Annotated in this window: 53 protein-coding genes and 8 pseudogenes (1 of these 61 running past the window's edge); 28 read left to right on the plus strand and 33 right to left on the minus strand. The window is 65.8% G+C overall.

Annotated elements, in window-relative coordinates:
• Positions 1-187: 187 nt before the first annotated feature.
• The 3 genes from EV651_RS24975 to EV651_RS24985 are packed head-to-tail and all read right to left on the minus strand — an operon-like array spanning position 188 to position 2,375.
• Positions 188-652 carry an SRPBCC family protein gene (locus EV651_RS24975; RefSeq protein ID WP_133787690.1) on the minus strand — a complete coding sequence of 155 codons (465 nt, stop codon included), beginning with the start codon at positions 650-652 and terminating at the stop codon, positions 188-190.
• Between the two features lie 28 nt (positions 653-680).
• Positions 681-1,055, minus strand: coding sequence for a nuclear transport factor 2 family protein (locus tag EV651_RS24980; RefSeq protein ID WP_133787691.1), 375 nt, complete (start codon positions 1,053-1,055; stop codon positions 681-683).
• Positions 1,056-1,085: 30 nt separating this feature from the next.
• Positions 1,086-2,375, minus strand: coding sequence for an NADH-quinone oxidoreductase subunit D (locus EV651_RS24985; RefSeq protein ID WP_238157201.1), 1,290 nt, complete (start codon positions 2,373-2,375; stop codon positions 1,086-1,088).
• Positions 2,376-2,431: 56 nt separating this feature from the next.
• Between EV651_RS24985 and EV651_RS43335 the strand changes: the two genes are divergently transcribed.
• Both EV651_RS43335 and EV651_RS24995 read left to right on the plus strand, forming a co-directional pair.
• On the plus strand, positions 2,432-2,944 hold the full coding sequence (locus EV651_RS43335; RefSeq protein ID WP_370353302.1) for a GNAT family N-acetyltransferase: 513 nt from the start codon (positions 2,432-2,434) through the stop codon (positions 2,942-2,944).
• A 1,119-nt stretch (positions 2,945-4,063) separates the two neighbouring features.
• Positions 4,064-6,829 carry a LuxR family transcriptional regulator gene (locus EV651_RS24995; RefSeq protein ID WP_133787694.1) on the plus strand — a complete coding sequence of 922 codons (2,766 nt, stop codon included), beginning with the start codon at positions 4,064-4,066 and terminating at the stop codon, positions 6,827-6,829.
• Positions 6,830-7,150: 321 nt separating this feature from the next.
• Here the strand turns inward: EV651_RS24995 and EV651_RS42540 are convergent.
• Positions 7,151-7,489, minus strand: a pseudogene (locus tag EV651_RS42540) (IS30 family transposase); the annotation flags it as partial.
• Here EV651_RS42540 and EV651_RS41525 point away from each other — a divergent pair.
• Positions 7,473-7,622, plus strand: a pseudogene (locus EV651_RS41525) (IS256 family transposase); the annotation flags it as partial. The pseudogenes EV651_RS42540 and EV651_RS41525 overlap by 17 nt on opposite strands.
• A gap of 174 nt (positions 7,623-7,796) precedes the next feature.
• Here the strand turns inward: EV651_RS41525 and EV651_RS43340 are convergent.
• Positions 7,797-7,919: a hypothetical protein gene (locus EV651_RS43340; RefSeq protein ID WP_370353304.1), complete on the minus strand. Its 123-nt coding sequence runs from the start codon at positions 7,917-7,919 to the stop codon at positions 7,797-7,799.
• 166 nt (positions 7,920-8,085) lie between these two features.
• Here EV651_RS43340 and EV651_RS25005 point away from each other — a divergent pair.
• The 6 genes and pseudogenes from EV651_RS25005 (at position 8,086) to EV651_RS25020 (ending at position 13,940) form a co-directional block, all read left to right on the plus strand.
• Positions 8,086-9,367, plus strand: a pseudogene (locus EV651_RS25005) (IS256 family transposase).
• 29 nt (positions 9,368-9,396) lie between these two features.
• Positions 9,397-10,657 (plus strand): annotated as a pseudogene (locus tag EV651_RS25010) (IS3 family transposase).
• 374 nt (positions 10,658-11,031) lie between these two features.
• Positions 11,032-11,163 carry a hypothetical protein gene (locus EV651_RS43015; RefSeq protein WP_255512239.1) on the plus strand — a complete coding sequence of 44 codons (132 nt, stop codon included), beginning with the start codon at positions 11,032-11,034 and terminating at the stop codon, positions 11,161-11,163.
• 353 nt (positions 11,164-11,516) lie between these two features.
• Positions 11,517-11,633 (plus strand): hypothetical protein, encoded by a 117-nt coding sequence (locus tag EV651_RS43345; protein ID WP_370353306.1) that lies wholly within the window; start codon positions 11,517-11,519, stop codon positions 11,631-11,633.
• A 226-nt stretch (positions 11,634-11,859) separates the two neighbouring features.
• Positions 11,860-12,657 carry a hypothetical protein gene (locus EV651_RS25015; RefSeq protein ID WP_133787695.1) on the plus strand — a complete coding sequence of 266 codons (798 nt, stop codon included), beginning with the start codon at positions 11,860-11,862 and terminating at the stop codon, positions 12,655-12,657.
• Complete coding sequence (locus EV651_RS25020; RefSeq protein ID WP_133787696.1) at positions 12,657-13,940, plus strand: hypothetical protein; 1,284 nt, start codon at positions 12,657-12,659, stop codon at positions 13,938-13,940. Before EV651_RS25015 ends, EV651_RS25020 begins: the two co-directional genes overlap by 1 nt.
• Positions 13,941-14,206: 266 nt before the next feature.
• Here EV651_RS25020 and EV651_RS25025 read toward each other — a convergent pair whose 3' ends face one another.
• The 6 genes and pseudogenes from EV651_RS25025 to EV651_RS25045 form a co-directional block, all read right to left on the minus strand.
• Positions 14,207-14,632, minus strand: coding sequence for an MBL fold metallo-hydrolase (locus EV651_RS25025; RefSeq protein WP_238157174.1), 426 nt, complete (start codon positions 14,630-14,632; stop codon positions 14,207-14,209).
• A gap of 138 nt (positions 14,633-14,770) precedes the next feature.
• A pseudogene (locus EV651_RS42550) lies at positions 14,771-15,312 on the minus strand (transposase); the annotation flags it as partial.
• 674 nt (positions 15,313-15,986) lie between these two features.
• The gene (locus tag EV651_RS25035) at positions 15,987-16,535 is read right to left on the minus strand and encodes an RICIN domain-containing protein (protein ID WP_133787698.1); all 549 of its coding nucleotides are present in this window, start codon (positions 16,533-16,535) and stop codon (positions 15,987-15,989) included.
• Positions 16,536-16,879: 344 nt separating this feature from the next.
• Positions 16,880-17,032, minus strand: a complete 153-nt coding sequence (locus EV651_RS41530; protein ID WP_166658768.1) for a hypothetical protein — start codon at positions 17,030-17,032, stop codon at positions 16,880-16,882.
• A gap of 523 nt (positions 17,033-17,555) precedes the next feature.
• A complete protein-coding gene (locus EV651_RS25040) occupies positions 17,556-18,143 on the minus strand; it encodes an RICIN domain-containing protein (RefSeq protein ID WP_133787699.1) in 588 nt (195 codons plus the stop codon).
• Positions 18,144-18,482: 339 nt separating this feature from the next.
• The gene (locus tag EV651_RS25045; RefSeq protein WP_133787700.1) at positions 18,483-19,118 is read right to left on the minus strand and encodes a TetR/AcrR family transcriptional regulator; all 636 of its coding nucleotides are present in this window, start codon (positions 19,116-19,118) and stop codon (positions 18,483-18,485) included.
• Positions 19,119-19,459: 341 nt separating this feature from the next.
• Between EV651_RS25045 and EV651_RS25050 the strand changes: the two genes are divergently transcribed.
• A complete protein-coding gene (locus tag EV651_RS25050; protein ID WP_133787701.1) occupies positions 19,460-19,855 on the plus strand; it encodes a hypothetical protein in 396 nt (131 codons plus the stop codon).
• Positions 19,856-19,880: 25 nt separating this feature from the next.
• Here the strand turns inward: EV651_RS25050 and EV651_RS41950 are convergent, their stop codons facing one another.
• From EV651_RS41950 to EV651_RS25085, 6 genes and pseudogenes are all read right to left on the minus strand, one after another.
• Positions 19,881-20,324, minus strand: a complete 444-nt coding sequence (locus tag EV651_RS41950) for a hypothetical protein (RefSeq protein WP_202870521.1) — start codon at positions 20,322-20,324, stop codon at positions 19,881-19,883.
• A 335-nt stretch (positions 20,325-20,659) separates the two neighbouring features.
• A complete protein-coding gene (locus EV651_RS25065; protein WP_133787703.1) occupies positions 20,660-20,887 on the minus strand; it encodes a hypothetical protein in 228 nt (75 codons plus the stop codon).
• A gap of 94 nt (positions 20,888-20,981) precedes the next feature.
• Positions 20,982-21,128 (minus strand): annotated as a pseudogene (locus EV651_RS43350) (EamA family transporter); the annotation flags it as partial.
• A gap of 14 nt (positions 21,129-21,142) precedes the next feature.
• Positions 21,143-22,222 carry an IS630 family transposase gene (locus EV651_RS25075; protein WP_133787704.1) on the minus strand — a complete coding sequence of 360 codons (1,080 nt, stop codon included), beginning with the start codon at positions 22,220-22,222 and terminating at the stop codon, positions 21,143-21,145.
• Between the two features lie 51 nt (positions 22,223-22,273).
• Positions 22,274-23,165: pseudogene (locus EV651_RS25080) on the minus strand (IS5 family transposase).
• Positions 23,166-24,155: 990 nt separating this feature from the next.
• Positions 24,156-25,070: a hypothetical protein gene (locus EV651_RS25085; RefSeq protein WP_166658769.1), complete on the minus strand. Its 915-nt coding sequence runs from the start codon at positions 25,068-25,070 to the stop codon at positions 24,156-24,158.
• 466 nt (positions 25,071-25,536) lie between these two features.
• On the opposite strand from EV651_RS25085, the gene EV651_RS25090 reads away from it, so the two are divergent.
• Entirely contained in the window at positions 25,537-26,004 is a 468-nt protein-coding gene (locus EV651_RS25090; protein ID WP_166658770.1) for an SRPBCC family protein, read from the plus strand.
• Between the two features lie 251 nt (positions 26,005-26,255).
• Here EV651_RS25090 and EV651_RS25095 read toward each other — a convergent pair whose 3' ends face one another.
• The gene (locus EV651_RS25095) at positions 26,256-26,762 is read right to left on the minus strand and encodes a carboxymuconolactone decarboxylase family protein (RefSeq protein WP_166658771.1); all 507 of its coding nucleotides are present in this window, start codon (positions 26,760-26,762) and stop codon (positions 26,256-26,258) included.
• A 696-nt stretch (positions 26,763-27,458) separates the two neighbouring features.
• On the opposite strand from EV651_RS25095, the gene EV651_RS25100 reads away from it, so the two are divergent.
• Complete coding sequence (locus tag EV651_RS25100) at positions 27,459-28,793, plus strand: MFS transporter (RefSeq protein ID WP_133787707.1); 1,335 nt, start codon at positions 27,459-27,461, stop codon at positions 28,791-28,793.
• A gap of 751 nt (positions 28,794-29,544) precedes the next feature.
• Here EV651_RS25100 and EV651_RS25105 read toward each other — a convergent pair.
• On the minus strand, positions 29,545-29,724 hold the full coding sequence (locus tag EV651_RS25105; protein ID WP_133787708.1) for a hypothetical protein: 180 nt from the start codon (positions 29,722-29,724) through the stop codon (positions 29,545-29,547).
• A 386-nt stretch (positions 29,725-30,110) separates the two neighbouring features.
• Positions 30,111-30,518, minus strand: coding sequence for a PaaI family thioesterase (locus tag EV651_RS25110; protein ID WP_133787709.1), 408 nt, complete (start codon positions 30,516-30,518; stop codon positions 30,111-30,113).
• 195 nt (positions 30,519-30,713) lie between these two features.
• Here EV651_RS25110 and EV651_RS25115 point away from each other — a divergent pair, with 195 nt between their 5' ends.
• From EV651_RS25115 to EV651_RS25130, 4 genes are all read left to right on the plus strand, one after another.
• Positions 30,714-31,220 (plus strand): hypothetical protein, encoded by a 507-nt coding sequence (locus EV651_RS25115; protein ID WP_133787710.1) that lies wholly within the window; start codon positions 30,714-30,716, stop codon positions 31,218-31,220.
• 114 nt (positions 31,221-31,334) lie between these two features.
• Positions 31,335-31,877, plus strand: a complete 543-nt coding sequence (locus EV651_RS25120; RefSeq protein ID WP_166658772.1) for a GNAT family N-acetyltransferase — start codon at positions 31,335-31,337, stop codon at positions 31,875-31,877.
• A gap of 224 nt (positions 31,878-32,101) precedes the next feature.
• Entirely contained in the window at positions 32,102-32,668 is a 567-nt protein-coding gene (locus EV651_RS41535; protein ID WP_238157202.1) for a transposase, read from the plus strand.
• A gap of 56 nt (positions 32,669-32,724) precedes the next feature.
• Positions 32,725-33,951 (plus strand): IS4 family transposase, encoded by a 1,227-nt coding sequence (locus EV651_RS25130; protein ID WP_133787712.1) that lies wholly within the window; start codon positions 32,725-32,727, stop codon positions 33,949-33,951.
• Between the two features lie 289 nt (positions 33,952-34,240).
• On the opposite strand, the gene EV651_RS25140 is transcribed toward EV651_RS25130, so the two are convergent.
• Positions 34,241-34,591, minus strand: coding sequence for a DoxX family protein (locus tag EV651_RS25140; protein WP_133787714.1), 351 nt, complete (start codon positions 34,589-34,591; stop codon positions 34,241-34,243).
• A gap of 784 nt (positions 34,592-35,375) precedes the next feature.
• Between EV651_RS25140 and EV651_RS25145 the strand changes: the two genes are divergently transcribed.
• Positions 35,376-35,858: a hypothetical protein gene (locus tag EV651_RS25145; RefSeq protein WP_133787715.1), complete on the plus strand. Its 483-nt coding sequence runs from the start codon at positions 35,376-35,378 to the stop codon at positions 35,856-35,858.
• Between the two features lie 179 nt (positions 35,859-36,037).
• Here the strand turns inward: EV651_RS25145 and EV651_RS25150 are convergent, their stop codons facing one another.
• The gene (locus EV651_RS25150; protein WP_166658773.1) at positions 36,038-37,084 is read right to left on the minus strand and encodes a branched-chain amino acid aminotransferase; all 1,047 of its coding nucleotides are present in this window, start codon (positions 37,082-37,084) and stop codon (positions 36,038-36,040) included.
• 123 nt (positions 37,085-37,207) lie between these two features.
• On the opposite strand from EV651_RS25150, the gene EV651_RS25155 reads away from it, so the two are divergent.
• Positions 37,208-37,855 (plus strand): TetR/AcrR family transcriptional regulator, encoded by a 648-nt coding sequence (locus EV651_RS25155; RefSeq protein WP_133787717.1) that lies wholly within the window; start codon positions 37,208-37,210, stop codon positions 37,853-37,855.
• A gap of 28 nt (positions 37,856-37,883) precedes the next feature.
• Here the strand turns inward: EV651_RS25155 and EV651_RS25160 are convergent, their stop codons facing one another.
• Both EV651_RS25160 and EV651_RS25165 read right to left on the minus strand, forming a co-directional pair.
• Positions 37,884-38,135, minus strand: coding sequence for a hypothetical protein (locus EV651_RS25160; protein WP_133787718.1), 252 nt, complete (start codon positions 38,133-38,135; stop codon positions 37,884-37,886).
• Between the two features lie 30 nt (positions 38,136-38,165).
• Positions 38,166-38,993: a nuclear transport factor 2 family protein gene (locus EV651_RS25165; protein WP_166658774.1), complete on the minus strand. Its 828-nt coding sequence runs from the start codon at positions 38,991-38,993 to the stop codon at positions 38,166-38,168.
• A 205-nt stretch (positions 38,994-39,198) separates the two neighbouring features.
• On the opposite strand from EV651_RS25165, the gene EV651_RS25170 reads away from it, so the two are divergent.
• Positions 39,199-40,155, plus strand: a complete 957-nt coding sequence (locus tag EV651_RS25170; protein ID WP_166658775.1) for a ketopantoate reductase family protein — start codon at positions 39,199-39,201, stop codon at positions 40,153-40,155.
• 166 nt (positions 40,156-40,321) lie between these two features.
• Here the strand turns inward: EV651_RS25170 and EV651_RS25175 are convergent, their stop codons facing one another.
• From EV651_RS25175 to EV651_RS25200, 5 genes are all read right to left on the minus strand, one after another.
• Positions 40,322-40,624, minus strand: a complete 303-nt coding sequence (locus tag EV651_RS25175; protein ID WP_166658776.1) for a hypothetical protein — start codon at positions 40,622-40,624, stop codon at positions 40,322-40,324.
• A 583-nt stretch (positions 40,625-41,207) separates the two neighbouring features.
• Positions 41,208-42,458 (minus strand): hypothetical protein, encoded by a 1,251-nt coding sequence (locus EV651_RS25185; RefSeq protein WP_133787722.1) that lies wholly within the window; start codon positions 42,456-42,458, stop codon positions 41,208-41,210.
• Complete coding sequence (locus tag EV651_RS25190) at positions 42,455-43,114, minus strand: LysE family transporter (protein WP_133787723.1); 660 nt, start codon at positions 43,112-43,114, stop codon at positions 42,455-42,457. Before EV651_RS25190 ends, EV651_RS25185 begins: the two co-directional genes overlap by 4 nt.
• 313 nt (positions 43,115-43,427) lie before the next feature.
• A complete protein-coding gene (locus tag EV651_RS43355) occupies positions 43,428-43,805 on the minus strand; it encodes a DUF664 domain-containing protein (RefSeq protein WP_133787724.1) in 378 nt (125 codons plus the stop codon).
• A 208-nt stretch (positions 43,806-44,013) separates the two neighbouring features.
• Positions 44,014-44,916: an HAD family hydrolase gene (locus EV651_RS25200; protein ID WP_133787725.1), complete on the minus strand. Its 903-nt coding sequence runs from the start codon at positions 44,914-44,916 to the stop codon at positions 44,014-44,016.
• A 1,254-nt stretch (positions 44,917-46,170) separates the two neighbouring features.
• Between EV651_RS25200 and EV651_RS25205 the strand changes: the two genes are divergently transcribed.
• From EV651_RS25205 to pip, 3 genes are all read left to right on the plus strand, one after another.
• A complete protein-coding gene (locus EV651_RS25205; protein ID WP_133787726.1) occupies positions 46,171-46,374 on the plus strand; it encodes a hypothetical protein in 204 nt (67 codons plus the stop codon).
• Between the two features lie 199 nt (positions 46,375-46,573).
• On the plus strand, positions 46,574-47,161 hold the full coding sequence (locus tag EV651_RS42555) for a TIGR03086 family metal-binding protein (RefSeq protein WP_133787727.1): 588 nt from the start codon (positions 46,574-46,576) through the stop codon (positions 47,159-47,161).
• Positions 47,158-48,177 (plus strand): prolyl aminopeptidase, encoded by a 1,020-nt coding sequence (pip, locus tag EV651_RS25215; RefSeq protein WP_238157176.1) that lies wholly within the window; start codon positions 47,158-47,160, stop codon positions 48,175-48,177. Before EV651_RS42555 ends, pip begins: the two co-directional genes overlap by 4 nt.
• Positions 48,178-48,249: 72 nt before the next feature.
• Here the strand turns inward: pip and EV651_RS25220 are convergent, their stop codons facing one another.
• Complete coding sequence (locus EV651_RS25220) at positions 48,250-49,110, minus strand: hypothetical protein (protein WP_133787729.1); 861 nt, start codon at positions 49,108-49,110, stop codon at positions 48,250-48,252.
• A gap of 162 nt (positions 49,111-49,272) precedes the next feature.
• Between EV651_RS25220 and EV651_RS25225 the strand changes: the two genes are divergently transcribed.
• Together EV651_RS25225 and EV651_RS43360 are read left to right on the plus strand one after the other, a co-directional pair.
• Positions 49,273-49,749 (plus strand): hypothetical protein, encoded by a 477-nt coding sequence (locus tag EV651_RS25225; protein WP_133787730.1) that lies wholly within the window; start codon positions 49,273-49,275, stop codon positions 49,747-49,749.
• 123 nt (positions 49,750-49,872) lie between these two features.
• On the plus strand, positions 49,873-50,583 hold the full coding sequence (locus EV651_RS43360) for a hypothetical protein (protein WP_133787731.1): 711 nt from the start codon (positions 49,873-49,875) through the stop codon (positions 50,581-50,583).
• Between the two features lie 356 nt (positions 50,584-50,939).
• On the opposite strand, the gene EV651_RS43365 is transcribed toward EV651_RS43360, so the two are convergent.
• A complete protein-coding gene (locus tag EV651_RS43365; protein ID WP_370353317.1) occupies positions 50,940-51,377 on the minus strand; it encodes a hypothetical protein in 438 nt (145 codons plus the stop codon).
• Here EV651_RS43365 and EV651_RS43120 point away from each other — a divergent pair.
• Positions 51,321-51,464: a hypothetical protein gene (locus EV651_RS43120; protein WP_305000127.1), complete on the plus strand. Its 144-nt coding sequence runs from the start codon at positions 51,321-51,323 to the stop codon at positions 51,462-51,464. The two genes, EV651_RS43365 and EV651_RS43120, sit on opposite strands and share 57 nt — an antisense overlap.
• 2 nt (positions 51,465-51,466) lie before the next feature.
• On the opposite strand, the gene EV651_RS43125 is transcribed toward EV651_RS43120, so the two are convergent.
• Both EV651_RS43125 and EV651_RS25245 read right to left on the minus strand, forming a co-directional pair.
• Positions 51,467-51,799 (minus strand): ATP-binding protein, encoded by a 333-nt coding sequence (locus EV651_RS43125; RefSeq protein ID WP_305000128.1) that lies wholly within the window; start codon positions 51,797-51,799, stop codon positions 51,467-51,469.
• Between the two features lie 575 nt (positions 51,800-52,374).
• Positions 52,375-53,490: an alpha/beta fold hydrolase gene (locus EV651_RS25245; RefSeq protein ID WP_133787733.1), complete on the minus strand. Its 1,116-nt coding sequence runs from the start codon at positions 53,488-53,490 to the stop codon at positions 52,375-52,377.
• A 1,738-nt stretch (positions 53,491-55,228) separates the two neighbouring features.
• Here EV651_RS25245 and EV651_RS25250 point away from each other — a divergent pair.
• The 3 genes and pseudogenes from EV651_RS25250 to istA all read left to right on the plus strand — a co-directional run.
• Positions 55,229-55,708 carry a hypothetical protein gene (locus EV651_RS25250; protein WP_238157178.1) on the plus strand — a complete coding sequence of 160 codons (480 nt, stop codon included), beginning with the start codon at positions 55,229-55,231 and terminating at the stop codon, positions 55,706-55,708.
• A gap of 1,213 nt (positions 55,709-56,921) precedes the next feature.
• Positions 56,922-57,131 (plus strand): hypothetical protein, encoded by a 210-nt coding sequence (locus EV651_RS25255; RefSeq protein WP_133787734.1) that lies wholly within the window; start codon positions 56,922-56,924, stop codon positions 57,129-57,131.
• 473 nt (positions 57,132-57,604) lie between these two features.
• A pseudogene (gene istA / locus EV651_RS25260) lies at positions 57,605-57,671 on the plus strand (IS21 family transposase) (it continues 1,173 nt past the right edge of the window).

Below are 57,671 nucleotides of genomic sequence, written 5' to 3' on the forward strand. Positions count from 1 at the left end.
CCAATCCCCGAACACCTACGAAACCCTCTACCCCGCTACGCTCCCGTCAGCGGCGTAAATCCACCACCGTGTCCACGAACCGGGGGTAAGGCCCGCCCTGTCGTGCCACGGGTCCCCGCCGAGCAGCGAGACATCACCGGCATCACCGCGCAGCAGACCGAGCAGGACGCGGATGGTGGTCTGACCGCTATCGAGCTCCCGTATCTTCGATGTTCTCGGTGTCCTTGGCCAGCTTCTGGAAATCGGCCTCGGCTACTCGTTTGATCGGCAAGAGCTGGTACCGCTTCATCTGACGTCGCACGAACCAGCCCAGGAGCGGGCTCAGCCAGCGGACCCAGCCCTTTAGCCGTATATGGCCATCCACGGTAAAGAGGGTGCCGGCGGGAATGCACTCGAACCGATTGCTGAACCATGCGTTGTAGCGGAGCTTCAGCTCCCACAGATCAATCCGGCCCGGGGGCCGGACGTCCATCGTGTTGACGACCATGCCTTCCCGATGCGTTACTTCGACATCCACCTGCGTGCCTTTGTGCCACAGCAGCCGAACGTGCGAGATCGTCGGGAAGATTTCAGGCCACCTCGAGTAGTCGGCGTACAGAGCACACACCATCTCCGGCGGCGCAGCGATCATGATCGAGACCGTTGCCCTCATGACGTGATCAGACTCGTGATGATCCGACTCACCCCTCGCGTTCGAGGATGCTGCGCATCGCGTCGGTCAGCGCCATCAGGCCTGACAAGGGACGAATCATGACCATGAGCTCCCGGACGGAGCCGGAGTCGTCGAGCATCACGAAGTCACACCCGTCGATGTCCTTGTCACCGACCCGAGCACGGAAGGTCAGCGCCTCACCCATCCCATCAGGTGTCGCAAACTCGTGCACGTAACGGAAGTCCTCGAACACCCCAGCAACGGCTCCGATGACGGCGCCGGCGGACTCACAGCCGCGATACGCTCGATGGACGACAGGACTCCGGAACACGACGTCGTCCGACAGCAACTTGATCACGCTGTCGATGTCGCGAGCCTCAATTGCACTGCGAAATTCTGACATCGATACTCCTCTTGCTCTGGACCTCATCGGTCAACGGTCGACGCCACCACAGACGGGATCGATGCTGGCGAGCGCAACGATGAAATCCGCGACCTGGCCGCCGATACACATGATCGGAACGGACTGCAGATTGCTGAACGACGGATCGCGCATGTGCGCGCGATACGGATGGGTGCCGCCATCCGAGACGAGATGACAGCCTATTTCGCCACGCGGCGATTCGATGCTCCTGTACACCTGGCCGGCTGGTACCCGAAAGCCTTCGCTGACGAGCTTGAAGTGATGTATCAGCGCCTCCATCGACTCGCCCATGATGTGCCGGACATGGTCTGCCGAGTTGCCCAGGCCGTCGACGCCGATCGCGAGCTGCGCCGGCCAGGCGATCTTCTTGTCCGCCACCATCACCGGTCCGGCTTGGTCCCCCAGACGCCGAACGCATTGTTCGAGTATCCGAAGCGACTGCCAGATCTCCTCCAATCGGATCCTGAACCGCCCGTAGCTGTCCGCAGTGTCCCAGGTCGCGACGTCGAAGTCGTAGGTGTCATAGCCCCAGTAAGGCTGGGTTCTGCGTAGATCCCAGGCGTAGCCAGTCGACCGGAGGACAGGGCCGGTAACTCCCAGCGCCATGCAGGCCTCGAGCGACAGGTAACCGACGTCGCAGAGGCGCGCTCGGAACGTCGGATTTCCATTACAAAGTGCGGCGATCTCCGGGATGTGCTTCCGCAGGGTGACCACCAACTCGTCGAGTTGATACAGCGCCCCAGGGGGCAGGTCCATCGCCACACCCCCGGGCCGCACGTACGCGTGGTTCATCCGCAGGCCGGTGACTGCTTCCAGCACATCCAGGCATCGCTCCCTCTCACGCATGGCGACTGTCATCACAGTTAGTGCCCCGATCTCCAGCCCTCCGGTGCCGATAGCAACCAAATGGGAGGTGATCCGGTTGAGCTCCATCACCAAGATCCGCAGATCAAGGGCGCGCTGAGGAACGTCATCCTCAATTCCGAGCAGAGCCTCGACCGCCCTCACATATACAGCCTCGTTGAACAGGGGCGCGACATAGTCCATGCGCGTGCAGAAGGTGACCGCCTGCGTCCATGTCCGGTACTCCATCGACTTCTCGATTCCGGTGTGCAGGAAGCCGATTGCCGGCCGGACGTCGACGATGGTCTCGCCTGACAGTTCGAGGGTGAATCGCATCGGCCCATGCGTCGAAGGATGCTGTGGCCCCATGTTCACTATGAGTGTGGCGTCATCGCCGAGGACGCCGGCAACGAACGACTCCCACTGACCGACGTCACCGAGGTCGACGGACTTCATAGAAGACATGAACCACATGGTACATAGTGATTCCGGGTTCCGCCACATGCCTAACAGTGCGCTCGCCAGCCAGTAAACCATCTGGTACATTGCGGCAAAGTTGGCCGCGACGAGTAGGAGTAGCGTTGTTCGAGTTCCACGATCTCGGCGCCGGAGACCACCGCTGGACGGAGGCTTTTCCGGTCCTCGCCGAGTTGCGACCGCATCTGACGCTTGACACATTCCGCGCAGTTGCCAAGGAGGCTGAGCCGGAAGGCCTCAGGTTCACGGTCTGCTTCGAGCCGGGTGGGCCTGTCGGCGTAGCCGGCTGGCGGGTGATGACCACGACCTATTCGGACCGGAAGCTGCACATCGACGACCTGGTGGTGGCCAGGAGCCATCGCGGGCATGGAGTGGGATCAGCCTTGCTCAGCCATCTCCGCGGCCGAGCGGTAGAGCTGAGGTGCACTGCGATAGACCTGGACAGTCGGGTTCACCGCCATGACGCCCATCGCTTCTATCTCCGCGAGCGATACGACATCAGCGCCCATCACTTCCTGCTCGAGCTCGGTCATCAGCCGAGCGAGTGAGTGCCCAGAAGGCCGGGACGCTCTTCCAGTAGACCGACAGCCTGCGACGCCTGCCGGGATCCGTAGGGATCACTCGCGTCTCGGTACAGACCAGCGTCTGCCCTCGCAAATCACAGAATCGAAAGTCGATGGCGACCTTCACCCACCCCCGGTCAACCGAACGCGAGGAGTGCTTCACAGTTCAGGTGCGGACCGGATGAATCGCTGACCCATCGTCTGCCGATCCGCCGGCCAGCGCATAACGAGGTGCGTCGAACCGAAGGATCGGAACTGGCACTGACCCCAGCAAGGTGCCAGTCATGCGGATACCCGCCGTCGGCGGAGTCGCGCCGGAGCCGTATGGATCGCCATCAGGGCCCGAAGGATCTTGAGCTCCACCATCGGCAGGAACACTAACGCCTGCCACACCGCGTCAGCCGGTGCATCTATCAGCCGGGCATGAAACTCGGCGAAGTCGGCGCATGGAACCAATTCGTCGATCTACATCACACCCCTACCTATGATGTACCATCTGGTTCAGTGTTGGTGTGGAGCAAGATCCTTCCTCGGAGGAAGTGATGACTGGCGAGTTCATGACGGTGCGGAGGCGTCCCTGCCTTCCGATGGCAGTCAGGAATCTGAGAACCTTGGACCGCGTCGACTACGAGGATGCCGTCGTCAGTCTCTGCTCACCTGTTGGTCGTGAAGATGCCGTCCAATGGGCGCGCTGCGTCCTCGCCGAGAGGCCCCTGACCACCCCTGGGCACCTGCTCACCGCCGGGCTCCTCCTGGGCTTGCGAGTGAACCCGCTCGCGCGGAACCGGATTGCCGGTTGGGCGATCACGCGCTGTACGGCCCACCGCGTCGTCTTGGCAGCACATTCGCCCATCGGTATCCACGGTGAACTGGTTTTCGCACAGCACCAAGGCCGGTGGTGGTTCGGGACCATGGGGCAGCTCGACAACCGTGCAGCCCGCACGACTTGGGCCACCGTAGCTCCGGCACACCGTGAGCGCGTAGAAGCTCTGCTTCAGGACGCGGGCCTAAGAGGCCGGCAAAGAGACGATTGTCAGAAGGGGTTGGGCCGTGAGGATTCGTGACGTGCCGCATCGTCATCGGCACGAGCAACGAGACGGGACCATGCAACAGCCCGCCGCAGCCAGCGAACGTGATGACCGCGCGCCTGAGGACCGCGCGTCGAAGGTGTACGGCCGGCGGCCTGAGCTGAACAGAATCGACCATCTTCTCAGACGAGTCCGCGGCGGACGCTTCGACGCGCTGCTGCTGAGTGGTGAAGCCGGCATCGGCAAGTCAACGTTGCTGAACTATGCGGCGGAACAAGCGGCTGACATGTTGGTCCTCCGAGTATCCGGTGTCGATGCTGAGAGCCAGCTCCCATTCGCAGGGCTGCACGGCCTGCTCCATCCGGTCTTCGACGAGATCGACAGGATCCCGGAGAGTCAGGCCACCGCGCTCCGTGGAGCACTTGGCCTGTCGCCGACCGCCCACGACAACCAGCTCTCGATCTCGGGGAGCACCGTGAGTCTTCTGTCGATGCTCGCGGAGCATCGGCCAGTTGTCTGCCTGGTCGACGACGTGCAGTGGCTGGACGCCGCGTCCATCAACGCGCTCGGATTCGCGCAGCGGCGACTCGGGGAAGATCGAGTGGCGATGCTTTTTGCTCTCCGTACGACGGATGGAGGCGCGGTCCCCTGTCCCTCAGCGTTGAGCACCCTCGAAGCTCTGCCGCTGAAGGCTCTCGACCAAGGAGCCGTTGACGCGATCCTGAACGACCGACCTGAGCTTCGTGCCGACGAGCAGCTGCAGCGGGCCATAGCTACCGTCGCCGCCGGCAATCCACTTGCGCTCGTGGAACTGACCGGAGACGACAGCTCAACCGGAGCCGGCGGCACACCAGGGATCTCGCTTGGTCTGCGTCTCGAACGCGTCTGCCTACGCAGAGCGGAGGCTCTCGCGCCATCGGTACGACGGCTCCTGCTGGTGACGGCCGCCGAGGACTCAGGAGAACTCGGAGTGATCCTGGAAGCCGCTCGGCAGCTCGGCGCCTCCCTGCACGAGCTGGCTCAACTCGAGCGTCTCGCTCTTGTTCAAGTAGTCAAAGATCGCGTGCGATTCGTGCACCCACTGATCGGCTCCGCGGTCTATCAGGCTGCGGCCTTCCATGAGAGGCAGGAGGCCCACGTCGCGCTCGCTTCGGCTCTGGCCGATCACGATCAGTCTCGCAGCACGTGGCATCGGGCGGCCGCTGCCGTGTATCCAGCTGAGGGCGTGAGCGAAGCGCTGGAGACCCTGGCCAGGTCCGCTCGGCGCCGAGCCGCGTTGACCACCGCCGCCGCCGCACTCGAGCGTGCAGCGACGCTGACCGCCGACTGGAGCCGTCGTGGTCGCCTTCTCGTCGAGGCCGCAGAGCTCAGGTGGGAACTGGGCTCCGCGCCGGATGCAGAGCATCTTGCCGAGAAGGCCGCGGTAGCCGACCACGAGTTGGAGGCGCGCGTGGCGCATCTGCGTGGCCGCATCCTGGTTGCTAGAGGTGCCGTCCTCGACGGCTACGAGCTGCTTACCAGCGCGGCAACACGCGCGACCGAGCACGATCCGAGCCGCGCAGCGTGGATGATCGCGGACGCCGCGCGCGCTGCCTCCTACGGTGGGGATATCGGCCGTCAGGTCGCGGCAGGACGTCTCACGGACGCCATCGATGCCGCATCTATCCTGCCCGCGGTGATGCTCACAAACGGCGTCGCTACGCTGCTGAGTTCAGGGATTGACGCGGCTGCGCCGCTGCTGCGCTCAACAATGGATGCTGTGGCTGAGGACGACGATCCTGCTCGCTGTCTCTGGGCAGGGACCGCGGCTGCCTACCTAGGAGACCTGCAACAGGCCCGCTCGTTCGGCGTGATCGCGGCCTCCGGTTTTCGCGCGACTGGAGCCCTAACGAGTCTGGCTCAGGCTCTCGAGTTGTTGTCAGTGGCCGAACTCGCGGATGCGCCCTTGAAGGCGGAAACCGCAGCCTTGGAGGGTCTGCAAGTTGCTACCGACTCCAAGCAGGTTCCGTCGATCGCGGTGCATCTCAGCACCCTCGCCACAGTCAGCGCATTGCGAGGTAATGAGGAACACACGGTGGATTGCGCCGCTCAGGTCTTCGAAATGTCCGCCCGGCACGGCCTGGCGTACCCCGAGGCCCGTGCGATGGCTGCACTTGGACTACTTGATCTAGCCCTGGGCCGCCCGCAACGAGCACTCGATCGTCTCGATCAACTCGATCGCAGTGCGCGGCACATCGGCGTGTCTCTGGCGTTTGCTGCCGACCTTGTCGAGGCCGCCGTACGGGCAGGCCAACCCGAGCGTGCGAGAGCCGCCCTCACGAGGCTCGAAGAGTGGTCCTGTTCATCAAGATCCCCATGGGCCCACGCACTGCTCGAGCGGTCGCGGGCACTTTTGGGTGTTGGTGCAGTGGCTGAGGACGGCTTCGTGCGAGCGCTCGAACTGGAGATGACACACGGGCCTGCTGTCAGCCGAGCGCGCACTCAACTCTTGTTTGGAGAGTTCCTCCGACGCGAACGCCGGCAGACAGAGGCACGCCAACATCTGAGAGCCGCGGCAGAAACTTTTCGCGTGTTCGACGCGGGCCCGTGGGCCCGGCGAGCGGAGGCCGAGCTCCGCGCTACGGGAGAGTCTGTTCGACGGCGGCACGTCGCAGAACTGAGTCACTTGACGCCGCAAGAACGCCAGATCGCCAGGCTTGTCGCCACCGGGATGTCATCGAAGGAAGCAGCTGCACAACTCTTCCTCAGCCCGCGGACGGTCGACTACCACCTCCGCAAGATCTTCGCGAAGACAGGCATCGCATCGCGGACCCAGCTCCGCGACCTGGACCTGGCTGGCTGACGCGCAGGCGATATTCAGGATGCCGTGCGCACCCTCATCGGCGCACGATAGGCAGGTGCCACCTGTTCGGGCGTCTCGCCCAGGCGTACTGATGAAGCGCGATCACGATTTCGTGGAACAGCAACAGTTGTCGGGCCTTCACCGTTGCCCGCGGTCGAGCTGCGACGACCTGCCTCACTTGGCCGTCGCCACGGCCCAATCCCCTGCACGGGCCGTCAGTTCCCGGGGCGCCAAACCCACCCGGCGCCCCGGGAACACCAGGAACCGACAGCTGATCAGCAAATCCAGGGACATGAAGCAACTGTCACGACGGTTGAAAACTCACCCCCTTGCGGCGGGGCGGGTTCTAGTCAACGTCGCACACGGATGCGTCGCCGACGCTAGCAGTGCGGTGAAGAGCTCGGCGGGTAGTCGCCGATGACACGGCGGGGCGCGATGGTTGATCTCGTTCTCGACGGCGCGCAGGTGTTGTGGGGTATGGATCCTGAGGTCGGTGCCTTTCGGGAAGTACTGGCGCACGAGGCCGTTGGAGTTCTCGTTCGAGCCGCGCTGCCAGGGTGAGTGGGAGTCGCAGAAGTAGATCGGTGCCCCGAGCGTCGCCGTGATCGTGGTGTGGCGAGTCATCTCGGCGCCCTCGTCCCAGGTGATCGAGCGCAGCAGCGCCCGTTTCGTGACGCGGACGTGGGTCGAGGAGTTGGCGGCGTCCGGCGCGTTGGAGGCGCCGTTCGCGAGGATCGATGCCGGCGAGATCGAGCTGACCGGTGACGGTGGGCTGATCCCGGGGCTGATCAAGGTAGGCCCGAGCGCGCTCGCCTACCCCGACCGCATCAACCCACACCTATAACCACCGAACAGGACCACCACTGACCCAGAAACCTTGACAAGCCCCGACTGCCACGCACCGAACCCAGACGTCAGATCACGCCACGGAGCACCGGTCCGAACCGCCACGCGATCGCCTCCAGCGTCAGCCGGTGATCGTTCCACGGACGACCCGGCGACCCACATCCGACGGCAGCACCGGCTCCACGACCGCCCACAGCTCGTCGGAAATCACACCCGGACGAAGCACCACTCGATCATCAGCCACCCACCCACGCCGATTGAACCACCCCGGGTTTGATGCACACCTCCTTCGTTGGGAAGGTGGCATCCATGCCGAGGAAGTACGACGAGCAGACCAGGGCCAAGGCGGGGGACTGTAAGAAGTTCGGTGTAACTCCCCGATCGTGGGAGTAGATCTGATGACCGAGATGATGTCTGACGTGGAGCACGCTGAGGAGCCGAGGCCCGTGCCGGGGCTGGATGGCCTGGACGAGCAGCTGGTCGAGCAGTTGGTGGGCCGGGCTCGGGCTGGTGGGCTCCAGCTGAGCGGCGAGGGCGGGTTGCTGCAGCAGTTGACCAAGCGGGTTCTGGAGTCCGCGCTCGAGGGTGAGATCACCGATCACCTGGGCTATGACAAGCACGACCCGGCCGGGCGCGGGACGGGGAACTCGCGTAACGGTGTGCGGTCCAAGACCGTGCTGACCGATGTCGGCGAGGTCGAGATCGATGTGCCGCGGGATCGGGAGGCGAGTTTCGAGCCGCGGATCGTGGCGAAGCGGCAGAAGCGGTTGTCGGGTGTGGACGAGATGGTGATCTTGTTGTCGGCCAAGGGGCTGACGACCGGTGAGATTTCCGCGCACCTGGCCGAGGTGTATGGCGCGCAGGTGTCGCGGCAGACGATCTCCACGATCACCGACAAGGTGGTCGAGGGGATGGTGGAGTGGCAGAACCGGCCGCTGGATGCGGTGTATCCGGTGCTGTTCATCGACGCCATCCACGTCAAGGTCCGCGACGGGCAGGTGTCGAACCGGCCGATCTACGTCGCGTTGGCGGTGACGTGCGAAGGGCACCGCGACATCTTGGGGTTGTGGGCCGGTGACGGCGGTGAGGGCGCGAAGTACTGGCTGCACGTGCTGACCGAACTCAAGGACCGTGGCGTCGCGGACGTGTTGATGGTCGTGTGTGACGGCCTAGCCGGGCCTGCCGGACGCGATCGGGACGGTATGGCCACGAGCGATCACCCAGACCTGCATCGTGCACCTACTCCGCAACAGCTTCCGCTATGCCGGCCGGCAGCACTGGGCCGCCATCGCAGCCGTCCTCAAGCCCGTCTACACCGCGCCGACCGAGGCCGCCGCCAAGGAACGCTTCGCCGAGTTCGCCGAGGCCTGGAGCGGGCATTACCCGGCGATCGTCAGGTTGTGGGACAACGCCTGGGCCGAGTTCGTGCCGTTCCTGGCCTTCGATCCCGAGATCCGCAAGGTGATCTGTTCCACCAACGCGATCGAGTCCGTGAACGCCCGGATCCGCCGCGCGGTCAAGGCCCGCGGCCACTTCCCCAACGAACAAGCAGCGCTCAAGTGCGTCTACCTCGCGGTCATGAGCCTGGACCCGACCGGCACCGGCCGCAAACGCTGGACCATGCGCTGGAAACCCGCACTCAACGCCTTCGAGATCGCCTTCGACGGCCGCCTCGCCGCCGGACGAAACTAACCCTCTTCAACCCGAGTTACACCGTTCGTTTGACAGTCCCCAAGGCGGTCCGGTTGGTGACCGAGCACCGGAGTGATTACGCCAGTGAGTGGGAGGCGATCACCACGGTCGCGGGCCGGCTCGGGATGACACCGGAAACGCTGCGCCGGTGGGTTCGCCAGGCAGCGGTCGACGCCGGTGAGGTTGATGGGGTGTCGACGGCGCAGGTGCGGGAGATCCGGGAGTTGAAGCGGAAGAACGCCGAGCTGGAGCAGACGATCGAGATCTTGAAGGCGGCGACGAGTTTCTTCGTGCGGGAGAGCGACCCGCGACAGCGGTGATCTGCCGGTTCATCGCCGAGCACAGGGCTCGGTTCGGGGTCGCTTCGATCTGCGCTGCGTTGAGCGCGCACGGCTGCCAGATCGCCCCGAGGACCTACTACGCCTGGGCCCGGCGGGCGCCGTCGAAACGTGCTCTGTGGGAGTTGGCGGTGACCGAGGTGCTGGCCGGGTACTACGAACCCGACGAGCACGACCAGCACCGTCGGCGGGCGCCGGAGTCGCTGTACGGCTCGTTGAAGATGTGGGCCCACCTCAACCGGCAAGGCTTCGAGGTGGCGCGCTGCACGGTCGAGCGGCTCATGAAGGCCAACGGCTGGCGGGGCGCGACCCGCGCGAAGAAGCCACGCACCACGGTCCCGGATCCGGCCGCGGACCGGGCACCAGACCTGGTCAACCGCCAGTTCCGGGTGCCGGCACCGAACCGGCTGATGGTCGCGGACTTCACCTACGTGCGGCTGGCCGGCGGCGCGTTCGCCTACACCGCGTTCGTGATCGACGCCTTCGCCGGCTTCATCGCGGGCTGGGAGAGCTCGATGTCCAAGCACACCACGTTCGTCGAACGCGCCATCAGACAGGCTGCCGAACTGCGCCTCAGAGAAGGGAAACCTCTGCAAAACAAGACGATTCACCACTCGGACGCAGGATCGCCCAATATACCTCGCTGCACTTCACCGAGACCCTGCAACTGCACGGTCTCAGCCCCTCGATCGGGACCGTGGGCGACGCCTACGACAACGCCCTGGCCGAGACCACCATCGGGCTCTACAAGACCGAATGCGTCCGCGACGACTCCCCCTTTCGCCGCGGACCACTGACCGGCCTCAGCAACCTCGAGGCCATCACCGCCGACTGGGTCCACTGGTACAACACCAGCCGGCTCATGCACCGCCTCGGCCGACGCCCACCCGCCGAAGCCGAGGCCGACTACTATGCACAAACCCGAGACGACCGACCGGTCGCACTCACATAACCGAGGGTGCATCAAACCCGGGACGGTTCAAAGGGTCCACTGCTGGTCCGGATCGTTGGCACAGTCCCACTGGATAGCAACACTACGTCTTTGGAACCGGTGGGGCTGCTCACGGGCTCGGCTCAGTGCCTGTGGGTGGAGATCCGCCACGTCGCTGCCTACCCGCTCGAGCTGCCCGAGTTCGTTCATGAGTGTCTCCTCGAAGTCGGTCCGAGCGCAGATCGGAGCGATTGACGAGCCCGGTACAGACGAGAACTTGCGGTCCCGGGGGCAGGTTGAGGGCTTCGGCGATCTCGGTCTGGCTGAGGTCTTCCCACCAATAGATCACAATGACGTTGCGCTCAGCCCGCCCGGTTCTGTCGGACCTTGTCCCGGTGCCTGCGACGGATGAGATTGATGGCGATGTCGTCGAGCCGGGGCAGCGCGTGGTCCGCCGATCCGACGTACCGATGGCGCCATTCGAAGGCGAGCAGGAAGGTTTGACCGAGAAGATTCTCGGCCTCTGATCTCCCGGACCGGCGAGCGAGGCACCGGTGAAACTCGACCGCGTACCGATCGAACGCCTCCGGGTCACGAGGCACGCAAGACCTTCGCAAAGAACTGGCGTCGCCCGTTGTGCACGACTGCAGAACCTGAAGCTGACGAACGGCAACCGGCTATTTTGCGGATGCCAACGCCACTCGAGCTGACTCACCATGACGCGGGTGCGATGTCGATGGCGCCGTTGCGGCGCGGTCGCGGAACACGCCCAGAGCGCTGTCGGAGAAGAGGACCTGTACGAAGAGAACGCGGTTCATCACAACGTCGAGCGTGGCGGGTTTGGTCTTGATCACCAGCGTTGGTACGTGGCTATGAAGTAGTGAACGTCAACTGCTACAAGGTTCTGGCGATTCCGGGCGGCAACACGACCCCGGGCGTCCAGGCAATCCAATGGAACCGCGCCGACGACCCGGATCAACAATCGTGGCTCTTCTGACCTCCCGTCAATGCGGGTACTGGGTTGAGCAGCAATCTCAGAACACTTCGGCGAGGAAGGATTTGGATGAGTATCAGTCGGATCATGAACGCCCGCAGGCCCTGTCCCACACCACCGACATTGTGGTTCCTGCTCGTGAATCGTCCGTGCACAACCTCCGAGAGGATCGGCAGATTGTTGCCGGCCTTGTGCGGACAGAGTTCCGTCCAGCAGATCGGGGATTGGGATGAGTGAGCAGGACACAGGCAAGTCAGCCTTCGGGCCAGCGTTCGTGGCGTCCTGCATCGTTGTGGGTGCGGTGCTCGCCTGCGGCGTACTGATCCTGGTGAGCGGCAGGACCTCGGACCGCTCCGACACCGCATCATCCAGCGGGACGGCGTCCTCCGCGGCGGCTCGCGGTTCGGCGGAGGTGACGGCGACCGTGCCCAGCAGCTCCGGGGGCGCCGAGCCTGTCTCCAGGTCGACCACCGGTTCCGGTCGGGTGACCGGGAAGGGATGTGGACTGCCGGATGGGGATCAGACGATGCCGACCAAGGCGCCGGCTGTCGACAGCTGGGAGGTCAGTCGGCGGGTCGTCGTACCGCGGTCGAGCGCCTACGGACCGGCCCGGATCGATGCCGACGGCTTCCGGCGGTGTTTCGCCCACTCGCCGACGGGCGCCGTGTTCGCGGCGTACAACGTGGTCGCCGCGCTTGCCGACCAGCGACAGGTGCTCGCGACCGTCCAGAAGCTCATGGTCCCGGGCGTGAACGCTGACGCATTGATCCGCGAGCTGCGCAAGGAAGAACCTGCGGATTCGTCCGTCACCCAGGTGGCCGGTTTCCGGCTCCTCGACGCCGGGCGCGACCGGGCGACCGTGATGGTCGCCGTGCCGGTTCAGACGGGTTACATGAGCCTCACCTTGACGCTCGTCTGGTACGCCGGCGACTGGCGGGTGCAACCGCCGCCGCCCGGCGAACCGGTCGGGGTGCCGTTCTCGCAACACCGTGATCTCGGCGACTTCGTGGCTTGGAGTGGTGTCTGATGTGTGGACCGGCCGATCTGAACTGCCACGTCGTCCACGGGTTCAGCGAGGTCATCGGCGACGCCTTCGACAAGGTGGCCCAGATGATCGGCGACGGTGCGATGGAGGCCATGAACGGCGTTGCCACCATCTGGATCGACCAGCCCACGCCGGAGGTGGTGAACAACGCAAGCGGTGCTCATCCGACGAACACCGCGATCGTGAACTTCCTGCAGGGCAACGTGCTCTGGATCTCGGCGTCGATCTTCACGATGGCGGTGCTGGTGGCGGCTATCCGCACTGCATGGGAACAGCGGGCTCAACCGCTCCAAGATCTGTTGAAGGCAGTATTGATCTTCGTCGCGGTCAGTGCGGCAGGCACGGCGACACTGCAGTTGCTGGTCGAGTCGTCGGATTTGCTGGCCGAGCACATCATCAAGTCCGTGCATCCGGATAACAGCACCTTGGGGCGCGAACTCGGTACGCTGATCATTCGGGCCGGCCTGTCTCCGGTGACGTTCGACCACGCGGCGAGCCTGGTTGTGATGCTGGCCGGCGTGTTCGCGATCCTTGCCGGGCTCGTCCAGGTCGTGCTGATGCTGATCCGGTCCGCGATGCTGATCCTGCTCGCGGGCACCTTCCCGCTTGCTGCCGCCGCGACCAACACCGAGATCGGCCAGAACTGGTTCCAGAAGTACTGCGGCTGGACGCTGGCGTTCGTCGCCTATAAACCGGCCGCGGCCCTGATCTACGCCGCTGCGATGAAGATGAACGAGGACGGCTTCGGCGGGTCCGGCAACGGCTTCGTCCAGACCGCGACCGGAATGATGATGCTGATGCTCGCGATCTTCGCACTGCCCGCGCTGCTCCGGTTCATGGTTCCGTTGACGTCTGCAGTTGCGGCCGGGAGCGCCGGGATGGGGATGGCGGCCGCTGGTGCTGGTGGATTGGCGACCGGAGCGGTCAATGTCGGGCGGGCGGCCTTCGGGGGCGGGTTCGGCGGCTCAGGCGGTGGCGCGCCGAGTGCTGGCAGCGCGTCAGGCGCGGTGGGGGTCGGCCCGATCGGCATCGGCCTGGCCGCCGCCGGCGCGGCGGTCAACGGCAGCCAGAAGGTGGCGGAAGGAGTGGCTGGAGCGGCCGCGCCCTCGACTGGAGAAACCGGCGGTGGGTCGGTGACACCGGCGACTTCCTTCGGCCCGATGCCAAGCGGCGGGTCCCGCTCGTCCGGCACGAGCTCGAGCGCGCAAACCAGCTCCGCTCGTGTGTCGCAGGAGCCCGAGGGGCCCAGCGGCAACTGGTGGTAGGCGGCCGGTCCACGACCATCTCCAAGATGCTGCGCCGCCGCCGGAGTGACGAGCTCTTGGCTACGGGTCTTCAACGGGCAAGACCGACGCACGAGGGCTGGTTGGCTGGAGTTCGGAGGTGGACCCGTCGCTGCTGGCGGAGCCTTTTCATCAGGCAGGCGCCCCAAGTCTTGCCAACAACTAAGCTGTGCCAGACCGACCGCGACGGACCCAGCGTTGTGGGAGTCGTCCAGCGGCCGGAGGTCAGGACTGGTGGGTGGAGTCAGTCAGGTAGCTGTCGATGACATGCTGCAGCCCTGGACCGTCGAACGACTCAGCGTGGCCGGCGTGGCAACGCCGCACAGGTAGCTCCCGAATACGCTGCATCGATCTGCGGTAGCTCCCGGGCTGCCTTCGTCGATCAGTTCGTCGTCGTAGACCGTGTCGCCGGAGAACAAGACTCGGGTCGCTTCTTCGTACGGAGCTATGCCACCAGGGCTATGGCCGGGAACATGCAGGACGGTGAAGCTACGATCGCCGAGATCGACGAGGACCTCGTCGTCCAGGTACCGAGTGACGGTCGCCGGTGTGAGCCGGTAGTCAGCCTGATCGAACGCCGGGTCCGGAAGAGCCGTGATGAGAGTGTCCGGCAGCTTCAGATTCTCGCGCTGCAGGCCACCATGCTCGCAAGGCAGGCCCGTTGAGGGATCCACGTCCTGGAGTCGAGACGGGTTTCGCTCGCCTGGGCCCAGTAGTCGGTGAACTGTTGGGCTGATCCCATGTGGTCGAGATGGGCCTGGGTGAGAACGAGCACGGGGTGGGGACGAACAGAGATGGCAGGGGCCTTACCCCGATCGGGCTCGCGGTTCCCGCAGCGCCCAGCCCGTGCGCAGACACGCGACCAAGCCTCGCGTGAGCGCGCCACGCCCCTCGATGAACAGCGACTGGTAGATGGCCTCATGACTGACGCGCATGAACTCATCATCGGGGAAGTCGACCCGGGGCCGGAGGGAGATCTGTTCCGGGCTCCACGCCGTCGCCCATCGCCTGTCCTGCCGGTGCGGCTTTGTTCAGCCCTTTCCAGACAGGGGTCTCCGGGCCCGCAACGCTCGTGCCGTCGGGTCGGCGGACGCTCCCATCCAGCCGCTCCTGCACATACTCACGAAACCTGTCGTCGTTCACGAGCTTCGCTGCCTTCGGGCGCTTCCCTGCCTGTTGCGCTTTCCACCGCGCCACCACGGCCCGGAAGACCTGCTTGCCGCCACTGGTCGCCGAGTTGCGACGGAGCTCGCAAGAGACCGTGCCGGGGTCGCGTCTGATCCGGCGGGGACTCCCACACGCCGACCTCCCTAGCGCGCAGCAGCGCGATCTCCTTCCGCTCCGCGAACCACAACTACCGATCCGTGGGCTCGTCCAAGCTGATTTGCGGCATGCCGCCAGCGTGACCAGCGGGCCTCGACCGGCCATGACACACCAAGGGACTCAGCGGCCTGGACCGTCGTCACACCCGACGGGACTAGCCTCCAGAACTCACGCTGCACCGCGCGGGGGCTCAGGCCGGCCCGGTGAACGCATCGGCGGTCGCATCGCTCGATCCGCCGCCCACTGCCGCCGCGCACCCGCCGACCCACCTGGCGACGCCTCCGGCAACGGCTTCTTCCTCCGCCCATCGCAAACCTCCGTGCTCGAGCTGGTGCGACAACCGATCGAATCCGCCCAGTCTCGGACACAGTGGACCGCAGGTTGGCCGACACTCGCTACGCGCTCCTCCTGGACCACGTTCTGCCGCAGAGCTGAGTCGTCCGATTGGAGACCAGTTCCGAAGCGGCAGATGCTCTTGGTCAGACGGCCACCAGTTTGCGAGCCGCGGTCGGGCACCGTGGCTTGCCAGATCGTCACCATCGGGTGCCGTTGCTGGGTGCAGCACCTCGAAGTGCTACACCCAGCAACGGCGTGGATTCGCGTTCACAACACCTGCTGGACAGGTTCCGTTCCTGTCCGACCTGTTGAGCCCAGACCGTCCCCGTGCGCTGGCTCACAGGTCGGCACGAACCAGCCAGGCAAGACTCAGCGCGCCGTCCATTGTTGATCAGGATCGTTGATGCAGTCCCATTGAATCGCCTGCGTCCCGTTCTGGGTGTTGCCACCGGGGATGGCTAGACACTTGCCACTCCACACATTCTTCAGTCGGTACACGGGTACACCGTTCTCGATCCAATCCAGCCGCACGAACCAGTAGTTCGCCCAAGCGTCCTCGTTGCAATCCCAGATGACTGCCGGAGCGCCGTTGGACTGGCCACCGCCGCTGATGCCGGCGCATCGATGACTGGCCGAGTTCACGATCCAGTAGCGGTCATCGTTCTCCCCTTGCACGTCGACCTTCTTCACAAACTTCCAGTACTGGTCCTCGGCGCCGTCATACCCCCACTGGACGACCTTGGAGCCATTATCGAAGCCCATTGTCGAGAGGTACTTGCCGGTCTCGGCATTCCCGATGTTGACGTAGTAGTCGGCCACATCCACACTGGCCGACCCCGCCTCAGCGGCCGGGGCAACAAACGTCGACGTGAGCGCGACCGCGCTGGCCATGAGCACCGCGAGCTTCCGATTCCTCATCAAAACGCCTGTTCGCAAGGGACCTCCTGAATAGATGTACCATCTGGCACATGACGTGGGACGGAGCTTACGCCCGACCGGCGGCGACGCCTATCCCCTGTCTCACGACCAGCGAGCACAACTCCTGCGACCGCGGTCAGGCCGCCTGATCGCGGCGTTCCGCCCATAACATCGGGCATCCCGGCGACCTCTCCCCCTGGCTCCTACGGATCGGTTGTCCGACGCCGCACATCAACGTGTGTACGCGCGCACCAGACCAGGACGTTCACCTCGGCGCGCGGAGGCCCGCGCCTCCGATGCGTAGCGGGCCGGTCGCACCGCGAGGATGCGCTCGAAGTGGCGGGTTAGATGGACTGATCATAGAAGCCCACCTCGGGAACGACGGCGCCAACCGGCGATCGCGCGAGCAGGATGCCGGCGGCCTGGTCGAGGGTCAGGCGAGCCGTCAGCCGAGCATCCAACAGGTCGCGAAGATGATCGGCCACGCCGTCGGGCACCGTCGTCCTCGGTTGAGTTTGAGCACACAGAGGTGGTCTTTGACGCGCTCGACGATCAGGGCCAGCCCGCTCTGCGCCTCGAACTCCTCACCCCGACAGGCAAGAACGCCATGAAGCTGGATGCGTGATGCCGCGGATCCAAGTCCGGCTCGCCCCGGCTGCGCGGCGAGTTCCCGCGGCACCAGCACGACGAGGTTGAATGTTCCTCTGCTGGGACGGCCGGTTCCGCATCGACCTCGAGGGACGAGACCCGGTCATGCTGGAGCAAGTCGACGCCTTCGTGATCCCCGCGGGCGTCGGCCATCGGCCAGTGGCAGACGAGATCGCGCACTGTCTTCTCGTCGAGCACCCCGGAAACCAGGCAGTACGGCGACCTCGACATCCCGGACCACCGAATCTGAACGTCGCAGATGAGACCAGCTCTCATCTTGCCTCGTCCCGCGCCGACCGCCGACGGGCCGATCCCCCACGCACGAGGCGATCGGCAACCACAGCGCTCACGCATGGGGGCAGATCTGAGGGACTACCCGAGGAGGAGGTGCCACTGCTGATCTGGATCGCTGATGCAGTCCCATTGAATCGCCTGTGCTCCTACGGTGGGGTTGCCGCCGGCAATCGCCAAGCACTTCCCACTCCAGACGTTCTTCAGCCGATAGACAGTCAGGCCTGCTGCATTGGTTTCCGACCGGACGAACCAGTAGTTGGCCCAGGCGTCATGATTGCAGTCCCACTGGATAGCGGGGGCACCGTTGTACATTGCGCCGCCGCTGATCCCGGCGCACTTGCCGCTCCAATCGTTGACGATGAGGTATCTGTCGTCCGCTTCGCCGGGGGCGTCGACCTGCTTCCAAATGTTCCAGTACTGGTCGCGGCCGCCATCCCAGCTCCATTGGATCACCGGCATGCCGTTGTCGGCCCCTGATCCGAGCGACAGGAACTGATTCGACTCGGAGTTGAGAATGTTGAGATCGTATGCGCGAGGGATCGCCTGCACCGCCTCCTTCGCTGCCTGGGCCTCACCAGCCGGAACCAGCAGCGAAACCATCGCGACAGCGACAGTGGCGGCAATCGCGGCCGCCTTGCGCGTCCTCACAGCAACCCGAGTCCGCATCGGATCTCCTTTACGTTCGTACCATTCGGTACATGCAGTTTCGCGGGTAGGTTACTGCACCCTCGGCCGCAACGCCAGAACCGGCGACCTGGCAGGCCTCGTCAGGAAACGCCGAGCCCGTCGCCCGGAGGAAGCACTGACACCGAAGCCCCAGACCTGGCCGCGTCGATGGGCTGCCGGCCTCCGGCCGGTTTCGACGCTCCACACTCAACCTCACTACACCAAACACGCCTCAGAGCGTCCTCCATCTGCGAGGCGATGCCGGTCGCCATATCCGTGGAAGCCCGCCAGCAGAGCCGGGGCGGCTGGTCGGTCGCGTCGAGTAGGCCTGTAGCCGAGCTACTCAGATGGACGAGGCGCAGTCCACGATGCACTCATGCGAGCAATCTGCCGCACGGGACTTGGCTCGCGGAAGCAGAGCCAGTCCCACATCGCCATCGCCTGGTCCACAGCCTTGCGGTCGCGGGTCAGAAGAAGATCATGGAGGAGACCGCGAGCAACACCGAGGTTGAGTCGGGCATGCACCTTCGCCTGCGCGGGCTTGAGATGCGCGCCGGACCACATGCGAGCGAGCGCTTCGACCCACATCTCCACGTTCGGGATCCGCAACGCTGCGGAAGGATCTTCTCCTCGCATCGCGCGACTGGCGAGTTCGAAATACAGCGGCGCATAAAAGTCCGCGATGTCAGCGATGTGACTCCAGAACTCCCAGGCCAGCTCGCGTCCAGGCCGGTCGTGCCGGTTCAGCATTTCCGTCAGAGTGTCGCGCTCAGCGCGCTCCAATTCACCGACGACAGCCTCCAGCAATCCGTCGCGGGAATCGAAGTAGTAGATCAGCATCCGGTGGCTGGACCCGATCTTGCTCGCGATCTGCCTCAGACTGGCATCGCCGATGCCATTGGCCGCGAAGTATTCGATCGCCAGGCGCAGGAGCCGCTCGCGGCCACTCTCAGTCGCCGAGGTGCTGATAGACATACCTTACGGTACGTCCTGCGCAGCGTCGGGGTCGATCAGGCTCGCGGCGACCAATTGTCACCACAACGCCCGTCTCGGCGATGACCGAAGCCCTGCTCAGGGTCGACTCGGGAGTTGTGGGTCGACGAGCCGCGGAGCGCCCCCGGTCGACCACGACTCGCGCATCCACCTGGTCGATCGTGCTGGCCTCCGTGTACCATCTGGTTCATGACGGGTAAGATGAACGCTACTCCCTCGCCGCGCGCTCGATGTCGACGCCCACCCGGCGCGGCCGGCCAGAGTGAACGGTGAGGCGTATGCCGAGCAGAAGGACTGTCGTCACTGCACTAGTAGTGGGCTTCATGGTGTCGATCGTCCACTACGTCGACAACACGGTGAACTACGACGACTACCCGCAAGGTCATGTCTTGGGACTACCTCCGCCGCCACTGGCTGGCGTGGTGGCTGCGTGGCTTGTGTTCACGGCCGTCGGAGCACTTGGCCTACGCCTGTTGCTCCGAGGCCAAGGCAAGCCGGCAGCATGGCTGCTCGGCTTCTATGCCGGCAGTGGCCTGCTCGGAGTCGGCCACTACCTGGTCGACGGCTCCATTCACATGGCGTGGTGGCGCCAACTGCACGTCTGCGCAGACATTGTTTGCGGCGCTCTCATACTCGCCCTCGCCGTTCAACTGGGTCGCACCAGTCCGTGCACGCGCAAGATCCCAACTGAACTACCACTGAAATCCAAAGTGCAGTAGGGGGATGAGTCAGTGGGATGAGTGGTCACTCTGGGCTCAGACCCGGTTCGACCAAAAAGGGCCAGCGCGGGCTGCCTGCTCGTGGCTGGCTGCGCGTTCGCCGGCGAGGTTTGAGGCGCTCGGCGATGGCCGCGATCGGGCTCGTCGGCGTTCCTGAATGGCCCACGATCCGGTTGGATATCCTTGACCGCGCACATGTAGAGCTTGCGCCCTCGTTCGTGCGATGCTCGGTGATGTCGGCCAGCCACAGCTGGTTCGGCGGCTGCGCGGTGAAGTCGCGGCCGACCAGGTCGTCGTGGACCGGCGGACCGGGCTTCTTGCCGTTCTTGCCACACGCGCTCCACAAGCCCATGGCCGAACAGATCCGCCATCCGGTGCGATCCGCCTTCAGCTCGCCGGCATGGCGAGCCTCGTCGACCAGGAACCAGCAGCCGAACGCCGGGTCATCGCGGTGAACATCGAACAACACGTTGGCCCGGCGGGCCTGCTCGAGCTCGGCATTCCGTGGGCGGCCTGGCCAGCCCCCGGTAGTACGGCTGGCGAGCAATCTTCATTACCCCGCACGTCACCGCGACAGGGAGCCCGTCGGCGGCCAGCTCGCTCACGCGGGTGGAGCCTTTCCTCGGAAGACTGGCCTGGGACAGCTACGCCGCGGCCCCGCGCAGCAGCTCGTTCTTGGCGACCTGCTCGACCGTGACTCCGGGTCCCCGACCGCGAGCCAGACGAACAACGTCATCACGAAACTCACGCGGATGAGGCTTGGGAACAGCAACATCCTTCCAGGCCACCTCTCGGCAAACCATCTCAGATGTCACCTGTCCGCGCAGCAGTCCCATCCGGCTGGTTCAGCATGTGCGTCAAGATATCGCGTTCGCTCTTCTCCAACTCATCGACGACGGCCTCGAGCAAGCCTGCGCAGGACCTGAAGAGATAGATCAGCAATCGGTGGCTGGAGCCCATCGAACCGGCGATCCGACGCAAGTACGCATCGCCGATACCGTTGACTGCAAAGCATTCGATGGCCGAGCCCAAGATCCGCTCCCGGCCAGTCTCGTGACCGTGTCGATCGCCGGCTTACGGAACGTCATGTCCTTCGATGGAAGCCGGCAGCTCAACCTCGCTTCGTTTACGACACCAGGATAATGCCTGTCGTCACAACGGCAGCGGCGGCTATCCTCCTCACCCCTAACCGCTCCTTGAAAAGCAGCGCGCCGATGATCGCCGCGAACACGACGCTCGTTTCTCGCAGCGCTGAGACGGTTCCGAGACCCGCCCTTGTCTGCGCACCTAGTGTCGCGTGTTTGAAGTTGGTTTACGGCTGATCTTGGTGAGGATGGTGTCGGCGGTCTTGGTCCAGGTGAAGGGTTTGGCGCGGTCGTTGTAGGCGTCGATGAAGTCGCGGATGGCGTCGTGGAGGTCGCCGATGGAGGTGAAGGTGCCGCGGCGGATGGCTTGGCGGGTGATGATGCCGAAGAAGATCTCGACCATGTTGAGCCAGGAGCAGCTGGTCGGGGTGAAGTGCAGCGTGATCCGGGGGTGCTTGGCCAGCCACGCCTTGACGTTGGGGTGGGTGTGGGTGGCGTAGTTGTCGCAGATGACGTGCAGCTTCACGCGCGGGTGGGCCTTCGCGACTTGTTTGAGGAAGGCGAGGAACTCGGCGTTGCTGTGCCGGGGGTAGCAGGCGTCGGCGCTGATCTTGCCGGTCGCGACCTCGAGCGCGGCGAACAGCGTGGTGGTGCCGTGACGGATGTAGTCGTGGGTCTGCCGCGCCGGCAGACCGGGTCGCAGCGGCAGCCCGAGCTGGGTGCGATCCAGGGCCTGGATCTGGGACTTCTCGTCGATCGAGACCACGACCGCGTTGGCCGGCGGGTCCAGATACAGCCCCACGACATCACGGATCTTGGGTTCGAGCTCGGGGTCGGTGGAGAACTTGAACGTCTCGATCCGGTGCGGCTGGATGTTCCACTTCCGCCAGATCCGCGCCACCGTGGCAAACGAGATCCCCAGCCGGGCCGCGAGCAGCCGCGACGACCAGTGCGGCACCCCGAGCTCGGGCGGCGGTTTCCCCTTGTCCGCCAGGGTTTCGGCCAGCACCTCGATCTCGTCGATCTGCGGTGCGCGTCCCGGTCGCGGCAGATCACCCAGACCATCGATCCCGGCCTCGGCGTAGCGGTTGCGCCACTTCACGACCGTCGGCCGCGATGACGAGGTCCGCTCCGCGATCTCGGTGTTGGGTACCCCGTCGGCGGCCAGCAACACGATCCTTGCCCGCTGAACCACCCCCGCCGGCGCCGTCGACGCCCGCGTCACCGCCTCCAACCGCGCACGATCACCATCACGAAGCCGCAGAGCCCGAGCCACATACATGCCCCCGATTCTCCCCGAACCCAAACGTAAACCAATCAACGACACGCGACACTAGGCACTGTCCTGCGGATCGTTGCGGAGCCAGAGGATGATGGCGGCGATGGTCAGTTCGGCGCGGTAGTAGGCGGCGCGTTTGGCGTAGCGGGTGGCGAGGTCGCGGAACTGTTTGAGCCGGTTGAAGCAGCGTTCGACGACGTTGCGGTGCCTGTAGCTGTCGGCATCGAAGGCCGGTGGCCGGCCGCCGTGTGAGCCCTTCGTGGCGCGGTAGGCGATCTGGTCGCTGCGTTCGGGGCAGGTGAACCGGATGGCTTTGATGCGTAGGGCTTTACGGGTCGAGGGGTGGGAGTAGGCCTTGTCGGCGCGCACTTCGTCCGGGCGGCTGCGCGGCCGTCCGGGTCCGGCCCGGCGGATGCTGATGCCGTTCAGCAGCGGCAGCAGTTGCGGGTTGTCGCCGGCCTGCCCGGCAGTGAGGATCGTGCGTATCGGCAGCCCCGCCCGTCGACGGCGAGGTGGATCTTGCTGCTCAACCCGCCACGGGACCGGCCGATCGCTTCGCCGTCGACCGCGAGGGCTTCGACCCTTCCGGTGGCGCATCCCCCTTTTTCCGGGCGCCAGCGGCATGCTGGTGCGCCCGGACGACACTGGAATCCACCGACACGATCCACTCGACCTGTCCGACCGAGTCGTCCTTGACGATCACCTCGTCGAGGATCCGGTCCCAGGTGCCGTCCGCGGTCCACTTCCGCAGCCGTTCATGGGCGGTCTTCCACGGACCGTACCGGTCCGGCAGATCGCGCCAGGGAGCCCCTGTCCACAGCTTCCACAAGATCGCATTGATCACCTGACGGTGATCCCGCCAACGACCACCACGCCCGCCCGTCGGCGGGAGCAACGGCGCGATCCGGTCCCAGGCACGATCTGTCAACTCTCCTCGACCAACCACACCAGCATCATCCGTAACACCGCCTCAGCCGATCCGCAGGACACGCCCTAGTCGATCATGGACCGACTTGGTCAGTGCGTTCCAGCTTGCGTGCAGGAGGGCTGCAGCCAGGACGATCAGCACGGTCATCGGACGCCTCGCCGAGCGCCACCACGGGACTGTGTGTGGATGATGGCGTGTGCAACATATTCAAGAAACTCGCTACAGCGCGGCGCACCGGGCAACAGCGCAACGGCCGAGGCGTCCAAGCATGCCAGCACTTTGCGGAACCCCGGCACACGTACGGTTCGTCGTTCCACTGGATGGCACTCCTTCGGGATGTACCATACGGTACGCTACCAGGCAAGGGCTGACAACCGCGATACAGCTGTCCAGCGTCAGCCGGACTGCGATCACGGCCAGGTCCGCGGCATCAGCGCCAGCCAGCAAAGGGTTCTGAGCCGCTTCGGCGTCAGTTCGGCGTTACGACAAGAATCAGCCGCCGAGTGCGGATACCGCGCACCGGCGCCACCCGCAGAGGTGCAATACGAGCGGTGCTGATCGTGGCCGGCGCAATCAGCCCTCAGGATGCTGGCGGCCGGCCCCCTCGGTGCCATCAGCACTGATCTCCGCGAGCCATCGCACACAGCAAGGCGGTCTCGGCGATGATCAAAGAGTCCGCGACACGCAAGGCAGGGTTACCGGTGACTTCCGCGGCCGCGCGAGAAGACCGACGAACGAACACGGTGTCTAGCCGCAGGCCCCGTAGGTGAGCTCGCCCTGGCAAGGGTCGGCGGCCAGGTCATCGGCCTGCACGCCGTGCCGACGGGATTGAGAACGCATCCGGCACCATCGAGCCGATGCGCTCGTACGCCGGCCAGCAGGCCTGGTGAACCCGGCGGCGCGACCCCGCTGGGCCACTCAGGCGGTCGTCGCCGACCGGCGGGCCGCCGTTCGCGAGTCCGTCTCGCATCACCTGATGCGAGACGGACCACGAGAGGCTGCTACCGGTCACTCACCGTTCAGGTAGTCCGACTCCGGAGCCCAGCGGAACTGGATCGGGTTCTCGAAGCCGGCGGGAACGTTGCCGATGGCATTGATCACGGTCGACAGACCGTTCGCGTGCCCGACGGCGTACAGCGCGCCCGTCTTCGTCGCGTCGTTCACGGCCAGCACAACCGTGCCGTACGCACCGCAGCGGTTCGCGATCAGTGTGCTCCCGGCCCAGCCGCCGGCCCGGACCTTCTTCACCACCGGCGTCATCGGCGAGGTGACCGGGATCCGGATCGTGTAGAGGGCACCGCCGCCGGTGTTGGCCAGGAAGGTGTCGTACGAGCCGGTCTGGCTGATCAGCGCCATCGACTTGACCGCCGAAAAGCCGACCGCCGAACCTGCTGCCTGGAAACCGTTGGCGACCTTCCACCGAACCAGAACGCCGTCGTTCCGCAGCCCGTAGAAGTGCGTCCGATCCGGAATGTCGGTGTCGAGCGGTCGGTAGAACGATCGCTCGATCAGCCGGTACGGCGTCCAGCCGCCACCGATACGGGTCGACCCGCCCGGGAACTCGGGGTCAATCTGATCCGAGCCGTCAGTGGTGTATCCCCGGGTGTAGAGGCTGTCGCCGATGACCACGAACCCATTCCGCGCCGAGCCCGGAACCATCGGGTTCGCGCTGTCGATGAACGTCGAGCTCAGCCGCACCGCGCCCGGCTGGAAGACGCCGGTCGTCGTGCGCTGCGGGCCCGCGGTGGGCGGGGTGGTCGACGTCACAGTCCGGTAGGTCTGACCGCCGTCGCCTGTCACCGAGCCGACATTCACCATGCAGGCAGCCGTCGCACCGCTTGGCGTCGCGGCCGCGGGCGAGGCAGCCAGGCTCGTCAGAGCCAACACCGCGGCACCCGCGAGTGTCGTCGCTTGTCGAAACATTTGAAGGAGTTCCTTTCGGTAGAAAGCCGCCTGCACATCTGAGATGCGACGCCGCACAACTTGGTTGTGCGGATGCGGATCTTTTTCGAGCACACGCGTTCGACCGGTCGCCGTCCCCATCCCACCGACCAAGCCGGCACCGTCGCCCGAACCGCCTATTCGTACGATCACCGGCAGGTCTCACACCTGAGGGGTGGCCTGATCGAGCGATCGCCTCAGGTACTGCATGCACAGGATGGACACGCCGACGATGTCATCTGGCTTGAGACGCGGCCTTCTGGTCGACGAGTGCTCGAGCAGACCGCGGGAGTGCGGAGGAATGCAGGAGCTCGGCGGCGAAGTCTTGAAGGGTTCCCACCACCTTCGCTGTCGGCAGGCCCGACGGACACCGCCCTCGCGTCGTGCAGGTTATCGGACCCCGCGATACACGTTGCGCAGACAACTGAGGAAACGTACCGTATGGTTCATGTTGGAAGTGGTCCAGAGTGGACCGGGCAGCGCTTCGGCTGCCTGGCGGGCACTCAGCGATGTCGAGTCCTGGCCGGAACTACTGCCCACGGTGAGCGAGGTCAGTCGTCGTGGTCGGCTGATGGGTACGGTCATCGGAGCCCGGTTCCTGGTCGCGCAGCCCCGGCTGCAGACAGTGGAGTACGTCGTCACGGACGTCGACCCTGGGCGCGCATTCACCTGGCGGGCGAGGGGTCCGGGGCTCACCACGACCGCCAGGCACCGGGTTGAGGCGACGGACGACGGCACCTGTCGTGTCTCGTTGTCGATTGAGTGGCGCGGAGCGGTGGCGTGGATCGCGCGCCTCGGCTACACCAAGCTCGCGGTCGACTACATGACCAAGGAGGCTGCCGCCGTCCTGCGCGTGGCGGCCGCCGCGGCAGAACGGCCCGTGCCGAAGGGCCGAGGCAGGCCCGTCGAGGACTGAGCGCCGTCCCGTCAGTCCTCTTCCGATACGGGGGAAGGCCGTGATCTCGATGGTCGGTGTGGGAACCGGGCTGGCCGAGAGGCCGGTATCGCTGGGATTGGATCCGTCCTCGAACACCTTGAGCCAGTTCCGCAGCTGGGCGACCAGGTGCGGCGCGATGCGGTGTCGCCTCTCGGCGACCCGCCAGCGCAGACAAGGGCCGGCCTGCCGCAGGTGCTCGGCCAACTCGAATCCGCGCCCGGCGAAGATGCTCAGTCGTCGCGCCCGTGAGCGCACAACACCTGACGGTCCCGGTCGAGGTGCCGTGCGAGAGCAGGTAGCCACCCAGAACGGCGGTCCTCGCGGGCGCGAAGGGTAGCGCGGGGACCAGCAGAACTGACACGGCAGTGACGGCGCCCTGCGAGAAGCCGGCGATGACGATCTCGTCGGGCGCGCAGCCACTGGTTCGGCGCCGTGACGGCATCGGCCAGCGCGAGCGCGGCGCGCTCCCCGGCCTCGTACCGTTGCGCCTCGAGCCACGCCGGCGGCAGGTCCAACTTCTCCTGCGGCAATCCTGTTTCTCCGCCTTCGGGCGTGTGCATCTCCAGGCAGTAAGCGCAGCCGTTCACCATCGAGACCCGCAGTTTCACCAGTTCGTGCAGGCGTTTGTCGATCCGGGAGCCGACCTCCCGGTTCAGTCGGACGTACGTCTGCTTGAGCGCGGACTGTTGTTCGCCGATGCTCAGGCGCCGCCGCTCGGTGGCCGGGGAGATTCTCACGACTCTGCCTCCTTGTCTCTGACCAGCCGGTACATCGAGGTCGGAGATGCCCGTACGCGGTAATCAGTGCTCCGCCTTGAAGCTGCGCCCGACCTCCTCGGCCGACGCGATGTAGTAGCGAAAGGTGTAGAAAACGGGGCGCCAGCGGCTCGTGTCCACGTACGACGTCCCTGGAATGACGAGGTCCGCTCACACGTGGACGCGCAGGGTCTCGGCGAAGACCGCGACGCAATCGTCCGCCCAGTGGGTCATGCCCGAGACGCCACTAGTTCGCTCTCGAGGCGACTGAATCCACCCAGCTTCCACTTGTCCCGCTCGTACAGGTAGAGCAGCTGGTTGTCGACGGGCACCGGATCCGACCCGGTCGTGGGTGCGATCCACTCAATCGCCTCGGTGAGATGCGGTTCGGCCAGGTTGATGACTAGTTCCGGGTTCGAGCGCAGGTTCTCAGACCCGCGACTGTCGGTACCCAGGCCAGGACGTAGGTCTGGTCGAAGGCCGCCCGACGAGATGGGCGTCAGGCTCGGGGGCTAGGGGGCTCGGGAGCGAAGCATGGCGCCGTCGCGGGGCGGAGATAAGACCCATGTTCCAGATGGTACATTTAGTCATTCGGCAGGGCCTTGCCACTTGAACGGCGACATCGGGGCCAGCCGGGCCTGATGAGGAGGGCGAGTGCAAGCACGTCGAGGAGAACCGGTGGCCGCCGGGCCGACGGGTTGCGGTGGGAGTAGCAGCGCGGCCGTCGCGGCGCAGCGTGCGACCGGGGCGGGCGACCGGGACACCGCGTGCGTTCCCGCGAACGAAGGCGTCCGCGCGTCGAGCGTCCGTGATCGTCGAGTGGTCCGCGTCCTGCTGGCCTCCAGCATGGTCAGGTCCGCGGGGCGCGGGATCTTCATGAGCGTCTTGACCGTGCACATGATCCGGTTCCTGGGTGCCACCGCGCCGCAGGCGGGGTTGGTGATCACTCTGGGCAGTCTCGCGGGTGTGATCGGCGCCTATGGCTTCGGACGACTGTCGGACCGGATCCCCGCCCGCGGCATCCTGGTCGCGCTGGCGCTGGTGGAATGCGTCTCGTTCCTGGGCTTCGCCTGGTCGCCGACGTACCTGACGGTAGTCCCGTTCGCGATGCTCTTCGGCCCGGCGAACCTAGGCAGCGGCGCCGTCCGCAGTGTCGTGATCGTCAGGGACTTCCAGGGTGAGGAGCGGGTCGCGCTGCGTGCTCGGACCTACCTCACCATGAACTTGGGCATTGGAGCCGGTGCCTCACTCGGCGCGATCGCCCTCATCAGCGACGACCCGATGGTTCCGCGGATCGTGTTGATGTCGGCAGCGATGCTCTACCTGGTCGCCGCGGGGATCAGTTGGCACCTGCCTGGCAACGCCGGGCATCGGGACGCCCCGGAGTCGTCGTCGGCTACGAACGACCCGCGATCGAAGCCGTCGAGGGACAGGCGATTCTTGGCCCTCGTGGCCCTGACCACGGTCTTCGGAACGCACATCGCCCTGCTGGAGGTGGCGATGCCGCTGTGGATCACCCTGCACACCCAGGTGCCCCGCTACCTTGTCACCGTCCTCCTCGTCTTCAACACTGCGTTAGTGCTGGTGCTTCAGATGCCCATCGCGCGGCGCTGCGTCAGTGCGTGGCAGGCCGGGAAGTGGGCGGCTTTCGGAGGCCTGGCGCTGACCGTCGGCAACGTCTCGATGTGGGCCGCCCACGGTCGCGGCAGCGCCCTGGCCGTGACCGCTCTGGTCTTCGCCGTCATCGCGCTGACCCTCGGAGAGGTGGCGGTCCTGACCAGCACCTGGACGCTGAGCTTCGACCTCACGCCCGCGGATGGCGCCGGGGCCTACCAAGGCCTGTTCACCTTCGGTTGGCAATCGGGGGTGATGCTCGGTCCCGTGGTGGTCACCACGGTCGCCGTCACGCACGGCCTCGACGGGTGGCTGGGAGTCTCGGCCCCGCTGCTCCTGGCGGGAATCCTGTTCCGCGTCCTCGCCAGCCGCCTATCGCGGGTGGCGCCCGAGCGATGACCACTCTCGCATCCGGACGCGGAGGGAGAGCCGGCTCCGCCACGGCGTCCAGGCCGGACAACGCGCACGTCGCGTGAGCGCTGGCGGACCCTGCCGCGCGCGGCGATGATCCACTGCCTGCTGGACGGCCGGGCCTGGACGGCGTCCGAGCTCGCCGTTGCCGCGGGCGTGAGTCGCTCCACCGCCACCGACCACCTGCAGTGCTCGTCGCGAGGGATCTGCTGGAGGAGGCCAGGACGGCAGGCATCGCGACCTGCAGATCGCGCACCCTGAGGCCGCCGAGTTGATCGAGCGGCTGGGGTCCTTCTCCACCGAGCGGGGTGAGCAGGGTGAGCGGGATGAGGTGATCCCGGCAAGCCACAGCTACCGCGGCCAGCGCGCCGACGCCCAGTTGCGCACGGCCCGCACTTGTTACCGCCACTTGGCCACGAACTCGGGCGTGGCGCTGGCCGACTGTATGCGCCGCGCGGGACACATCTCCGAGTCGTGGGAGCTCACGGCTGCCGGTCGGGACTTCCTCTCCGGACTCGACGCATTGCCGCACCGCACGGGCCAGCGCCCCGTCCCGGCCGTGCCTGGACTGGCCCGAGCGTCGATTCCACCTCGCCGGTGAAGCAGCCGACGTGCTGCTGGCGCGGCTGATCGAAGGGAGTACCTGGTCCCCGGCCCGGTCAGGCGACCGGTGGTGCTGACCACCGCTGGTGCCGAGGCCCTCGCTGGCGTCCTCGCGGCCGACGCCTGATGGCCGGACTCAGTCCGGAGCCTGGCGCACCAGACCGGCCACGACCGGGAGGAGCCGGTCGACATCCTCGTGACGGGTGCGCCAGTTGCTGAATGCGGCACGTACGGCGGGCCTACCCTCGTGCACGGTGGCGGTCAGGAACGCATCGCCGGAACGCGCGATCGCGTCGACGAGGCCGTCGGGTGCCATTGGGGTCCGGAAACGGACCACGTTCAACCGGACGGGCCCACCAGGGAGGTGGCGGCGAGCGACTCCAGCCGCAAGCGAACCGTGCGGTGTTGTCGTTGCACCGCCGGACGACCTCCCCGTGACCTTCGCGCCCGTACGCGGCGAACGCGTGCCACACCTGCAGGTCCCCGGAACCGCCTCGAGTTCTCCGGTGCCAGGCGCAGGAGCTGCGGGTGCGCGCCGGGACTTTAGAGGTAGTTTCTCCAGTACGCGCACGGTCGCCTCTCAGAGCGGATGCGCGGGCGTGACGTCTGAGAACGCGGGGTCGTGCTTCTCGGTTGGTGTGGGCATGATCCTCGGCCTCTCGATCGCAGGGGCGCCAACGCTCGATTCGATCGCAGGGCGTGTCAACGCTCGATCAGCCGTGCGCTGCCGTGCGCGACCGCACACGTGCTGCCCCTGCTGACGAGGATCGCGGTGCACACGGCCGTCCTTCCGGTCCGGCCGACGACCGATGCGGTCGCCACCACGTCGCCGGTCGCCGGACGCAGGTAGTCGATGCTGACCCCTGCGGTGAGGACCCGCGCCCCGAGGACCGAGCCGGCCGCGAAGGTGATGGCGTTGTCCGCCAGATAAGCCAGCGCTCCGCCGTGCACGAACCCGTCCTGCTGCCTCAGGTCGTCGTGGTTCGGAAGTTCCAAGGTGGCGGCGCCCTGGCGGAACTCGGTGATGCGGCAGCCCAGGAGGCGGCTGAACGGTTGGGCGTCGAGAACGCGTGCGGCGTCCTCCATGGTCAAATTCAGTGCGGAATCCATCCCGTTAAGGTACCGGATGGTACACAGACTATCTCTGCGCTGCGCCAGTGTGTACCATCTGGATAATGCGTACGGATGATGAGCCCGCCAGAACCAGACGGACGGGCGGCAGAGATCACTTCAGAAGGCGGTGGCGGCGATCAGCGGCCCGCGCCTACTTGGCGGCGGGCTACGCGGCCGCAGTACCCCGCACGAGTGGACCGGATGATCCTGGTCTCGCCGGGTCCGCGGGACTGGCGGGACGACTCGCCGAACGCATTGTTCGGATACCTGGCGGGTGCCCAGAAGCGGCATCTCTTCGGCCTCGCGCTGCAGCCGCGACCGTTGACGACCTACGTGTTCGCGCACCTGGACCCGGCGCGGGCCAGGACTGTGGTGTCCGACCCCGAGGCCGACGCCATCAGCGACGAACTGCAGCGCGGGGCCAGCCCGGCGCTGTACTGCATCCCGCCGTGGGACCCGCCGGTGGGCTCCACGGGCTTCTACCGGATGCAGTCGGGGCCGCTCCCTCCGGGGCAGGACGAGTCCCGCGAGCTCCAGCGCAGTCTGAAACAGCTCGACGTGCCCACGATGATCCTGAAGGGCTCGTGTGGCTACATGTTTTGGCGATCGGTGATGAAATACTGGGAATTGATCGGGCGGCCGTCTGTTACGTGGAGAGAGCCGGGCACGACCTGCTCGCGGAAGGCCAGGACCTGGTAGAGCCACTCGTCCGTGGGTTCCTGCGTTCCGGCTCGACGGGCCCGAAGAACGGGCCGCCTTTCCGGCCGCCGTCCTATCAAGGGGCTGAGGATGTCTGGTGACCGAGGGACTCGGGTGGATGAACGCAGCGACCGATTCACGATCCGGGCGATGGGACCCGCCGATGTCGACCTCCGCATCGACTACTTCCACGATGCGAGCGACGGGCACCTCGCCCTTCTGGGGGTCGGTCGGGCACTCCTGCCCCCACGCGTCGAGTGGCGCCGGGCCTACGAGAAGGACTTCGCCCGCCCGTTGCCCGAACGGGAGCATTACGGCGTGCTCTGGCTCGTCGACCAGGACGTGGTGGGCCTCAGCACCGTGGACCGCATCTCCTTCGGGGACGAGGCGTTCATGCACCTGCATCTCCTGCACCGCGAGGACCGCCATCGCGGCTTGGGAACGCAATTCGTCGCCCTGTCCGTGCGGCACTACGCGGAGGTACTGCAGCTACGTCGGGTGTATTGCCAGCCGAACGCGTACAACACCGCGCCGAACCGCACCTTGCAGAAGGCGGGATTCCGCTATCGGTGTACCGTCCACTGCGCGCCGTCAGCCATCAACACGCCGCAACCGGTCACGCGCTGGCTCTGGGAGCCTGAGCCCGGGCAGCGGTAAATGAGGTTAGCGCCCGCGTCTGAAGAGCTCAGCGCGTGCTGCGGCCACCTCCAGGCGCTGGCTCAAGGTGGCCCCGGGGGCCACCGGTAGCGAACTGCGGACCTGGTCGCGACGTTGCGGGCCATGACGCAGACGCACTCCTTGACGACGGCGCCGGCGTAACCGCCGAGCGCCCAGACGGCCCGGTCGTCGCCGCGCTGCTCGAGGTCGGTGTCACGGTGGTCGTGATCTCCCGGAACCAGGTCAAGAACCTGCGCGGCCGCTACGAATCGGCCGGGAACAAGGACGACCGGCTCGACGCCTTCGTGCTCGCCGACACCCTGCGCACCGACAGGGCCCGGCTGACGCCGCTGTCTCCCGATAGCCCCGCCACCGTCATACTGCGCCGGGCCTGCCGCGCCCGCAAGGACCTTGTCGCTCACCGGGATCGCGACCGCCAACCAACTCCGCGCGCACCTGCGCGACACACCTTTCCGGGCGCGGTCGGCCTGTCGCCGAGATCGGCGACTGCCGAGCCAAGGTCCGTACCCCCGGAGCACTGGCACGCCTGGCCGGCGTCGACCCGCCAGTCCGGCAAGCTCAGATCCGTCGCCTTCCGATGGGCCTGCGACAAACAACTCCGCGACGCCGTCACCGACTTCGCCGCCGACAACCCGCCACGGCAAGCCCTGGGCAGCCGACCTCAACCAACGCGCCCGCGACCGCGGACACGACCACCCCCACGCCGTCCGCATCCTCGCCCGCGCCTGGCCGTTCGTCATCTGGCACTGCCGGCAAACAACACCACCTAGACCACACCTAGACCCAATACCGTTCAGTTAAGGTTGCAGTGCTGTAGTTTGGTCGCATGCCGCGTGGTGGATGGAAGAAGCCGGTGTCGGAGCGGCGCCTGTCGGACCTGGTGTCGGTGGGTGTGCTGACGCGGGTGTTCCCGCCGGCGCTGGTGGATGAGGTGATTGCTGGGGTCGGTCGGACCGAGCAGCGCCACCGTTCGCTGCCGGCGCGGGTGATGGCCTACTTCGCGATCGGGATGGCGCTGTACTCCGAAGGTTCCTACGAGGACGTGCTCGCGCAGTTGACCGACGGGCTGTCGTGGGCCTTGGGCTGGACGGAGACCTTTCGCCCGCCGAGCAAGTCCGCGATCTTCCAGGCGCGGGCGCGGTTGGGTGCCGAGCCGTTGGCGGCGCTTTTCGAGCGGGTCGCCAGACCGGTCGGGACGGCCACGACGCCGGGGGTGTGGCTGGCCGGGCGGCGTCTGGTCGCGATCGACGGGATGTGTCTGGACGTGGCCGACACGAGCGCCAACCACGAGTACTTCGGCCGCCCGGGGGTCGACAAGGGCGAGCAGGCGGCGTTCCCCCAGGCCCGGGTGGTCGCGCTGGCCGAGTGCGGCACCCACGCGGTCTTCGCGGCCGAGATCGGCACCTACCCCGAGTCCGAGGCCGCCTTGGCCGAACGGCTCCTGGACAGGATGGTGCCTGGGATGGTGCCGGGGATGGTGCTGACCGCCGACCGCGGCTTCTTCTCCTACGCCCTGTGGCGCAAGGCAATCGCGACCGGCGCCGACCTGTTGTGGCGGATCCGCACCGACAAGTCCGGGCCCAAGCCGATCCACCTTGAGGATCTTCCCGACGGCTCCTGGCTGGCCCACCTACGTCAGACGCACACAGCCGCGGCGCGGCGCGAGGAGCCGATGCTGGTCCGGGTCATCGACTACACCATCGATGACGGCCGGGACAACCCCACCGCCTACAGACTCTTCACCACCTTGACCGACCCCGACGAGGTGAATGCGACCGATCTCGCCGCGGCGTATGCCCAGCGGTGGGAGATCGAACTGACCTTCGATGAGTTGAAGACCCACCAGCGCGGACCACGCACCGTGCTGCGCAGCAAGTCCCCGGACCTGGTACTCCAAGAGATCTGGGGCCATCTGTGCTGCCACTACGCGATCCGCTCCCTGATGGCCGAGACCGCAACCCATTCCGGGCACGATCCGGACCGGGTCAGTTTCGTTGCCGCGCTGCGGATCACCCGCCAAACCCTCGCCCACCCGGGCGCGTTTTCCCCCTGACCAGCACGGCCGCGACAGCCCCGGCTGGCCGGACTTCCTCCGCCGACTACTCCGCCGGCTCAACCCCACCCGAAGACAGCGCTCCGCGCCCCGCGTCATCAAACGCAAGTACGTCAAATGGCACGTCAAACGCGCCCACCACACCAACTGGCCGCAACCACAACAACCAGCCAGCTACGCGGTGATGCCACACTAACTGAACGGTATTGCACCTAGACCGCACCAAACACAACGCCCTCCAACGCATCCTCAACCCCACCAACCAGCAGGCGGGTTGACACAGGACCTCTCATCCGCCGGCACCCAGTCCGATGAGCACCAGAGCGATGGCCGGTGGGGTCAGGTAGGCGAGTGGGAAGACCGCGTGACTCGGCTTGTGTGCGCGGAGGACGGTCACGATCGCTCCTGCGAAGTAGAGGAACAGACCTGTCGCCGCGGCGACCCCGATGGGGCGCACCCACAAACCCACGAGCAGACCGACTGCGCCGGTCACCTTCAACAGACCCAGGCCCGGCCACCACGAGCGGGGCACCCCGTAGAGGTCCAGGTTGTCGGTGACGAAGGCCTTGCGCGCCAGCAGGGCGAGCCCAGACACGCCGGCCATCAATGCACCCAACGCCATCACAATGTTCGTTGCCATTCCTACTCCTTCAAGTCCTAGATGAACCAAATGGTACATCTAGGATCCAAGGAATGACGATTCGTGGAACGGGTGGCACGAGGCTTGCCCACGCGCGCCCTTATCGGGACCGGTTCGTCGGCGCCCGTGCCAGTTGCACGAAGGGTCCATACATCGCTGCACCTTCTGGCGAGCACGCGTGAGCAGCAGGTCGTGCAACAGGCCAGGTGCGACCGCCAGGTGGAGGCGGCTCAGTGCCCGCCCGCCTTCGTCGGGCTCCCCGTAGAGCGGGGCGATCTCGTTCAGCCAGACCTGGACGTTCTCGGCCCTCAGCGCCGTCTCGTGCGGGTCGGCGTGCGGGCGGCGTGCATGGCAACGCTGCTCAATTCGAAGCACAGGGGTCCGTAGTCGCGCGCATTCTCGGCGACGCGACACCAGAACGTATCCATAACCTCGACCGACGGACGCCGCTGGCCCAGCGTCTGCAGGACCCCGTTGTTGCTGGGCCAGCAACCGCTGCACCACCGACTCGAGCAGGACCTCGCGGCTGTGAAAATGGTCCAGCAGCGTCCGATGGCTGCACCCGACGCCGTTGGGATCGCGCGAAGGCTGGTCCGCCATACGCCCACGCGGGTGAGGTAGTGCATGGCGCGCTCGAGCAGTTGTTCTCGGCGCCGCGCCGCTCGTCGCTGCTCCCTTATGACAGCGCTACGCGCCTTCTGCCCGCGTCAACAGCAACCCGTGCGTGGTGGCTCAGATCCTGGCCCCTGCAACGAGGAAGACCACCCCAACCGGCTGCCCCACCATGGAAGGCGAGCCGGGTCGCGGCGGCCTGCCCGAGCCCGCCGCCAGCGGCGATGCTGGTCGTGAAGAGACCCTGGTACTCGCCCGCGCGCGCCTCGGGGGTGAGCGCGAAGCTCAAGCATCGCGATGCGGCGAGAACCTCCACTTCCCCGACGACAAGAAGGCGATCGACGTGACGAGTACGCCGACGGTCAATGTTTGGCTCGTCAGGTTGGACGTGCACCCCGGCGATGCCGACGCGATCGAGCCGGGTGCGGCGTGCCGCCGGCAGTTGGAGCGCCACGACCAGTGCCGTCGGGACGCCACCAGTGCGGAGTGCAGTGCGCTGCCCGCCCTACCGGCCGAGAGGACCAGGACGACCGCGGCGGTCATGACCGGTGGGCTCGTCCTACCGCCCAGCAGCCACAGAGCAGCGCCTTCGAGCATTAGCACGGACAGCAGCACCGGTGGGTTCCCGTGGTCGGACACTCGTCCAACGACGTAGCCCGACACCGCCCCATCGCGTTCGGCAGGGACCAGACGGAGCCGACCGCGCCTGCCGAGAGGTGGGCCGCGTGCGCGAGGTGGAGCGCGCTGAACACCCCAGTCATATGGCGCGGCTCAACGTGCACGCGAGTCCGCGCAACGGGTTCAGTCGTGCTCCCTTCTGCTCACCCGCGGGGCCTATTTGGTCGGAACCGGCAGCAGCCATCCGTGAGCGTCGGGTAGGGTCCCGAACTGGATTCCGAGGAGTTCCTCGCGCAGGGCCACGGTGACCGGGCCGGCATCCGCGCCGGAGATAGCCACCTCCTGGCTACCGTCCACGAGGTGCGTCACCGGAGCCAGGGTTGCGGCCGTCCCGGTGGCGAAGACCTCGGTGATGCGACCCTCGGCGCAATCGACGAGAAAAGACTCCAGCTCGATGTGGGTCTCCAGTGGAGACATTCCCCGACCGGCTGCGAGCTCGAGGACCGCGCGCCGCGTGACACCGTCCAGCACCGTACCGAGTTCGGGTGTCAGCAGCCGACCGTCGTCGCGCACCGCGAAGATGTTCATTGTCCCGCACTCGTCGACGAACCGCCGACCATCGCGCTCGACGCTGTAGAGCACCTGGTGGCAGCCTCGACTCTGCGCCTCCCGCTGCGGTAGCAGGCTGGCGGCGTAGTTGCCGCCGCACTTGGCGGCGCCGGTTCCCCCGACCCCTGCCCGGGAGAACTCGCGGGAGACGAACAGCCGCAGCCCCGCCTGGGCATTGGCGAAGTAGTCCCCGGACGGGGAGGCGATGACATGGAACGTCGCCCGGCGCGCCGGCCCAACGCCCAGCCGGCCCTCGTTGCCCAGCAGGAACGGGCGGACATACAGGGTGTGCCCGTCCTGCGAGGGCACCCATCGGTGGTCGACCGATACCAGGGCGGTGACGGCGCGCAAGAAGAGGGCCGTGGGCAACTCCGGCATCGCCAGCCGCCGCGCCGATGCGGCCAGGCGAGCAGCGTTGTGTTCCGGGCGGAAAAGCGCGATCGAGTCGTCCGGCTGTCGGTAGGCCTTCAAGCCCTCGAACACCGCCTGGCCGTAGTGCAGGACCGTGGCACTCGGAGAGAGGTGTAGGTCGCCGAAGGGGAGCACCTGAATGTCGGTCCAGCCGCGGTCCTCTTGCCATTCGGCGAGGATCATGTGGTCGGTGAACACTTCGCCGAAGGCTGTTTTGGACTCGAGTTGGGTTGTTCGGTTCAATTCATCGCTCCGGGTGATCGACTGTGGTTGTGGTAACGCGAGTGTTCCAAATGGTACAACACAATCTCCGATCCGCCGCGAGCCGAGTACGTCACCCGTGTTCCAGATGGATATGCTGAACCCATGTCAGAGGAGGCCAACGAGGTCCGACGCGGTGACGGGCGGGAGCGGCTTCTCGCTGCCGCGGTCGCACATTTCGCGGAGAACGGGATCGGCGACGCGAGCCTTCGTCAGGTCGCTGCCGCGATCGGGACCAGCCATCGGATGCTCATCTACCACTTCGGCAACCGCGAGGGCCTCCTGACCGCTGTAGTGGGGGAGCTGGAGCACGCGGAGCGGGACCTCCTGGAGTCGATCCTCGCTCGGCCGGAGGTCGAGGGCCGGCGACTGGCTTGGGAGTTCTGGACCCATGTCGCCGACGTGGTCGATATCTACGGGCCGCTCTACTTCGAACTGACGAGCAAGGCAATGCACGGCGACGACCTGGATGCGCCGTTGCGCGCCCCCAACGTCGCCGTGTGGGTCGCCGCCTTGACCAAAATGTACGTCGCCGCCGGTTTCCCGAAGAGCCAAGCGCTGGTGCTGGCCCGGTTCAACCTCGCCGCGGCGCGTGGCCTCCTGCACGACTACCTGCTGACCAGGGACCGGAAGGCCGTCGACCAGGCCATGGCCATGTTCGACTGGCTGGTGTACCGGACACCGAATCCCGTGGCCTCGGTCGCGCGGACGTCCCGCCGCTGGGTGTCGCCCACAGAGCCGCAGCAGTCTTAGGGGCCCCGGTGAGTGCCCGCCCGGCAAGTCAGGCTCCGGTCAGGGCAGAGAGCAGTTGACGAAACGAGTCCTCGGTGTCGCGAACATGCGCCCGACGAGAACGAGAGACGATCGAGCCGCTCAATGACGACGAATACGCGCCGATCAGCCACGCGAGTTGGCGCGCGCTGCGGACCTTCCCGCCCAGTCTTCTCACACGGCGGTCATTCCGGGCTTCGTGCTCGCGAACCTCGCGGCCAACCACATCGCTGCCCAGCCGATCATGTACCGACTTCGCCACCGTGCGGGAGGCTGAGTGCGAAAGCGAGGTCTATTGCGCCGACGCCTTTCGATAGGCGTCCTTCGACTTGATCCTCACCCCGTCGAATTCCCAGAGGTCCACGCCGGGGACGTGGACGCGCTGGCCCCCATGCCCGACCGAAGCATACTGCCAGCGGGTCAGGGCTCGTGACCCATCGATCCAGATATCGTCCTCCCGGAGTTCCGGCGCCACCGTTCCCCCTGCGGACTCTGCCTCGACCATGATCACCCGCTCGAACGCGCGCCGCACGGCCGCAGCTCCTTCGAACACCTCACCCGGGCCCGGCCCGAGCGATGCCGCGTAGCGCGGTTCGGGATGCATGAGGTCCATGAGTCCGTCGACATCACCGGCTCGCCACGCCCGGTCGAAGGCCATCAAGGCCCTCTTGCGGGCACCTTCCAAGGATCCATGGATGTCACCGAGGTAGGCGTCATTGTCGGGAGCAGACGTGTCCAGGACGTGCCGGACGTAAGCATCACGTTCGTGATCGACAACCACGAGTTCGTGCACGCAAACCGTCGGGCCTCCCGGTTCGACAGGGACGAACGCCCCTGGATCGGACAGGTCCGCGCGCCACAGTTGATGATGCAGGATGTCCGCATGCCACGTGTCGCACAGGAGCCACACGGCTTCCTCGCCATGGTGGAGCATGGCGAACCCAAGCCCGGTTCCCTGCCCGTTCATGAGCGCGCGGCGCACCCGTTCTTGAGCAGCGGCACGCACCTCCAAGGGGATCGACTCCTGGGTGAGTGACAGTCCGTAGAACTTCACGGTCCACCCGGACTGCTCCAACAAGCCGTAGTACTCGGTTGTACGAACCCTGAAGCTCTCAGTCACAGCTGTCCTTCCCCGAAATCGTCCATCAACTAGCGAAGCCGGCAGTGTTCCATGCGGAACATGCGTTGTACAAGTGGCGCGTTCGTTCGCAGCTGCAAGGCGCTTCCCTCTGTGTCCCATTTGGTACACTCGCCTTTCGCCACCTCCACCCGGACTTGGGATAGGGCAGCCACGACTGCACTGTCCACATCAGATGGGAGACGCCGTGACCCGTTTCATCGTCGTCGGTCTGGGCGCGATCGGCGGCACGATCGCCGCCCGATTGCACCAGAGCGGGCATGAGGTGCTCGGTGTCGCGACAGGTGCCCATGCCGCCGCCATCGCCACTGACGGCCTACTGGTCAAGGACCCGGAGGAGCACCTGCGCTGCCGGTTGCGGGTGACGCACTCGCTCGCTGCCGCGGCAGCGAAGGCAGACGACATCGTGATCGTCGCCACGAAGAGCCAAGACACTGCGAGCGTGCTGCGGTCCCTGCCAAGTCCCGACATCCCGGTCACCATGGCCCAGAACGGCATCGCCAATGAGTCAGAGGCACTGCGTTGGTCGGCACGTGTCGAGGGCATGGTCGTGATGAGCCCGTGCGTCTACCTCCAGCCAGGCATGGTCATCCAGCATGCATGTCGCCCGTTCGGCGTGCTCGACGTGGGCGCGTTCCCCGGCGGGGTGAGCGAGGTGAGTCGAACGGTGGCGGACGCGCTCACCGCGGCGGGGTACCTGTCGCGGCCGGTGCCCAACGTCACCGCGTGGAAGACCGCAAAACTCCTGACCAATCTCGGCAACGCCGTCGAGGTGGTCTGTGGCCCTCAGACCCGCGGCGGACCGCTCACCCGTCGCCTCGAGGACGAGGCGGAGGCCGTGCTCGACGCCTCTGGCATCGAGCGAGTGGGCAGCCAGGAGGCCGCCGAACGCGCGGCCCTCCTTCGCGCCGTCGAGGTCGACGGCCAACGCCGACCCGGCGGCTCGGTCTGGCAGAGCGCATGGCGGAACGCCGACACGGAGGTCGACTACCTCAACGGCGAGATCGTCCGGCTCGCGCGCCAGGCCGGCCGGGAAGCTCCTGCCAACGCGATAGTGCAGGCGTTGACGCATCAGGTCACCTCGGGTCGGATTGCCATCGGCAGCGTCCCCGAGCAGGAGGTCCTGAGCATGGTGGTTCGATGAGGATGCTGGTCCTGCGCCCGATCGCGGCCGGCGGGTGGTGGAGGCACATCAACGTGGGTGCCTCGGACGCCTCCAGCTGTCACCGGAGCCACGCGAGCTGGGCATCGCCCGGCCGGGCTTCGTCGACCTGTGTTCTGTCGGCACCCTCGAAGAGCGAGTCCAGCAATCAGGAACCTGTGGCCGCGGTGTTCGATCTCGGTTGGCGCCCGTCGGTCGAGAGCGGCGACGAAGGCCGCACGTACGTCGTGGTTGCCGGAGCACACCGCCAGCCCTCGGGCCACCGGTCCAGCCACGCCACCGCCTGCTCGTATCCCGGCTCCCCTCCGTGGTCGGCGATGTCACCCGTGGCAACGAGTAAGTCCGGGCGTGGATCCATCGCGACGAGGTACTCCAGCACTGCCTGAGCGCCCTCGGCCGCCTGGCCTTCCGCATTCCGAAGCGCGTCACTGGCATGGGCGATCACGCGCATGCAGCCACCCGGCCACTTCGCTGCGCCGCGGTCGTGCGGCGTGCCGCGCAAGCCCGTCACGGGACGAGGCCCGAGCTCGCCGCGGCGTATTTCGTGAGGTTGAGCAGTTGCCGTCGCGCCATGACCAGGCCATCATGGTCGCCAGGTCGGCGAGCGGCCGGCACATCGCATCAACCACGTTCAACACCAGCCGCGTCCGGTGCGGCCTACGGGAGTCACCCGATAGGTCATCACCACGCCCATGATGCTCGCGGCCGGAGTCCACGGCGAGGACCCGGCCTCCCGCCGAAGCCGAGAGGTCCCCCCCCCCCCCCCCCGCGGGGCTCGTCCACGTGCATGGATGTGCGGGTGCGGGGTGATCGACGGCCACGGTTGTCCAGCCATTCATAGGAGTACGGCGCCAGCCGCACCTGCGCCATCCAGGCCCAGACCACGTGGGCGGGGTTTCAACCGTGACGCCCCGCCAAGCGGACAAGGTCAGCCGGCCCCGGAGATGGTCGTCGCACGGGTATCGGTCGGTGACGTCCGCGACGTCGACACCCCACCGGTCCCCGCTCATGCGAAACACCCCATCCGCTGTTCCTCACTCGTCGCTGTCCGCCGGGGCCTGGATCCCGAGGACCGACGCACTGGCGAGGATGAGCCCCGCCATCGCGAGCACGGATCCACCTGTCGCCCCAGCACCGTCCAGCACCACGCCCACGAGCGGCGTGATGGCTGCGTTGATCCCCATGCCCATTGCGTTCACCCAGCCGAACGCTTCGGCACGGCGGCCGGGTGCGGCCGCGGTCAGCACCGCGGCGCCATGCAGGGCGAGGCTGGGGGCGATCCACAGGCCTGCCGCAGCGAGGGCGCAGGCCACCAGCACCAATGAGTCCGACAGCGCGGTCACCGCCGCCAGCAGGCCCAGGGCGACAGCCATGGCCGCCATCCGTCCGCTGAGCGGCCAACGCCCGATGGCTACTCTGGAGGCCAGCAGCCCGCCCGACATCGATCCGCAGGCGATGGCTGCCTCGAGCCAACCCGCGGCCGCTGACCGGCCGGCATCGACCGACACGGTCACTCCGACCAGGGTCATGGCCGTCAAAGCGGCCAGGAGGAGACCGTAGGCGAGCGCCAGGCGGAGCAGTGCGCCACGAGCGCCCAAACCGTTCTTGGCTGCGGCGCTCGGGGCGGCTGCGCTGGTGGCCTCTGGCAGTTCTGCCCGCTGCGGCCAGGCTCGAGCGCGCCGCAGCACCAGTGCGAACGTCAGGGACCCCACGCCCGCCAGTCCCCCGACCACCATCAGCGCCCCCGACTCGCTGGCGAGCGCAAGCACGAGCATTGTGGCGGGTGGTCCCAGGATGAAGATGAGTTCCTGGTACGTCGCCTCCCAGGTCAGCACCCGGGTGACCTGCGCGCCGTTCGGGGTCAGGATCGGCAGCGCGGCTCGGAACGCCGGGGCGACGGGCGGCAGCAAGGTCCCCGCGGCCAGCGCGAGCGCAACCGCAAGGGGCCACCAGTCCCGGCCGACCGTAGCGGTCATCGCACCCAGGACCATCAGCGCAACCGCGTAGGCGGTACCGCACTTGAGGACCGTGGCCACCGCAGAGCGGTCCACGGCCCTGCCGCGAAGGGGTGCCGCGAGTCCATTGCCCAGTGCGAGGCCGCCTATGACGAGGCCGGACAGCGCATAGGAGCCGGTCCATGCCTGCACCGCCAACCCAATGGCCAGATTGGTCGCCGTGGAGTGCAGCCGCCCGACGAGCGCGGCGGCCACTAACCCCTTCAACCTGTTGGGGAAGCCGCGCCCGGTCTCATCCGTCGAGGCGACCCGTCGGCTGGCGGTGGTCACGCGATCACGCTCCGCAGGACGAGGGTAAGCACGAACCCGGCTGCGGTCAGATAGCTCAGCATGCGCCCGCGCAGGCTAGCGGTCAGCCACCGGAGCCGCAGCCCCGCGGCAACCAGGCAGAGCCGCCATGCCGCAGATGCCAGAAGCGCGCTGATGGCGAAGACGGCCCCGATCGAGAATCGCCCACCCGCTGGGTCTAGGGCGACCGCCACCTCCGTTCGCTGTTCCCGCTGAACAACGACGGAGCAGAAGTAGACCCGGGTGAGCGGGTTCACGAGCGTCAGGCCCAGGAAGGCGAAGTATCTGGGCTGCAGATCCCGCCGGTCTCTGTTGGGCGCGCCTTCTGCATGAGCCGTGAAAGCACATGTGAGCATCTGGGCGCCAACGCCCATAAGAACCATCGCACTCAGCAGCTTGAGCGCCGGGATCAGGCTGACGGGCCCCTCCCGGAGACTCATCCCGCTCAGCGCGGCTGCGAGGGCGTAACCGCCGTCCGCGGAGGCAACCCCGAAGACTGCGGCCGCGCTGGCTCGGAATCCGCTACGAGTCGCGAGCGTCACCAACATGGTCCCGACGGCACCCACGGGCATGGCAATCGCGAGCCCGGTCGTGGCCTCGGATGGCATTGCGGGCCGTACCGTGGCCAACCAAGTCACGATTGCACCTCCGAGTGTCCCATTCGGTACAGTTTACTCAGATCGGCTGAATGGGCGACAACTCATCTCCAGGTCATCGATCACCGGCGCCGCCTGTCCGCATGGTCGTACGGGTCGGGGGTGCGCACTCCCCCGCCGACCCCCAGCCGACCTAGGGAATACCTGCTGGTGCACCGGATCGAACGGGAACGACCCATCGACTGGGCAGCCTGCCGTGCCGGCGGGCAGGCCACCCCCGCTGCCCGTCATCGTCCACGTTCATGAGTGGCATCGAACCAAGCTCCGTGACGACTCACCAACACCGAAGCTGAGCTCATCCGGGACCAGTGCCCAACTCCCGAACGGTTTCGAGGTGGCCGGCATGACGTGCGCATTCGGCCAGGACGTGGAAGCAGATACGCTTCGCAGTGGGCGGGTTCTCGGAGAACCTGCCCACCCGGGCGCGCTCGCCCAGGTCGTGCGGTGTGAGTATCGTGCGCGCGCCCCGTCCCACGTCGCGGAGTGAGGTGGCGATGGCTTCCGCCGTTCGTTCCTCGGGCACCTGCCAACGCGGAACGACGCCTTTGAGGGCCGGTGGGATCCTCGACGTCCCTGTCCCCCACGCCTCGGCCACCTGTTTCTCGAGGAAGCCACACACGAACCATCGTTGCTCCATGTGGTGCAGGTGGTCGAGAAGTTCGATGGGGTCCACCCGGTGGGCAGCCGAGAGCGGCGCTGATCTCCGTCAGCGAGTCCACAGGCGCCCACGCTGGCGTCCTCACGCAGCCAGTCCAGGTAGGCCCCCACCGATGACCACCACCCGCACCATGCTTGGCCGGCTCGCGCGGATTACGGCTCTTGCGACGGTCCACGGTGATGGAGCGGAGATGTACCCACGCCGCCGACCGGCCCCAGCGCGATCAGAAGGGGTAGCGATCCCGACGGCGTCCGCCGAACATCTGCGCGGCTGGTTCTCCGCCGAGCAGGAGCCTGTCCAGATGCGATAGCGCGACAGCTAGGCCGTTCTCGTCCGCGCCAGGCACCACGATGTCAGCCATGCTCTTGACACTTCCGGGCGCGGACCCCATCGCGACCGCGATGCCCGCGACCTTCATCGCGTCGAGATCGTTCTCGCCATCACCGACCATGGCGATCCGATCCAAGGGAACGTTCACGTGGTCGGCGAGGACCGACAGCGCCGAGCCTTTGGACACACCGTCAGCGGTGAAGTTGGCGAAGACGAGATCAGGGGCCCACGGCGTCGAGGCTGGCGACAACTGCAATTCCGGCAATGCGCGAAGCATCGGACCCACCCGATCCCAGTGCTCACCTCGCACCAGACAGACCGCGCTGGTGATCTCATCCGGAACTTCAGCCGTGCTGATTCCTGCCGCGGCGACGCCCAGGTGATCAGCATGCAGACGCACATCCGGAGTCAGCTCGAAAGCTCCGAACCCGTCACGCCAGTAGAGCTCAAGTTCCAACGGCAACTCGGATGCGGCACGGCTCAGCGCCTCGACGGCGACAGCGCTCAAGCTCGAGCACCAGATCTCCTGACCGTCCGAACCCGACACCACCGCCCCACTTTGCGAGACGTGCAGACCGGCAGGGTCGACGCTCCGTGCCAGCTCAGCAGTGGCGCCGGCCATGAGACGCCCCGTGCACAACCCGATGCGAGCGCCCAGGGCGCGCGAACGCCGAAGGGCACGCCAGGCGCTTTGCGGCACTCCGTCACGACTGAGGAGAGTCCCGTCCACGTCGATGGCGTAGATGGCCCGTGGACCGGGATCCAGACCGAGCGACGCGACATCAGACCTGTGCATGTCCCGGATGGTACACGCATGTGTAGAAGTCCGCCGACAAGCGGCCCCAGCAGCACCAACAGCCGTCGCATCACCCAGGGATCACCGTCCGCGCGCCCGACCCAGGCAGGCTGAATTGCACGCGGTGCATGGAGGACGTTACGCAAGGCGGCCACCGATCACACGCTGGTAAACGTAGCCTTGACCCGCGCTGAAAGGTGGTTTGGGTTCCTTGGGGAACGCTGAGGTGAGCGCATCGGCAACGGTGCAGGAGCCGACCCCGTGCCTGCATTGCTGCCCCAGTTTCGACAGCCCGGTCTTGGCGTCGCTCAGTCGTCGGCACTGACGCAGTCATAACCGTACGATACGTGCTCGCCACCCCGGACCCGACCAGGCTCGGCGCGCGGAGGATCCCCCCGGTTGCTCGTTCATCCTGCATCACCCCTGTCCTGATGACGTACCGTATGGTACGTCAGGTACGGCGACGTCGGAAGATCCCGGAGATACGATAATCAGCACCTCATCCGCAGCCGACTCTTCCCGCGTCGATCAGGGATCTGACCACGCTGCCGCGCGTCGACTACCAGGACGCGTTCGTCACCCGGCTACGGCCCGCGGCACCGGAGACGGCCGAGCAATGGGGGGGAAGCGTACTCGGTGACATCGCCAGGCCGACTCGGGCGCAGCTGACGGTCGCCTGGCTGGCACTGGGGTCATCGGGTAAATCCGCAGCGTTCCGGCCGGATCGCGGATGGACGATCAGATGGCGATCCGACCATCACCTCGTGCTCCCTCATCGGCTTCGAGGGTGAGCTGATTTCGCGCGCTCTGAGGGCCGATGGCGGTTCGGGAAGATCGGGCGGTTCGACATCAGGGTGGCGCGAGCAGTGTGGACTGCCGTCGCACCAGCACACTGGGAGCGCGTGCTGGCTCTGCTCGAGGACGCCGAAGTTCGCCGACGGTCGGGAGAGACAAATACCAGGAGACGGTCATCGTGAGAGCACACCCATCGCGTTGTACGGCCGGGAACCCGAACCCGCTGAGTCGCCACATGAATTGTTCCACATGGTACATTGACTCTCGTGCCGCAATCGGAAGGGTGCCTTCGTCGGGGCTGGCCGGTTGACGGGTTCCTGTCCCGGCTCGCCGGGATGCAGTTGATCCTCAGCTGTGCCGAAGGGTGCCTCTCCGGCGTGATGGTTCTCTACCTGATGCGAGCGCGTGGTATCTCAGCCGGCGAGGTGGCCGGAATCCTCACCACCATGGAGGTTTCCGGTGGTGGCCATCGCCCCCGCCCTGGTGCACGTCGTCGCGGACGTCCTCAGCAGCGCCGCACAATGGGCGCTGGAGATGGATCTCGCGGCTCCGTCCCGGCAGAGCGAGTACCAAGGGGTGGCGAACCTCCTTGCCGGAGCCGCGCGGGGCCTCGCTCCGCAACTGGTCGCAATCTTGTTGATCGCGCACGACCCGTGGGGCTGAACCCTGATGATCGCATTCTTCGCAGCGGCCGCGCTCGGCATCCGCGCCGCAGCGGGCTGGTACAGCCCCAGAACGGTGCCAATCCATGGCCTCCGACCGCTCATCTCGCGAATTCCCGGTCCCGGGCAGGATCTGCGGCGAATCGCGTCGCCGAGCGATTTCCTGAACTTCGACCCAACGAACTCCTGAGAGGACAACGGTGCTTTCTGCATCCAAGCTGACCCTCGAGTCGGCTCACCGGTCCGCGGCGCTGATACTTCAGCACGAGTTGCGAGAACCTGACTCGTCCAGCCTCGACAGAGCCGCCGTCACGTGTCCGTCATGGACGGTCCGTGATCTCGTCAATCACGTTGTCGGTGGAGCCGAGCGCTATGCGATGCTGCTGGAAGGTGCGGCCGCGTCGTCGGTCGAAGGGACCAGACAAAAGGATTACTGCACCTCGGACGTCGCGGTGACCAGCCTGGCACAGGACCGTCGCCTGCGGGATGCTTACGACCTGGCCGATCCTGAGAAGACATTCCATCATCGCGCCGGACCTCTGGATCGCTCGGAACTGCTCCGCATGCGGTTGCTCGAGTGCCTGATTCATGCTTGGGATCTCTCTCAGGCACTCGAAACCGAGCTGATATTGCCCGATCGCCTAAGCTCCTTCGCCCTGTCGGAATGCCGACCGACCCTCGAGAGACTGGCCTTGCACGGGTTCTACTCACCGCTGCCGACAACACCGGAGGCCTCGAACCACGAACGACTGCTGGCGGCAGCCGGACGGCGCGCTGCTCTGGCTTGAGCCTGCTGCACAGCTGTCGGTGCAAGGTTGCCCGGCGCCCTCGATTACCACAAGGAGGAGAGAAGGTGGCATACGAGATCGGCCATCCGTACGACACAGGCGTGATGCCCACCGGAGACGGGCATCACATCTACTGGGAGTTGTACGGTCATCCACAGGGCAAGCCCGCGGTTGTTCTCCACGGAGGACCTGGCTCGGGCGCCACGCCGTACTGGCGCCAGTTCTTCGATCCCGGTCGTTACCGTGTCGTCCTCTTCGACCAGCGCGGATGTGGACGAAGTCTTCCCAATGCAGGTGACGACGTCTCCGCACTCGAAAACAACACAACGGCCGACCTGATCCGTGACCTCGAGGCGCTTCGCAGGTTGCACTCCATCAAGCAGTGGCTCGTCTTCGGTGCATCTTGGGGCTCGACTCTCGGGCTGAGCTACGCAGTGCGTCAGCCCCACAGCATTTCCGAGCTGGTCTTGTGGGCCGTGGTTCTCACGCGCAGCAGCGACGTCCATTGGATCACCAATGTGATGGGCGACGTCTATCCCCACGAGTTCGACCACCTCCTGCTGCAGCTGCCGGCATATCCAAAGGACGGGAACATACCGCTCGCTTTCAACCAGCTGCTCAGGTCGCCCGATCCGATCGTCGCAGACGCCGCGGCTCGCGCATGGTGTGGGTGGGAGGACCGCATTGCCACGCTCAACGGTCCGGTCGTCCCGAGCCGTCGATCGGAGGATCCGCGGCTGCGCCTCGGTTTCGCGCGACTCGTCACGCACTACTTCGGAAACTTCGCGTTCCAGCGGGACGACGCGATCACGGGCTCTCTGGACCGCATCGCGCACATTCCGACGTTCCTGCTCCGCGGCCGGCTCGACGTAGCGAACCCCCTGCGCGCAGCTTACGAGGTCGCCCAGGGACTTTCCGACGTGACTCTGGAAATCGTCGAGAACGAGGGGCATGGAGCCGGCGAGGAGACCACTGCCCGGCTCGTTGCCGTCCTCGACAAGCTGGCCTCGGAATGAGCATCGACTCGCGGTGCTGCCTGCCGGATCAGCGCGCTTGGGTCAAATCGATCCAGCAGGCAACACCGAGAGTCACGACACAGGGACGGGTAGCGGAACTGCCTCCCGTTCGAGATAGGTTCGCACGGAATGCTCGATTTCGGCCGGCCAGGTGACGCCAGCGCGCTCCGCGATAGATGGCGCCTCCCGGAAGAAGACTGTGAAGGCAGCTTCCCTCGCGACCCGCACGGCGTCCTCTGAGGGAGCCGGCACCGGGAGTGACTCGAGCATCCGGCGCTGGTCAGCCGTGAGCTTGGAGCTCCACTGCTTGGGTCCGGTCGGCGGCATCGGCCTGTTGATTTCAGCGAACAACTGGTAGAGGAAGTAGTGCACCTGCTGTACGGCGACCACCCCCAGCAGCCAGTCCCGGCGTACGACGACAACCGGGAAATTCGCCGCCTGCCGCAACGTCTCCTCGATCAGGTAGCTGACAGCGGCCGGGTCGGGACCGGGATCCTCGGGCAGCGGAATGATCGCGTCGAGACCGTCCCGGTCGAAGACGACGATCCGGCGCCGCAGTGACGTCGCGCCCAGCTCGGACACCTTCTCGGCGATCACGTCGAAACGCTCGCAGGTCGGAGTCAGAACGTAGAAACTGCCGGCGCTGATCGGTCGCGCTGTCAGACTCGGCGTGATCGCTCCGAGCCAGGTCTCCCAGTCCGCGCAGAACTCCTCGAACCTGTCGTCGCTGACGGCGATCGAGAGGTCCAGGTCAGAACCAGCATCCGCGGCTCCACGCGCCATTGCGCCGTGCACCCAGAGAGCCCGCACCCGCTCGTCGGCCGCGAAGATCGCCACTGCTTGGTCGAACAGCGGGCCGTACCGCTGCGGAAGCGCGCCCAGCCCTACCGGCCGGCTGATCGCCAAGGGACGCGCAGTTTCGTTCGTTTTCACAGGAATCCGTCCTCTACATCGTTGCGGCCGCTCCAGCTGATCGATCTCGAGCGCGGCTCTTCTGTCTTGCACCGGTTGCCATGGCTACCACCTCGCCGACGGCGACTGGCGTCAAGCATGTTCCAAATGAACCATATCGTACCAACTGGTACATTCCGCGACATGGACGACCTGCCGCTGCACCGTAGCAATCGTGAGAAACCCTTGCAGGGAACGATTTGGCAGCGGACTCTCTTCGGGTTCGTGTACGTCGCCGCCGCCGTCGTGACGTTCTCCGCGTCGTTCATGCCGCTCTGGGTGCCGGCGCCCACCAGCGAGACCGACACAGATATCGGCACCTACAGCATTTGGACCTTCATCCCGGCAGATGGTGGCGGACCAGCCTTCGTTGGGCTACTCCGCATCCTGGCACTCGCCGGCCTTGAGACAGCCAGGGCGCTGTGGCCCGATCTGGGTCAGTCGATACCCGTATTCTTGATCGGCGTAGCCGTGGTGTCTGTGTCGATGCTGCTCACGAAGCCTGCGACCGGATCACCGGAGCCAGTCTTCGGGCCGGGAGCTGGATTGCTGTTCGGTTCTGCGGTGATCGTCGGCGTGACTGCATTCGCCGACCTACTGACTGGACGGCGACTTCAATGACCCAACCCGCAGATCTGTGGAATCTCGCCGCGCACACCGCTCCACAACGAAGGGAAACGCGTGTGGTCCGCTCGGCCGGCTCGGAGACCGTCAGTGGTTGTCGTTGGTGCTGGGTACGCCGGTATGACGGCCGTGCACCGGCTTGCCGGACGGGAGAAGATAACGGTCGTCTCGCCCGACCGCTTCGTCGACCGCATCCGGCTTCATCAGTTCGTCGCCGGCTCGTGGACAGAGGATCGGGTTGCGTTAGCGCTGAGCGGTTTGCTACCTGCAGACGCCGTACACGTCACCGGGTCGGCAATCGCGGTGGCGCCCGGGCGTGTCGTGCTCGACAACGGTTCGCACTTGCTGGCGGACCATGTCGTCGTAGCGGCGGGAAGTGGGGAAGGTGGTGGCGTCACCAACCTTGATTCCCGCCGTCAGGTCCGCTGCGACCTCGAAACCCTGGGACCCGGATCATTCGTACGCATCGACGGCACCGGTCACACCGGCGTCGAACTTGCGGCCGAGATCGGCGAACGGCGACCTGACCTCCGCATCCTGCAGGTCGATCCTGCGGATGTGTTGCCGCGGGTCACCGAACGGGCTCGCCGGGCGGTACGGCGCGACTTTGAACAGCAGGACCATCATCGCGATGTACAGCAGACCGGCGACAACACAAAACACTTCCGGGCCACGTATCATCCTGTCCGAAACACGATTGAGCTCATTATCGTCCCCGTCGAACAGACCCAATTGCTTGGTCATCCGTGCGCACAGTGTGAGTCTTCCTGCTCCACGTCACTGAGGCATCGGCAGTGTCGCCGATGTGACCGGACCGCTGTGCCGCCGTAAGCCGTCGTGCGCCAACCGGCGAGACCATGGATGCGTCAAGGGCGATGCCGGCTACACGCTGGCCTCATGGTTCGTAGACCGCACGTCGGCATTGCCGGTCGCCTCGATGTGTTCCTCCGCGAGTTCGACTTCGAGCAACTGCGCTGCCGTTGGATCGAAGCCGATCCTGACGAGGTCTGGCGCGGCCTCATGGAGGTACGGCCGATTGACCTCGCACTGGCTCGGCGATGGACCATCGTGCGTGGGAAGCCACTATCGCCGGGGCTGCTGTCAGTCCTGGCCGGCGAACCGCAGCTCATGCTCGCGCACGAGCAGAATCGATTCGCCGTGTACGGCCTCATCGAACGCCCCGGACATCACCTGTCATCAACTCGAAACGGCACCACCATTGACGAGTTCATTCGATTCGACGAACCATGTTGGATCAAGCGGCTCACCGGCTTCGAACTCTCCCCATCAGGGAACGGAACCCGTCTGTGCGTTACCACTCGCGTAGCCCGCACCGATCCAGTCATACGACGTTGGCGCAAGCTCCGAGGGTTGCTGGACCGGCCAAGGGCATCCGTCGCCCAACGCAACGTTCTCGATGCGGTCGGCCGCCTCGCCGGGTGAACGGTGTTGTCAACGACGGTTGAAAACGGACCCCTTTGCGGCGGTTGAAAGTGAACCCCCTGCTGGTTGTCATGGTTGGTCGTCGGTCGGGGTGGGGATCCGGCCGAGGTTGTGGTCTTGAGGCGGTGGGAGTCGCCTTTGGGGGCGATGACGTCGGCGTGGTGGACGAGTCGGTCGATCATCGCGGCGGCGACGGTGTCGTCTCCGAAGACCTCCCCCAGCGGCCGAAGTCCCTGTTGCTGGTCACGATCCGGGACGCTCGTTCGTAGCGTCACGAGACGAGCTGGAAGAACAGGTTGGCGGCTTCGTGTTCGAAGGGGAGGTAGCCGACTTCGTCGATCACCAGCAGCGGGTAGCGGCCTAGGCGGCGGAGTTCGTCTTGCAGCCGGCCTGCGCTGTGGGCTTCGGCGAGCCGGTCGACCCATTCGGCAGCGGTGGCGAACAGGACGCGGTGGCCGGCTTGGCAGGCGCGGATGGCGAGGCCGGTGGCGAGGTGGGTCTTGCCGGTGCCGGGTGGTCCGAATTCCGGACCGGGGAGAAGGAGTTCTCGCCCACCGACGACGGGCTGGGACTTGCCGGCTTCCAGCTGACGCCTCGCGACCAACCCCGCGGGCCCGGTGAATGAATCGTCGAGCAGGCCGAACTCGGCCCCATGGTGCAGTCAGCATACGAGCTGTATGGGTAGCCCAGAATTTGGTTTCAAGCGCTGACCACCTCCACAAGGCAGCCGAGCTCGGCCCCGACCTGCCTGGGCAGGACGAGAGCTTGGCCACCGCAATCAGGGCAGGACTGGTCCCGGCGTCAACGAGGCACTCGACGCCTGCCGTCCGGGGGATCGGTGGATACCGGCGAGAAGCCGGCAAGAACCATCCACATGCGGCACCGAGCCCAAGGACCTGGGCTCGCGCAGCTTGCCAGCGCTGATATCGCGAGCGCCAAGTGTTGTCACAGAACCAGCAGAGGACCTTCTCATGGTTGCAACCTCAGAGAAAATTGCGTCTGCTCCCACAGACTGTGTCGGCGGGAAGAGTCTCTGAGGCGCGGTAAGCCAGCTGTCTCGGCTTCCCAATCGGGAGGTCCGTGCAGCATGTGCTCGATCTGGGCCCTTGCCAGCCCAAGGCCGTCCCGCTGCCGCATTACGCCTCGAAGGAACTACCGACGAGCGCCCACATATTGGGCTCACGCTGGACCTTCATAGTCGATGGGTGGCTCGAGTCGCTCGTACCGGTTAGAGACAGGACGATGATCGAGCAGCTCAGATACGGCCTTGAGAACCTCGGCCGGGCGGTCCTGGTATGCATTGTGACCGGCGTCGCTGAGATACACGAGACTGCTGTTCGGCAGGGTACGCCGGTAGCCCAGCGCCGAGCTCCACGACAGGTAATCGCACCGTCCCTTCACGATCAAGGTCGGCGCTGAGACCACCTCCAACCTGGCCTGCAGATCAGGAACCCGCGCAGCTCCGATGGACTGTGGATACTGCAAGGCGTAGAACCCGCTCTGGCTCGTCGTCGGGTGCGGTCCTGTACCTGCGCAATGGAGTGCGGCCTCGCTCAGCTCGAGTACGTGGTCATTGCGACCGTCAGCCTCGGCATCACCCATAAACGCATGTGCCGCCGAAGGATTCGATTGCAGGAGGAGATACCCAATCAGCGATCTCGGCGCGAGGACTGCGCCATAAAGCCGGATCGCTTGTCCGGTGTCGAGTATCGATGTCGCCTCTCGCGGGCTCCGGTCGTGCGGATCCATGGGCATCGGCGAAATCAACACCAAACCGGCCACGCGATTCGGGAAGCGGGCTGCGTACTCTGCCGCGATACCGCCGCCGTACGAGTGGCCGATCAGCACAATCCGGGCCGCGCCCAGCCGGATCCGGATTGCCTCCAGATCGGCGACGTCACGTGGCCGTCCGTACCCTCGCGGGTCCGCCAGCCGCGAGGATCCACCCGCGCCGAGTTGGGCGTAGGCGTACACGTCGTACCCCCAGGTAGCGATCGGAGCGAAATAGCTCAAATCCGACTCGAGATCGGCAATCCCCGGACCGCCGTGGAGGAAGATCACCGGTGGTCTGTTGCCAGCCCCACCCGGCTTCAAGACGTACTGCAAGCGGGACCCGGTCGGGAGCTCCCAGTACTTCGAGCCAACCACTGGCCTCGGGGGATCAGGCGATGCGGGTATGACCGCGACAAGCAGTGCTGCCGCGGCGATGACGCTCGCAACAGCTGCGGCGGCACGACGGGCCTTCGAGCGACCCGGGATCAGAACCGCGACGCCACCGACCAGTGCGGCAGCCATCGTTGGCACCGCGCACCCGAGCAGCCAGGCGGGACGAGCTGTGAGCCTCGCCGCCAAGAGCACCGAGACGATGCCGCATAGGATTGCGATGGCGTCGACCGCTACCACGCGGAGTGCACGCTTCCACCAGACAGTGACCCATCCGACCGTCTCGCCGGTCCCGCTCACCGTATGGTCCGGATGCTATGCGCCGACGGTGGGTCAGGTCGTCGGGCGTCGCACAGCCCCTGCCCAACTTGCCATCCGGCGCGCAAAGCGACCAGGCCCAGGGCGAGACGCATTACTCCGACGTCTCGGATGAAATGCTGACCGAGAGCGGTATCGTCCACGATCCACCGCAAGCCTGGGCTGGGGAAGTCGGCGACAAAAGATCGGTGAGCGGAACCTGCCCAAGCACCGACGGCGACGGCTTGAAAGATGATGACTACAACGGTCAGGCAGACGCTCCGTTCAGCGCGTCCCGAAGCTTCACCCTGGCCCAGAAAGACGCGTCCCATGGGGTACCCTTGTCTACGATCTGTGAGCATGGCCTCATTCCAGCCCCAGCAGTCCCGGGGTGCCGACAGCTCGCAACCCCGGGACCTGCACGGCCCGCTCGCAGGCGGCTTGGGCCGCGGCGATCAGCCAGCGAGATAGAGTTGGCCGTCGCCTGGCTGACAGGACAAGACACGCTATGGCAGCCCCGGCGAAAATTACGTCGAGACCATGTCCCTCCAGCCAGATCGCGTCGGCTCCTTGACCGACTCTCTCGACGCTATGCCGCTCCCTCAAGCCTTGGCATCCGCAATGTCGCCAGTGGGCGAAACGCCACCCCCTCCTCCGCCGGGAGCACAATCAGCACCTCCTGGCCCGCTGCCTGGGGCCGTCTCGCGCACCAGGCACAAGCCGCCAAGAACCTCGGCCTCAGCATCCGCAGAATTCCCCATGGACAGAGTTCCAAGACTCATCGGCAAAACGGTTCTCGGCGTTCGCGATGCAGGAGTGTTCCGGCAAGGCCTCGAGTTCAGCGAGCCGCACCCCTTCCGCTGCGAGGGCCGTCGCACGCAACCAACCTACCTACGACACCAGTCAGTTCGCGGATGCGATTAGGGATCGAGAGGCGCTATGCAAGATGCGTGACGAATCTGCTCGCCGCAAGAGAGCCGAGGTGAATGACGAACGGGCACACGGCCGGCGATCTCCTTGACGTCGAGCCTCCATGGGCCGAACTCAGCCGCACGGCTCGCCCGCCGGGAACACCCTTGCGCCCATGCCGTATCCATGAGATCACCTGTGGCTTCGACATCGGAGACGTCTGGGCGCTGCCCGTGCAGGGTGGGCAGGAAGATCTCGGTCTCCTTGCCGAGATGTCGGCAAACGCTCGTCGTACTGACGAGTCCTCGAAGGTCATCGAGTTCACCTGGACTCCTCGGTGGAACTGCGCGCATGGCTGGGCTGCCCCTGCGCGAAGGAGCCGGATCTCGGATGCCGTCGCTCCGCGCGTCGCCATCGATCTGCGGACGGTGCGACGGGATCCCTGCTCCGAACCTGACCTTCATCAAGCCGTTCTGCTGTCTCTTCATCTACCCGGCCCTTATGCTCCGGCTCGATGCGAGTGGATGCGCGCCAAGCAGACACCAAAGAGGAGCCACCGTTGACATCCAAGTCGAGCTCTTTTGAGCGCCTCACGAGTATCTACAACAGACCCACCGGTAGTTGGCGCGTCCTCAACCGTGATGCGAGTCGAGGTCTTCCCTGCGTGAGGCACAATCCGTCCAGCAAACGCAATGACGTCGTCGAGTCGATGCAACCGCGGCGATGGCCGGCGTACCTGATGACTGTGATGCTACTGGGCTATGCCTTAGCGAAGGTTGTGTTCGCGATGCAGACGCGGCTCGGGTTTCCGAGCGGGCTTCCGACCGCAGAGCACATCGTTCTCCTGAAGGCGGAGATAGCGCAGCGGCTTGTAGCCGGGGGTGCCGTGATAGGTGCAGGCTTGTCGCTGGTCAGCGCGACCAAGATAGGACGCCGGGCGCCGAGGACCGTGATGCTGCCGGCGCTTGCTCTCATGGCTCTGTCGGTCGGAGCGGGCGCGGTGGTCGTCGTGCTCGACGCGTTCATCGATCTTGGCATCGGCTGGCGTTGGTACCACGGGGCGGTTGGCTTGGTAGCGATCGGACTGTGTGCTGCGTTGATTCACTCGTATATCAAGGCAACCCAGCGACATCACGCCCGTTGAACGGGCGCCTGTCCGCGCCTACGAGGTGGCAGCACAGCCTTGGGCAGCACATGGCTCGTATGAAGCCAGCTTCGGCACTCGATACCGAATACATCCACCGGTGGTCGCACAGGTACCGCTGTTGTCTCCACAAGCGGCGGACTGGCGATTCTGCTGATGCGACGACGCGACAAAACGGCTGGGATCGGCGGATGGACATCTCAGGACGCATTGACCGAACCCACCACCCGGACGGTTCGGTGCCTCCCTCCCTGAGCTGTTGTCGCGGGAGTGCTCCACTTCACGATGCTCGCGGCACGACGTCCGATCGTTCCTGCAGGGTCCGAACTCGATGGACGCCCAAACCCAGCCTGCCGGTGCAACAGCGGGGCGACGAACGGAGGCGTGACAGCCATGGACAGGCTCGGAGTCGCAGGCAATCGCTACGAGCTGGTTCGCCAAGTAGTCGACTCCGTTCAAGAGCGATTCAGGGTATCGACCGCTTGGAACGGCGACGTCTGGGTGACAGCCGGCTCGGGCAGGCTCAATCGTGTCGCGCGGCGGTTAGGCGGCGAGCCCCCGGGGCGCTGTACGACTGGGATTACGTGTTCGCCAATTCCAACAACTGCATCACCGTGCGGAACGATCTGTTGCAAAGTATGCGCAAGGCGTACGCCGGAAACCTTCGGGTGTCCGAGAACCACGAAGCGGCACAGTCAATGCTTTCGGCTGACTCAGGCGGCCATCATCCTGAGCAAACACGACCTGGTCGACTAACTGAGCTGCAGCGATATTGTGAGACTGCAATCAAATGCTTGGGTTAGCTATTGGTTCGTCCGACTCGATTGGGTAGAGAACGGTACATACGTCTACCGACTCCAGAATGTCTGGAACGGCAATCGTCTGGCGATACCGGGCGACAACACGCAAGCGGCACTAAGGCGATTCAGTGGGACCGTGTCAACGACCCGGATCAGCAGTGGACGCTGTGAATCCGCGTCCGCAGGTAGGTGAGGAGGAGGCTTTCTGAGAGCAGTGGGGATAGTGCGGAAGCTTGCGGCAGTTGCAGGGGCTGGGTGGCCGCAATCGCTGCATCCTTTCCTCCAACGATGGCTAGGCTGGCCAGTCTGTGTGGTCCGCGGCGCTGACGCTCGGCGGTTTGTACGGCTGGTGGAGTGCCCCTCATGCAGCATAATGGAATATGAACAGTTCGTATGAGAAAGGACGGCCAAGAATGGGCGACGAGGACTTCGAGCAATTGCAGGACTTCAGGCACCCTGACCGAGCAGCAGCGTTCGTCAGGAAGTTCACCTCTCAGGTAGATCCTGGCAGCAAAGACCTCCGGGATCGGGTGAAGATGCTCCAGGAGCTAGATATAGACGACAATACTGTGGCAGCGTACATTCGTGGACGCTCCGGAAAGCAGGAAGGCCAAAGCAGGTAGGTCAGTGCAGAAACATTCGTGGAGTTCATCTGGCTGCTCAGTGAACCACTTGCAGTGTCGTCAGCGAGCGCTTTCTAACCGATGGCCCGCAGTCATGAAACCAAGGGATGGCCGGATCGCAGCGCGTTACATGGTGGCAACAATCTGCAACTTCACGGTGGCTTGTTGACAGCACCCGACTGATGGCGAATGGCGCCCGGTCGGGTCGGCTGTCCCGCCGCGGTGAGCCGCCTTGCGCCGCTCCGACCGGTTGCCTGAGCAAAAATTGAGCATCCGGTTTCGGTGAGCCGCCCACTCCTCGGTGCCTGTCGCGTCGGCTCCGTAGATGCTTCGAATGAGGGGATCGCGGATAGTCGGATCCCCCGGGCGGTTCCGGGGCGCTGTGGAATAGCACCCCGGAACCTACACGTGTCGGCGGCGCTCGAAAACTGAACACTTTCGGCGGTGAAAAGTGAGCACTCGACGATTGGAGTGTGATCACTTTGGAGGACTGGGCGCTGATCAGGAGGTTGGCGGCTGAGGGGGTGCCGAAGGCGCGGA

Source organism: Kribbella sp. VKM Ac-2571, from assembly GCF_004362255.1.
Taxonomy (GTDB): domain Bacteria; phylum Actinomycetota; class Actinomycetes; order Propionibacteriales; family Kribbellaceae; genus Kribbella; species Kribbella pratensis.

Bases quoted from the DNA above. Each gene is read 5' to 3' on its own strand.
- EV651_RS24975 (WP_133787690.1), bottom strand. From the start codon at position 652: ATGAGGGCAACGGTCTCGATCATGATCGCTGCGCCGCCGGAGATGGTG.
- EV651_RS24980 (WP_133787691.1), bottom strand. From the start codon at position 1,055: ATGTCAGAATTTCGCAGTGCAATTGAGGCTCGCGACATCGACAGCGTG.
- EV651_RS24985 (WP_238157201.1), bottom strand. From the start codon at position 2,375: ATGAAGTCCGTCGACCTCGGTGACGTCGGTCAGTGGGAGTCGTTCGTT.
- EV651_RS24995 (WP_133787694.1), top strand. From the start codon at position 4,064: ATGCAACAGCCCGCCGCAGCCAGCGAACGTGATGACCGCGCGCCTGAG.
- EV651_RS25015 (WP_133787695.1), top strand. From the start codon at position 11,860: ATGAGTGAGCAGGACACAGGCAAGTCAGCCTTCGGGCCAGCGTTCGTG.
- EV651_RS25020 (WP_133787696.1), top strand. From the start codon at position 12,657: ATGTGTGGACCGGCCGATCTGAACTGCCACGTCGTCCACGGGTTCAGC.
- EV651_RS25035 (WP_133787698.1), bottom strand. From the start codon at position 16,535: ATGAGGAATCGGAAGCTCGCGGTGCTCATGGCCAGCGCGGTCGCGCTC.
- EV651_RS25040 (WP_133787699.1), bottom strand. From the start codon at position 18,143: ATGCGGACTCGGGTTGCTGTGAGGACGCGCAAGGCGGCCGCGATTGCC.
- EV651_RS25045 (WP_133787700.1), bottom strand. From the start codon at position 19,118: ATGTCTATCAGCACCTCGGCGACTGAGAGTGGCCGCGAGCGGCTCCTG.
- EV651_RS25050 (WP_133787701.1), top strand. From the start codon at position 19,460: ATGGTGTCGATCGTCCACTACGTCGACAACACGGTGAACTACGACGAC.
- EV651_RS25075 (WP_133787704.1), bottom strand. From the start codon at position 22,222: ATGTATGTGGCTCGGGCTCTGCGGCTTCGTGATGGTGATCGTGCGCGG.
- EV651_RS25085 (WP_166658769.1), bottom strand. From the start codon at position 25,070: ATGTTTCGACAAGCGACGACACTCGCGGGTGCCGCGGTGTTGGCTCTG.
- EV651_RS25090 (WP_166658770.1), top strand. From the start codon at position 25,537: ATGTTGGAAGTGGTCCAGAGTGGACCGGGCAGCGCTTCGGCTGCCTGG.
- EV651_RS25105 (WP_133787708.1), bottom strand. From the start codon at position 29,724: ATGGCACCCGACGGCCTCGTCGACGCGATCGCGCGTTCCGGCGATGCG.
- EV651_RS25110 (WP_133787709.1), bottom strand. From the start codon at position 30,518: ATGGATTCCGCACTGAATTTGACCATGGAGGACGCCGCACGCGTTCTC.
- EV651_RS25130 (WP_133787712.1), top strand. From the start codon at position 32,725: ATGCCGCGTGGTGGATGGAAGAAGCCGGTGTCGGAGCGGCGCCTGTCG.
- EV651_RS25140 (WP_133787714.1), bottom strand. From the start codon at position 34,591: ATGGCAACGAACATTGTGATGGCGTTGGGTGCATTGATGGCCGGCGTG.
- EV651_RS25145 (WP_133787715.1), top strand. From the start codon at position 35,376: ATGGAAGGCGAGCCGGGTCGCGGCGGCCTGCCCGAGCCCGCCGCCAGC.
- EV651_RS25155 (WP_133787717.1), top strand. From the start codon at position 37,208: ATGTCAGAGGAGGCCAACGAGGTCCGACGCGGTGACGGGCGGGAGCGG.
- EV651_RS25175 (WP_166658776.1), bottom strand. From the start codon at position 40,624: ATGCGCGTGATCGCCCATGCCAGTGACGCGCTTCGGAATGCGGAAGGC.
- EV651_RS25200 (WP_133787725.1), bottom strand. From the start codon at position 44,916: ATGCACAGGTCTGATGTCGCGTCGCTCGGTCTGGATCCCGGTCCACGG.
- EV651_RS25225 (WP_133787730.1), top strand. From the start codon at position 49,273: ATGGACGACCTGCCGCTGCACCGTAGCAATCGTGAGAAACCCTTGCAG.
- EV651_RS43360 (WP_133787731.1), top strand. From the start codon at position 49,873: ATGACGGCCGTGCACCGGCTTGCCGGACGGGAGAAGATAACGGTCGTC.
- EV651_RS43365 (WP_370353317.1), bottom strand. From the start codon at position 51,377: ATGATCGACCGACTCGTCCACCACGCCGACGTCATCGCCCCCAAAGGC.
- EV651_RS25245 (WP_133787733.1), bottom strand. From the start codon at position 53,490: ATGGCTGCCGCACTGGTCGGTGGCGTCGCGGTTCTGATCCCGGGTCGC.
- EV651_RS25255 (WP_133787734.1), top strand. From the start codon at position 56,922: ATGGGCGACGAGGACTTCGAGCAATTGCAGGACTTCAGGCACCCTGAC.